The sequence below is a fragment of the Candidatus Defluviilinea gracilis genome (assembly GCF_057138825.1).
In genome coordinates this window covers 57,672-115,342 of record NZ_DBNHEF010000078.1, presented here as the reverse complement: position 1 = coordinate 115,342, position 57,671 = coordinate 57,672, and the positions used below count along the sequence as shown (strand labels likewise).

Below are 57,671 nucleotides of genomic sequence, written 5' to 3'. Positions count from 1 at the left end.
GCCTCAGCCCATACACCATCCCGGTTTCGATGAACATCGGTCCCGGCTCGAACATCTCGATCAAACACGGCTTTCAAGGTCCGCTCGTCAACGTGGACGCGGCCTGTTCCACCGCCGCGCACACCATCGGCAACGCGTTCAACATGATCCGCAACGGGAGTCTGCAAGTGGCGGTCACCGGCGCGGCGGATACTCCGTTCTCGCCCGGCGTCGTCGAATCATGGATGGCGTTACGCGCCGTCTCTACTCGCGACGATAACCCAGCGGAAGCCTGCCGCCCGTTCAGCGCCGACCGGGATGGGATGGTCTTGGGAGAAGGAGCAGGCATCCTTGTGATCGAAGCGGAGAGTCACGCCTTGCAGCGCGGCATCCCCATCCTTGCCGAACTCAAAGGCTACGGCGCGTCGGCAGACAGTCATCATCTGACTCAACCTTCCCAAAAAGGACCCGCCCTCGCCATGCGCCGCGCATTGGAGGATGCCGGTTTAACCATCGCAGACGTGGATTACATCAACGCGCACGCAACCGGAACAGAGTGGAATGACAAGAACGAAACGAACGCCATCAAGGAAGTGTTCGGCGAACGCGCGTATCAAATCCCTGTGGTCGGCAACAAAGCCGCGTTCGGTCATTCCATCGCGGGGAGCGGCGCGTTAGAATTAATCGGGTGTGTGTTGTCGTTGCGCGACCAAGTTGTGCCGCCGACCATCAATTACAAAGTCCCCGACCCAGATTGCGATCTCGATTATGTGACCGAAGGCAAACGCAGTCTGCCGTTGAAAAATATCATGAGCAATTCATTTGCATTCGGCGGAAGCAACGCCGTGTTGATCGTGGGGAAATACGAAGCCGCGAGTTGAAACCCATCCATGCAAAATAGGAATCGCATCGCCGCGCTGGTCTTCTTGTTGACGACCAGTTTTTATCTTTACACGCTTTCGCCCTCGCTCGCATGGGGCGACGGAGTGCGACTACAAAGCGAAGTCATTTCAGGAGAATCCTTCATCCTCAACGAGATGACCGCGAGCGAATTCATCCCTGACCCATTTCCATTTTCAAAAGTAGGCGTCACCGCGTGGGATCATCCGTTGTACATTGTCGCGGGGCATCTCCTCGTCCGCGCGTTTCCATCCGTTGATTCGCTGTGGCTGGTCAATCTCATCTCTGCCCTCTTCGGCGTGGCGTCCGTCACGCTGGTTTTTCTTCTCGCTCATCAACACACCAATTCATTCATCGCGTCGGGTTATGCCGCGTTCGCGCTGGCGGTTTCGCACACGTTTTGGTGGCATTCCTCCATGCCCGAGGTGTACACGCTGTTCGTCTTTCTCCTGCTCCTCAGCCTTTACTTCTTCGAGCGCTTTGAAAAAACTCACAACGCCTCATCGCTACTTCTCAGCGCATTCTTCTTTGGTTTATCCGCCTCCGATCATCTGCTTGCGTTCATCGCGCTCCCCGCGTTGGGTTTTTATCTCGTCCTCTCAAAAAAATATCGTTCGCTTAATCTAAACGCGCGAAGAATCTTCTTCACTTCCCTCGCTTTTATTTTGGGCTTTTCCATCTACATCATTCAATTCATTCGATTGACAAAAAATTTTTCCATTGCCGAACTGATGGGTCCCGCAACCGGCACAACATTTCTTGAGAACCTCGGGACGTTTTCACTCATCGCGCTGGGAGAAAGCCTGACGCGCTACGGATTATTCCTCGCCCTTCAATTCGGCGCGATCGGCATCCTCTTCTGCATCGTCGGGATTCGCAAAGCGCTCAACGGCGCGGATCAAAAGTTCGTTTTATTTTTCATCGCGTACGCGCTCTTCGGGATTCTCTATCGCGTCTCCGATCAATTCGCATTTTTTCTGACATCGTATGTTTTCTTCGCGTTGTTGATGGGACTGGGCGCGACTCACATCCTCTCCCGTCTTGCGACAAAACCCCGCCTCATTCTGACCTTCATCCTGATCCTCACCATCGGAGCGACTCCGCCCTTCTACCGCGCCATCCCGCGCCTCGCCGAATCTCGCGGCATAGACGACTCCTTCCTCGGCATCCCGCAAGTCGGGACGGGAGTCCGCGACGGCTTAGCCTATTACATTGACCCCAACAAACGCGGCGATATCCTCGCCTATGAATTCGGCGACGAAACGATCACGAATCTTCCCCCTCATTCCCTCGTCATCGCAGAATGGTACACCGACACGGATGAATACTTCGTACTGCGTTATTTCACTAAAGTCAGAGGAGACCGCCCCGACGTGACCATCACCGGCTTCCCCACCGACGATCCATTTTCATTCGACTCCCAGCGCGTGGTGAAATTAATCGAAGAATTCATTTCGACTCGCCCCGTGTATCTCGCATCCCTCAGCGACAAATTTTACGCCGCGTCAAAATTGGTCAAAACTTATTGCATCGTGCCAGAGAATAATTTGTATCGGTTATATAAAAGAGGCGATACAACCTCGCCATGCCTGAGCCTCGACTCGATCACTGATTAGACTTGATCCACAATGAGAAACTTCCGCCATACAGCAAATCCCGAAGGGATGGAAGGATTCTAGAATCAACGCCAATCCATCAACCAATCCCGAAGGGATGACATAACGATCTCCCATATCACCCCTTCGGGGTTTGATAATCGTTCGATCAATCTCTATAATCTTGTCCCTCCTTCGGAGTTCTCTCCCCATTAATTGCAAATAGCATCACCAATAGGTCTTTTGCCAAGTCGCTTGACAAAACCGAGTCGTTGGAACGCGAATACTTTGAACATTTCGCGTAATTCGCTTGTTCGCGCTATTCGCGTTAAAACCTTCCTAACTTTTCAAAAGCCAAGGCATCACCAATCCCAACACCTGATTTCCAAGCCGTTGCCCTCGACAGCCAACGCGGCGTCGTAGTTTGATTCGACATCCAACGAATGTAACGACCAACGCGCGGATTCGTTTGCGTCGGGTCTCGTTGCGCGGAGGATGGCTGGCTCGTCAAGCGACACATCGAACGAATCCAACGGCAGGGATAAGCCGAGTCCCTGCGCTTTGATGTATGCCTCTTTCCGCGTCCAACAATGGAAGAAGCCGAGCGTCCGCTGTTCGAGCGGGAGAGCCATTAACTCGGAAACTTCACGCGGCGAGAAATTTCGGCGGGCAAGGTTTTCCAACTCGATGTCTGCGCGGATTTGTTCAACGTCAACGCCGATCTTTCGTCCGCGCGTGACGGCGATCAATGCGAAGTCGCTTGAGTGGGAGAGATTGAATTCGATATCTTTTGTAGTAACGACTTCAGTCGTTAATTTAGCAAAACGACTAACCCCACAGGGGCGCTTCGCGGAGTCGTTACTACGGTTTAGAGATGGTTTTCCATATTCGTTTGTCGAAAATTTCAATTCGCTCGGTTCGCATTGCAGGTAACGCGCGAGAATATCACGCAGGCTGGCATGGGCAACGATGTAGCGGTCGCGGTCTGCGTCAAAATGAAAACGCGCGGCGCGTTGACGTTCCTCTGCTGAGAGAGTGGCTTCACTCGGCGTCGTCGAACTCAGGTGAACGCGCCAGACGTCCACGCGATCTGTTGTGAGATCGAGATTTTCCGGTGGACGAAGCCAACTTGTTTGATTCATTCCCGCCATGCCTTGATGATTCCCGTGCCGAACAGAATCTTCTGCGGGAAGATTCCTCCTTCAACGACGACTCGGAATCCATGCGACTCCAGCAAACGAACCAAGTCGCGGTGACTGCGCGAGTCGTCCACGAACTCGTGATATTCCATCACGATGTAGCGGATTCGTTCCAGCGTTTCGCGCGAACAGTTGGCGAGAATTCCATATTCCGCACCTTCGACGTCCATCTTCAAACAGTCAACCTGTTCGATGTTGTTCTCTGAAAGAATGTCTGCGAGAGTCACGGCGCGGACTCTTTCACGCGGGCTGTTCGCATCCTGCAACAACGATCCCAACGCGCCGTTATCGCCCGGCAGGAAAAATTCCATCTCGCCGCGCTTGTCTGACACGGCAGTGTGATGTACGTGAAGATTGGCAACGTTATTCAGGGCTTTGTTTTCAGCGAGCAAATCAAAGTTACTGCGCGAGGCTTCATAAGCGTAGACGTTCCCCGGCGCGGCGAGTTGCGCGGCGCGGACTGCGAATCCGCCGATGTGCGCGCCGATGTCCAAAATCACGTCCCCCGCGCGGATGGGGAATCTTGGGTCGTCGTAAATTTTCGCTTTCCAGATTTCCCAAACCACGAGGATGTCGGACGTGTTTACGCGTGTTTGGAACCGAGTCTTGGAATCCGCTTGAACCAGCGTCACAGGTTTTCCCTGATGCCGCAGGTAAAACAACGGGAAGACCAGTTTATTGAACCAGAGGAAGAAGCGTTGATTCTTTAGCCGCATTGTTGGTTATTGAACATACTCTACGCCATGTCATTCTGAGCCCCAAAGGGGCGAAGAATCTCTACCACAGTGCAAGAGACCCTTCGCTATCGCTCACATCGTCCCGATGTCCTTCGGGAGGGTGACATGTATAAAGTGTCCTATAGAAGTTTCCCTTCCATAAATTTCAACACTGATTCGCTCGCAGTTGTGATGAAGAAATGATCTCCCGCGAAAAATTGCGATTCAAAAGAAGTTTTCGTGTGCATTGACCAGCCTGCGAGTCTCTCGCGGCTGACGCGGGAGTCATCAGTCCCGCCGAGGGCAATGAGGGGACAATTCAGCGGCGCGGCGGGTTGATATTGGTAGGTTTCGAGCATCTCGAAGTCGGCGCGGATGGTCGGGAGCGAGAGTCCTATCAATTCATTGTTCTGCAAAATTTCGGGAGGGATGCCGTTGAGTTTTTTTAATTCGTTCACAAATTCCGCGTCGGGGAGTTGATGAATTGACGGATGCGGATTCGGAAGTTGCGGCGCGGCGCACGCGGAGACGAAAAGGATGTTCGGTTGCGCGAGTCCTTTTCGGCGAAGGGTTCGCGCAAGTTCGAACGCGATCAAGCCCCCCATGCTGTGACCGAAGAACGCGAACGGTTTATCCAACAGCGGAGGGATCGCTTGCGCAAGATTCTCGACGAGGGCGAGCAGGTCGGTGAGCGGAGGCTGGGGACTGCGCGAACCGCGTCCTGGATAGTGAACAGCCTGCCCTTCGAAAGAAGCGGCGAGTCCATTGCACATCTTTGCGAACGCGGCGGGTCCGCCTCCCGCGTATGGGAAAAAGAAGACGCGCATCGTCGCATCTGGTCTTGGCGCTGGACGGGCAAACCATGGTTCCACCGATTTAGATCTCTGGTCGTTGAATCAGATCGCGCGCGATGAAGGCGTTGATGTATGTGGACAGCAGTTGCCCATCCACGGGCGCGCATTCGATGCCCGTGTCGGCGAGTTTCGCGAGCGTGTTGGCGAGATCAATGCGCGGCATGAAAATTTGTTTTTCCTCCACCTCTTCGATGAGCGGAAGATACGGTTCCCATCCGCCGTTTTCCATGAAGGCGACTTTTTTGAACAGGTCGGCGCGCCACTCCTCGAACGAGACGCGCTGAGTGTGGAAGCCTTCGGTCGTGAGCCATTCGAGCAGATGATCGAGGTGAAGCGGCGAAGGGTTTTCCAAATGATAAATTTGATTCCAGTTGTCGGGGTCTTTTGAAATTTGGACGATCGCCGCGCTGACGAAATCCACCGGCACGATGTTGGCGACCACATCCAGATCGGGCGCGGCGCCCAAAAGCAAACACGCGCGAGTCATGCTGGAGATCATGTTGTCGGTGTTCCATGCGCCCGTGAGGCTGTGACCCGATACCAAGCCCGGACGATAGATGGCGTACGGGATGCCGCGCGCGCCAGCCTGCATCAACAATTTTTCCGCGACCCATTTGCTTTGAGCATATCCGCCGAACGGCGCGCCTGTTTCATCTATATTGTCGTTTTCGCGGAACACGCGCCCATCGTCGTGATCGCCATTGTGCAAAATGGACAACGTGGACACGTGATGCACGGGCTTCAACTTCGCGCGACTCGCCAATCGTAAAATTTCCTGAGTCCCCAACACATTCGCCGACTTGTGCGCGGCGTATGGATACACAAAATTCACCATCGCGCCGTTGTGATAAACCCAGTCAATTTGATTCGCAAGTTCATCGAACGCTTCATCGCTCAACCCGAATTGCGGCGAACCAAGATCGCCCAACACAGGCTGGATGCGAGGCGCAAACGCTTCATCCCACAACTGATACGAATCGAGATTGCGTTTCAAACGCTTCAAGCCTTGTTCAACGTTATCGGCGCGAAGCAAACAATACACATCCGCCGATGTTTGCTCCAACAAGTCATGCAACAAGAACGCGCCGACAAATCCCGTCGCGCCCGTCAAGAAAACCTTTTTCGGTTCGGCATGATCATACGCGAGACCGCCCGCGCGAATGTCCGCGTCCAACACAGCTTCGGCTTTCAATTGTTCCAAGCTCAACTGGTTCATACGGATGATGTTGCTTCCGCCCGCGTAGCCTGTTTTCACTCCGCTTTTTGCATTGCCGATCACTTCGGCAAGATTCGCAACGGTCGGCTGTTCGAACAACGCGCGCAACGGCAACTGCGATGTCTCGAGCGAATATTTTTCGCGCAACAAAAATACCAGCCGCGTCCCCAACAGCGAATGCCCGCCGAGTTCAAAAAAATTATCGTTCACGCCAACCTGCTCGGCGTTCAACCCCAACACTTGCGCGCACACTTCGGCGAGTTCCGCTTCCAACGGCGTGCGCGGCGCGATGTATTGCGCGCGCAGATCAGCCCGCGATTGAGTCGGCGCGGGCAACGCGTTGCGATCCACTTTTCCATTCGGCGTGAGCGGCAACGATTCAAGATTCACAAACACGGATGGAATCATGTACTCTGGAAGTTTCGCGCGCAAATGATCTCTGAGATGGACGTGCTCCGCTTCTCTCTCAGGGACAGCTGGCACTACGTAGGCGACCAGACTCGCCTCCGCCGACCTCTCCCTCCACGCGACGACCACCGCCTGCTTCACCGACGGATGACTCGCCAGCGCAACTTCAATTTCGCCGGTCTCGATGCGATAGCCGCGCACCTTCACTTGCTGGTCGCTTCGACCGAAGAATTCGATGTTTCCATCCGCGAGGTAACGCGCGAGATCGCCGGTTTTGTATAAGCGTGTTCTCTCGGATTTCTCCCTCACCCTAGCCCTCTCCCGCTGGGAGAGGGGACTGATGTGAGCGATGAATCTCTCCGCCGTCAACTCGGGGCGATTCAAATAGCCGCGACTGATGCCGTCGCCGCCGATGTACAGATCGCCGGTCACGCCGACGGGGACAGGTTGAAGCGTTGAATCCAAAATGTACATCTGCGTGTTGGCAATCGGTCTGCCGATGGGAACGGTGTTCGAGATGCCCGCTTGAATCGAATCCACTTTATAAATCGCTGACCAGATCGTCGTCTCGGTGGGACCATACACATTCCACAACCCCGCGCCGCGCGCGAGGAGTTTTTCGGCGAGGTCGTTCGTCAACGCTTCGCCGCCGCAGAGGATTTTCAGATCGGGCTTGCCAGTCCAGCCTGCTTCGAGCAATAATCTCCAACTTGCGGGCGTGGCTTGCATGAATGTGATGCGCGAATCTTCCAGCGACTGCGCCAACAACGCGCCGTCCGCAACCACTTCGGAATTTGCGATCACCACTTTCGCGCCGACGGTAAGCGGCAACAACAATTCGAGCACGGCAATGTCAAACGAAAGCGTCGTCACTGCGAGCAATGAATCGTCTGCGTCCATTTCCAAATCCTTTTGCATCGAACACAAAAAGTTGACTACCGCTTGATGGTGAATCTGCACGCCCTTCGGCTTGCCCGTCGAGCCAGAGGTGTAAATAACGTAAGCCAGATCGTCGGGCTTGGCTTTCGATTTTTTACCGCGTTTGGTCTTCACTTCTTCGAGCGCGTCGAGGCAAATGATTTGCGCGTCCGTTTTTGGCATTTCAGGCAGAAGAGATTTCAACGTCAAAACGGTTGAAGCGTTTGAATCCTCTAGCATGAACGCGAGACGTTCCGACGGGAAGGATGGATCAAGCGGCAGGTACGCGCCTCCCGCCTTCAACACGCCAAGCAGACCGACGAGCATTTCCACGGAGCGATTCACGAACAAGCCAACGAGAGTCCCCGGCTTGACGCCTTGCCCAATCAAAATTTTTGCCACTTCGTCCGCGCGTTTGTTTAGTTCTTTGTATGAAACGTCCCGAAGGTTTTCTTCAAACCCCTGAGTTGCGCCGTCCGCACCTTCGGGACGGTGATTGAACTGAACAGCAATTGCATCAGGCGTCTTCTTTGCTTGCGCTTCGATCAATTCATGGATGCAAGCCTCGCGCGGATAATCGGTTTGCGTTTGATTCCATTCAACCAAAATTTGCTGTGTTTCCGATTCATCTAACAACGAGTAGTTTGAAACGGGCTGAGACGGGTCGGCAACGATCTCGCGCAACAACGAATGGAAATGCTTCAACATCTGCTGAATGGTTTCCGCGTCGAACAAGTCCACGTTGTATTGAAGCGCGGCGGCGAGACCATTTCCCAACTCGGACATCATCATGGTCATGTCAAACTGCGCGGGTTCGCCGCCCAGCGCGATGGATTCCAATTCGAGCCCGCTCGTTTCCATGCGCGCTCCGTCCAACCCGAGCGCGAACGGGCTGAGCATCTGCACGTCCGCTTCGTGCGCTTTTTGCAGGATGAACATGGTCTCGAACAGCGGCGGGCGCGACGAATCGCGCTGGATGCCGAGTCGCTTCGCCAACAGCGCGGGCGGATACTCTTGATGCTCGAACGCGCCGAGCGCGGTCCGTTTGACGCGCTGGATGATTTCATTGAACGATGGATTGTTGGAAAAGTCCGCGCGTAACGCGATGGGATTGATGAAGTAGCCGACAAGATTCGACAACTCGGCGTGGCTTCGTCCCGCCGTCACTGAACCAACTAAAAACTCCTCTTGATTCGAATAGCGGTGCAACAACGTTTGGAACGCGGCGAGCAGGGTCATGAACATCGTCGCGCCGTTTTCCTGTGCGAGCGATCTCAACTTCTCGTACAACTCGGCATCCATGAAGAGATGCTCCGAATCGCCGCGATAGGTCTGCATCGGCGCGCGCGGACGGTCAGTGGGCAGGTTCAACGCGGGGAGTTGATTCCCCAACGTGTCGCGCCAATATTCCCAATGCTTCTCGCCGCGTCCGCTTTCGAGCATGGTCGCTTCCCAAGTCACGTAATCGGAGTAACGCGCGGAAAGTGAAGGTAATTCAATTTGTGTATTGCCGTTGTTTGATTCGTACAACATCAACAACTCACGCGCCAAGATCGTCATTGACCAGAAATCTGTGACGATGTGATCCATTGCCAGCAGGAGGATGTGCGACGAATCCCGCGTACGGTGGAGATCGGCTCGGATGACTGGACCAGCCTCAAGGTCGAATGAAGCGCGCGCGTCTTGCGCGAGTCGCTCGCGCAGTGCGTCATCCTCCAGCGCGGATGAATCCACAATGCGGAAAATCCCATCCATCGAATCATGCGCGCGTTGAAGCGGCTCGCCGTTCGCAACATGGAACGTGCTTCGCAACGATTCATGCCGCGCGACAAGTTGCTCGAATGCGAGTTGCAACGCGCGAGCATCGAGATCGCCGCGAATGCGGATCGCGCCCGCGACGTTGAATGAAAGTTCGCCGGGCATGAGTTGATGCAAAAACCACAACGCCTGTTGCCCCACCGAAAGCGGACTCTCGCGCGACGGATTTTGCGCGATGACGAACGGCGCGTCATCCGCCGTTCGAGTTGACTCCAAACTTGCGAGCGCCTCCGCCGCGAGGCTTGCGATCGTGGGACCCTGCAACAGACTCGCCACCGAAATTTGCGCGCCGAGTTTCGACTCGAGCGAGTTCTTTAATTCCATTGCCATCAACGAATCAAGTCCCAATGTATCCAGCGGTTGATTCAAAGTCAAGCGCGAGGCTTCCATGCCCAACACGCGCGCGGCTTGCTGTTGGAGGAAGTCTTCAATAGTTTTTTGTCGTTGAGCTGGTTCAGTGGCTATTAATTTTGCATGACTTAATTCAGGTATGTCGCTCTGAGGGAGCGTTCGCCGCGACCGAAGAGTCTCTCTCGGCTTTGGCAGAGACCCTTCGCTATCGCTCAGGGTGACATCTACAGGTTTTGACTTTCCATTCGAGCGCGGCGACGGTAACTTGTTTCCTTGTGTACGTGTTTCCTTGTCTACCTGTCTACTTGTTTCCCTGTTTACTTCGAGCCAATACCTCTGCCGGTCAAACGGATAATTCGGCAACATTACTTTATTGCGCGTGTATCCTGAATCGAATCCTTTCCAATCAACATCAACACCTTGAACATAAAGTTTTCCGAGGCTATCGAGGATCGTTTGCCATTCGTCTTGATTCTGTCTCAGCGACGGCAACCACGCGGACTTTGATTCGGGCAAGCATCGCTTTCCCATTCCCGACAACACCGGGCTTGGACCGATCTCGATGAACGCGTCAATCCCTAAACCCGCAAGCGATCCCATCCCTGCGGAGAATTTCACTTCCGAGCGGATGTGGTTGCGCCAGTATTTTGCAGTGAGGGGTTGGGTGAGGGCTTCGCCAGTGAGGTTTGAGAGAAAGAGAATTAGAGGATTAGAGAATTGGATTCGGTTTGCGAAAGATTCGAATTCATCGAGGATCGAATCCATCAATGGGGAGTGGAAGGCGTGCGACACGACGAGGAGTTTGGACGAGATGCCAAGTTTGGTCAGGTCATCCACAACAGTTTGCACAGCGGATTTTTCACCGGAGATGACGGTGTTGTCGGGTCCGTTCGAGGCGGCGATGGAGACTTGATGCGCAAACGGTTTCAACACATCGGCGATTTTTGTGACATCGGCGAAGACCGCGACCATCGTCCCATTTTGGGGAAGCGAGCCCATCAGGCGCGCGCGTTCGGCGATGAGACGTAGTCCATCTTCGAGCGTGAACACGCCCGCGATGCACGCGGCGACGTATTCGCCGACGCTGTGTCCCACCACGGCGTGAGGTGTGATTCCCCACGAGAGCCACAGTTTCGCCAACGCATATTCGAAAGCGAACAACGCGGGCTGGGTGTATTGCGTTTGATGGATGGTCGAATCGTTTTTGTCGGCAAAAATAATTTCGAGCAATGAACGACCGAGGATCGGATCAAGAATCGTTGCGCATTCATCCAACGCGGCGCGGAAGGTTGGCTGGGATTCGTAGAGTCCCTTGCCCATGCCCGCGTATTGCGATCCCTGCCCTGTGAAGAGGAAGGCGATCATTGGTTGCGCGGTTGGTTTGGCTTGACCTGACACGACCAAAGATGAATCGGAATTGTTGAGAAAATCTTCCAGTTCTTTGAGTAGTTCTTCATTCGAGGAGGCTTGAATTGCGAGACGATTCTCGAAGTGGGCGCGGGTGGTGTTGGAGGTGAACGCAATATCTTGTACTTCGTATTGCGTATTGCGTATTGAGTCGTTGAGAGATTGTGTAAGTTGCTCAAGAGAGTGTTGTGTTTTGGCAGAAAGAGTCAGCAAATGGCGTGGACGTTCGATACCAACCAGAGAGCCGTTAGCATTGGAAAGAGACCCTTCGTGGCGCGGAGCGCCACTCAGGGTGACATCAACCAACGGAGCATCGGACAAAACAATATGCGCGTTCGTGCCGCCGAAGCCGAAGGAGCTGACGCCTGCGAAGCGCGGGATGTCACGTCGCTTCCACGGGCGGAGGTACGTTCCAATTTCGATGCGCGAACCTTCGAGAGAGAGATACGGGTTGATTTCTTTTAAATGCAAATGCGGCGGAATGGATTCATTTTGCATCGCAAGGACAACTTTGATGAGCCCCGCGATTCCCGCCGCCGATTCGAGATGACCAATGTTCGTCTTCACCGAGCCGACGATCACGCGTTGATTCGAGTCGTCGTTCAATACCGCGTTCAGCGACGCCATCTCGATTGGGTCGCCGAGCGGAGTCCCTGTGCCGTGCGCTTCGACATAACCGATTTGATTCGGGGAGACACCCGCTTGATTCAACGCGGTGCGAATCACATCTTGTTGGGCGAGTCCGTTCGGGGCGGTGAGACCGTTGCTTCTTCCATCCTGGTTAACTGCCGAGCCGCGAACTAACGCAAGGATGTTATCTCCGTCGCGCATCGCGTCAGACAAGCGCTTCAACACGACAACGCCGCAACCTTCGCCGCGCACATAACCATCCGCGCTGGCGTCGAATGTTTTGCAATGACCATCAGGCGCGAGCATCCGCGCTTGCGAGAAGGTGATGGTCAATTCGGGTGTGAGGATTAAGTTCACGCCTCCCGCCAATGCGAGATCTGATTCGCCGCTTCGAAGACTCTGACATGCGAGATGGACGGACACCAACGACGATGAACATGCCGTGTCCACTGCCATGCTCGGTCCGCGCAGGTCGAAGACATACGACAAACGATTCGCGGCGATGCTGTGCGCGTTGCCTGTGCCTGCGTAGGCGTCTATCATTTCATGATTATCGAATTGCAAGCGCGAGTAATCGTAACTGCTGATGCCGACGAACACGCCTGTGCGCGTCCCTGCGAGGGAAGGCGGAGGAATAAAAGCGTTTTCGAGAGCTTCCCAACTGACCTCAAGCAAGAGACGTTGTTGCGGGTCCATGCGCGCGGCTTCACGAGGAGAAATCCCAAAGAAGGCGGGGTCGAACAAGTCCACGTTGTCGAGGAACGCGCCGAAACGTGTCATCACTTTTCCCCGTTCGGGAGTCTCGGAATGGAAAGCGTCCACATCCCAGCGGTCGGACGGCACCTCGGTGATCGTATCCACGCCGTTGCGGAGGAGTTCCCAAAACGCTTGCGGACTGTTGGCTTGCGGGAAGCGGCAACTTAATCCGATGATTGCAATCGGTTCGTTGATGTTGTTGAATGTTGGTTGGGGAGTCTGGATTGATTTTTTTTCTGGCTTTGAATCGTCGGCGAGAAAATTCGCCAACGATTCAATCGTCGGGTAATCCCATGCCAGTGTGGGAGCAAGTTTGCGGTTAAGGAAAACTTCAAGATCGCCGGTGAGACTGACGGCTTGCACGGAGCCAAGTCCGTAATAGGTGAACGGCTGGCGCGGGTCAATCGCGGAGGCGTCCATTTCGAGCATGGAGGCGATGCGGGTGAGGAGGAAGGATTGGATGGATTGAGATGAGGGCGTTGGTTGAGAGGTTTGACTCTCCCTCATCCCCAGCCCTTCTCCCGCGGGGAGAAGGGAGCCAGAGTCCCCCTCTCCCTTTGGGAGAGGGGTTAGGGGTGAGGGTGCATTCCTCCTCCACTCACCCACCACATCCAGCTCACTTTCGAGAAACGCAGTCTTCGTTGCGCGGCGTTGGATTTTTCCACTGGAGGTTTTGGGGATGCTCATCGGCTTGACGAGAACGATGGCAAAGACTTGCAGATCGTGTTTCTCTGCAACGGCTTGACGGATCGCGGAGGCGACTTCGTTCACATCCGCCTGGCGACCTGCGCGAGTCACCTCTTGCACGATGACGAGTTGCTCTTTTCCATTTTCGTTCACTGAAAACGCCGCGCCAGAACTCGATTGCAGCGCGGAGTGACTCGCCTCGACAGTCAACTCAATATCTTGCGGATAATGATTGCTTCCATGAATGATGATGAGGTCTTTCAAACGACCGGTGATGAAGAGTTCGCCGTTTTGCAGAAAACCGAGATCGCCCGACCGCATGAATGGACCTTCATTCGTATCGGCAATGAACGCGCCAAAGGTTCTTTGCGTTTCTTCGGCGAGTCCCCAATATCCCCGCGCCACGCTGGGCCCGGCAACCCAAATCTCGCCCACTTCGTTTTCACCACATTGATTCAACGTGGACGGATTGACGATGATGATTTTTTGGTCAACGATGGATTTGCCACAGTTGACCATCGTCAACGCGTTGGCATCCTCGCGCGAGACTTCAACCACGGCATCGCGCTCGAGGGCTTTGCGATCGATCGTCAGCGTGCGAGGTTCGGCGGGACCGTCGCCTCCCGAAACGATGAGAGAACTTTCCGCCATGCCGAAGCAGGGGTAGAAAGATGTCGAACGAAAGCCGACCAACTCGAAGGTCCGCGAGAAGCGTTCGAGAGTCTCAGGGCGGATCGGTTCGGCTCCGCAGAAGGCAAGTTTCCACGCGCTTAAATCCAACGTCTCAAGTTGTTCGGGCGTGATCTTGTCCACGCACAGGTCATACGCAAAGTTCGGCGCGCCGCTCGTGGTCACTTTGTATTTGCTGATCGCCTCGAGCCAGCGAAACGGCTTTTGCAGGAACGACACAGGCGACATCAACGTGGATACGCATCGAATGTACAACGGCTCGAGAATGCCGCCGATGAGACCCATGTCGTGATAACTCGGGAGCCAGAACGCGCCCGAATCATTTCCGTCAATTTGAAAGCCGCGCTGGATGGCTTTGAGGTTGTGCATCAGGTTGCCATGCGTGAGCATGACTCCCTTCGGCTGACTCGTGGAGCCAGACGTATATTGGAGGAAGGCAAGCGTGTCCGCGTTGATGTTCGGGTCGCGCCATTCCGCTTCCGACCCCGGGGCAACCTGCTCTGTGTTTAACCAGCTTAATGCCTGCAGTTCGGGCGACTGCTCGAAGCGTTGTTCGATGTTGTGCAAGATGGAGGAGGTAGTGAGCGCGAACTTCGCCTGCGAGTCCGCGACGATGGCTTGGATGCGCGGGACGGGACGATTCAAACGCGGAGGGTAGGCTGGCACCGCCACCGCGCCGGCATACAAACACCCGAAGAACGCGGCGATGTAATCGAGCCCCGCAGGATAGAGCAACAACACGCGTTCGCCGCGCGCGCCGTGAGCCTCGAGCCACGCGCCAATACCGCGCGCGCGGCGGTCGAGTTCGCCATACGTGAGCGAGTCGCCTTCCGTCCCGTCATCCTGTAAATAACGATAGGAAAGAAAATCGGGTTGCAGGTCTGCCCGCAATCGCAGAAGATCGAGAAGCGTACCGGGTATGGGGTGATTCTGAAATAGCGATTGCATCGAATGAGACCTATGCGTCCGAGTTATATCATAAAAGCCCGGAGCGCCGTTCCGCCAAAAGTTTGCTTGACATGCCACTTTCGCAACCGTATAATCTTTTCAACATCAGGGACGAGGGCGGACATTGGAAGCATTGGTTATTTCTGGAACTGATTGTCTGTTGGATCGACCTCTATCAACAAGGAAAAGGAACAGACCCGTGGCACAATCTGGCAAATTCAAGTTGACGCTTGTCAACACACAGAGCAGCGCTCCCCCAAAAGAATTCGAATTGACCAAATCTGAGCTTGTGGTGGGCAGAGATGAAGGCGTGGATATTATCATCGCCACGCCGGCCGTGTCGCGCCGCCATGCGCGCTTCATGATGCAAGGCGGCGAGTACATCATCGAAGACCTCGGCAGTTCCAACGGCACCTTCGTCAACGGCGACCGGTTGATCGGGCGGCAGACGCTCAACCACCGCGACGAGATCCGCTTAGGGCAGGCGATCACGCTCCTGTATACCACCCCCACCGAAGCAGACGAACCGAATGCGACGGTGGTGGGCGCAAAAAAACCGACACCGGTCGTCGTTTCGCATGTGGCGCAAACTACCATCGGCGATGAACCGATCATCCCCACAGCGGCAGGTCCGCGGAAACTGATCGTCACAGTGGCGGGGGAACCGCCGAAATCGTACAACCTCACCCGTTCGGCGCTCAGCATCGGCAGGCTCGACGAGAACGATATCGTCATCCCCTCGCCGATCGTCTCCGGTAAACACGCCCGTCTCGAAGCCGCAAGCGGAGGCGGGTACATGCTCGTTGTGCTGGCAGAGGCGCGGAACCCGGTGCTTTGCGAAGGCAGATCTATCGAAGGGTCGCGCATGTTGCGCCATGGCGATGTGTTGCGCATCGGCGGGCAGGATCCCGGCGTGATGGTTACGCTGACCTATGAAGCGCCCTCCGAAGCGGGGCAAGGCGCGCGAGATATCGTCTTCGGCGAAAAGACGCTCATCACAATCGGGCGCGACCCGAGCAACGACGTGGCGCTTGCCTCGCCGAATGTCTCGCGCTTCCATGCGCAGATCCAGCGCGTGGGTCAACGCTATCGCGTGGAGGATTTACGCAGTTCCAACGGCGTATTCGTCAACGGCGAACGCGTCGAGGGGTCGTTCTGGCTCAAACCCGACGATTCGATCCGCATCGGTCAGTATCACTTCGTGATGGGCAAAGACCAGCTCGCCCAGTTCGACGAGAGTAACGGCTTGAAAGTGGAAGTTCTCGGCTTGAACAAATGGGTGCGCAAAGACCTGAACATCCTGCAAAATATATCGGTGGTCTTCAAGCCGCGCGAATTCATTGTGGTGGTCGGGCAAAGCGGCGGCGGAAAATCCACCTTTGTAGACGCGGTCGCCGGCTACCGCCCCGCCACCTCCCCGTCGAAAGTGCTCGTCAACGACGTGGACATCTACACCCACTTCGACGCCATCCGCAACGAGATCGGCTTCGTCCCGCAAAAAGACATCATCCACATGGAGTTGACGGTCTATCAGGCATTGGACTATGCCGCGCAATTGCGTATGCCGGCCGATACGTCCGCCGAAGAACGCGAAAAGCGCGTGATGGAAGTGCTTGCCGATCTCGATCTCACCCATCGCAAGGATGTGCAGATCAGCGGCTTGAGCGGCGGACAACAAAAACGCGTCTCCATCGGCGTCGAGTTGCTGACCAAACCCGGCCTGTTCTTCCTCGACGAGCCCACCTCCGGTCTCGACCCCGGCACCGAGACCGCGCTCATGCAACTCATGCGCCGCCTCGCCGACCAGGGGCGCACGATCATCCTCATCACGCACGCCACCAAGAACGTGATGCTCGCGGACAAAGTGATCTTCCTCGCGCGCGGAGGTTTCCTCGCGTGGTTCGGTCCCCCGGATGAAGCGCTGGCATACTTCGACAAATATCGCTCCGAACGCGACCGCCGCGCCGGCAAGATCGAGTTCGACGAGATCTACGCCATCCTCGACGACCAAAGCAAAGGCAAAGCGCCGGAATGGGCGCAGAGATACCGCGAAAGCAAGGCATATCAAGAGTATGTCGTCAAGCCGCTGGCCGGGAAACTCTCGCCCGAAGGCTCGCCGACGATTCAACAAACCCCGCAAAAGCCCCAGCCAAAAGCGGGCGCCTCGGCAAAGAAAGTTTCCTCGCTTAAGCAATTCTTCGTGCTTTCCGCGCGCAACATCAAGATTCTCACGCGCGATAAATTCGCCCTGGGTCTCATGCTCGCCACCGCGCCGCTCGTGAGCCTGCTCGACGTGGTGCTCGCCAGCGTGATGGGACGCAACCCCTTCGCCTTTGCGGATGGGGACATCGCCCGCGTCATGATCACCCTCTTCCTCATGACGATCTACGGCGTGATGGTGGGAGGCATCTCGCAAATGCGCGAGATCGTCAAAGAGCAGGATATCTACAAACGCGAGCGACTCGTCAACTTGAAGATTCTCCCTTACGTGATGTCGAAGATCTGGGTAGCCGCGTTGCTCGCTTTCTATCAGGCGGCGGCGTACACCATTGTCCATTACCTTGCCTTCGAAATGCCCGGCGGCGCGTTGGAATTCGCGCAAATCTACATCACGATGACGCTCGCCACCCTCGCCGGCATGATGCTGGGGCTCTTCGCCTCCGCGCTCGCGCCGAACGCCAGTTCCGCGCCGCTTATGGTCATCATCCTCATGCTCCCGCAGATCGTGCTGGGCGGCGCGCTCATCCCCGTGCCGGAGTTTATCAGCGCGCCCACCTCCACGCGCTGGGCGTTCGAAGCGCTCATGAGCATCACCGGCCCCGGTTCGGATGTGGCGGCAGACCTGTGCTGGAAACTCGACCCCGCCGCGCAAAACGCGTTAACCCTCGAAGATAAACTCAAACCCATCGGCGACCAACCGCAGGGCTGCCGGTGCATGGGCGTGAACATGCTCCACGAGGAATCCTGCAACCACCCGGGCTTGGGCAGGTTCCGCATCCCCGCCATCGATGAGCCGTTACCGGTCGAACCTGCGCCCCTCCCGCCGGAACCCGAGCAACCCGTCCAGCCTGAGAATCAATCCGACAATATCGCCATGGCGGAATTCTTCGCCAAACTGCAAGAGTATGAGATCAAAGTGGAGGCGTATAAACTCCAGGTGGAACAATATCAGCGCGATCGCGTTGCCTATGAAACCCGGCGCGCCGAATTGCAAGTGGCGGTCGCGCCGGCCGAAGGCGTGGTGCGAAATTTCTACACCAACTTCCCGTTCATGTATGTGAACAAAGAGGACACAGCCACCTACTACGCCAAGATCGGCAAAACCTGGGTGATCCAAGGCGCCATCTGCCTGATCCTGTTCGTCGCCATTCTCTACCTGCAAAAGCGGAAGGATGTGGTCTAACGCCATGCAAAAGAATCGGACGCCTATCATCGCCGCCCTGCTCGCCGTGTTAACCGCTTCTCTCGCCTGTGGGTCTGGTCCCGCCACCGACGCGGATGCCACCGTGCAGGCGCTCAACACGCAGATCCTCGAAACCGCCACCGCCGCCGCGCTGGCAGATGTGAACGCGAACGCCGCCGCTGAAACCGCGCGCGCGCAAGCCATCAGCCAATCCAAGCCTGCCGAACTCACCGCCACCGCCCAGGCGTTCGCGCCGCGCCTGTCAGAACTAAGCAAGTATGGCGTCGACCCGGCGGAGGGGCATCTAGGGTGGGTCCATCCTCCCGTCACGCTCGACGCGTCCGGTTTCCGTCAGTTCGAATACATCAACTATTTCATCGGCACGGTTGCCACAGATTTCGTCGTTTCGATGGACATCACGTGGGATATTGTCGGCAGTATCGCCGGGTGCGGGTTCGTCCTGCGCTCAGACGGTAACAGCCTGGCGCTCAATCAATACATGGTCATCATGACGCGCGTGGCAAGCGGGCACGTGCTGTTCGTCACCATGTCGAATGGCGAGGTGGTGAACTACCGCGACATCTACGCCCGCTATACCGATAAAAGTTTCAGTTGGGAGAATCTCGCCACCAACCGTCTGACCGTGGTCGGGCGCGGCAATACGTTCTACATCTACACCAACGACACGCTCATCGGCGAAGTGGACCCAACCCAGCCGCCGAAACTGCCCATCCTGCCGCCGGAGCCGGAGAAGCCCGCCGATGCGAACAACGCCCAGGCAATGCAAGCCTACAAACAAAACAAAGCAGACTACGATAATGTGGTGGATGAGATCAACGCGCAATATGCCCAGCGATTGAACGCTTTCAAGACCTCGGATAAAATTTTCGACCGGGGATTCATTGCCATGGTGGCGTTGAGCGAATCGGGACGCAAAACGCAATGTCAGTTCAACAACGGATGGTTGTATTTGATCGACTAAGGCGGGGCATCGTGTCGTTTGCTTGCCGCGCGCCGCGCAAGCGCAAAGTGAACTTTGCGGTACGGGAACCAGCCCTCCATGGGGGATGGAAGCGGGGCGAATCCCATAAATAATTTGTGTTATCATGAACGCTTCCATTGCAGAATTTTTCTATATAGAGGTATCTTTCATTCGGAGAGAACGAAATGGCAAAGTCATCACTGATCGGTAAAACCATTGGCAAACGTTACGTGATCGAGGAGATGCTTGGGCAGGGCGGCATGTCGGCGGTCTATAAAGCCACCGACCCGAACCTGAAGCGCGTGGTCGCCATCAAGGTCATTCACTCGCATCTTTCCGATAACCCGGATTTTGTCAGGCGGTTCGAGGAGGAAGCCTCGTCTGTGGCGCAGTTGCGTCACCCCGGCATCATTCTCGTGCATGATTTCAACAAAGACGAGGAACTCGACCTGTATTATATGGTGCTCGAGTTCGTGCCGGGCGAAACCATCCAGGACCATCTCAAGCGTCTTAACGACCAGGGGAGAAAATTGTCCGTTTCCAAAGCGATGGAATACATGGCAAGCATCTGCGACGCGGTGGACTACGCCCACCAGCGCGGCATGATCCACCGCGACATCAAGCCTGCCAACCTGATGCTCACCACCTCCGGTCAAGCCATCCTCATGGACTTTGGCATTGCCAAGATCGTCGGCGGCACGCGGCACACCGCCACCGGCGCGGTTGTGGGCACAGCAATGTACATGTCGCCGGAGCAGATCAAAGGCGAACAACCCGACCGCCGCTCGGATATTTATTCGCTCGGCGTGACGTTGTTCGAAATGCTCAGCGGCAAGCCGCCCTTCGACGCCGATTCGGCGATGACGTTGATGATGATGCACATCAACGACCCGGTGCCCAACCCGCAAAAGCTGAACCCGGAGATCCCCGAAGCCTTGGTGGATGTGGTGAATAAGGCGCTCGAGAAAGATCCCGCCAACCGCTACCAAACTGCCGCGCAAATGGCGGCGGCGCTCCGTAATGTGTTGGCGGGTCGCGCCGCGGGACCTGTCCCATCCTCGCGCTCGACGATGGTCGAAGACGCGCCGACCATGGCGAAAAATAAGAAAGCCACATCAGTTGAACCGGTCAGCGCCCCGCGCGGGACGGTGGTCGAAAGCAGTCCGATGCATCAACAAGCGCGCGGCACGATGGTTGAAAGCGCGCCGCAACAGACTCCGTATTCCGCGCCAAGTCAACCCGCGTCAAAACCGAAATCGCGCTCGCTCGTGCCGATCTTCGCCGGCGTGGTCGTTGTGTTTGTCTGTCTTGCGATCGGCGGGTTTTTCCTCTTCAATCAACTCCTCGGCGGAGGTAATGCGACGGAGCCGCCGGTCATCCCGACGAGTACGCAAGCGCCCGCCACCGAAGCGCCGCTGGTCATCGTCGAGTCGCCAACCTTGAGCGTGACCGACACCCCCGCCGCCACCCCAACTGAAGCAATCCCGACGGGACCGTACGTGCGCATCAATTCGATCACGATTAACTCAGACAATTACTATGTTGTGGAATATGAAACGTTTGAATTCACAGAATCATTGCCCGGCATGCACATTCACTTCTTCTTCAACAACGTGCCGGTGGAAAACGCCGGTTCGCCGGGTTCAGGTCCGTGGAAACTCTGGGGGGGTCCGCGACCGTTCGTCTTCTATCGCGTCTCCGATAAGCCCGCCGCCGCAACGCAGTTGTGCGCCCGCGTGGCAAACAGCAACCATTCGCTGAACGGATTCGAAAGCGGCAACTGTGTGGACCTGCCGCCAAGCCCGTAAACAGTGTTGAATGCAAAACGGCGATCATCAGATCGCCGTTTTATTGTTTAGTTATCAGGAGACCCCGAAGGGGTGTTTGAAGGGACAAACAAATTTTATCGGTAATAAGTCAAAACCAATGCTGGACGCTGATAAACGCAGATTTTTCTTCTTTGAATCAGTCCATCTGCGCCTCAAAGTTATATCCGATAAAGTCTACTGCATGTCATCCCTTCGGGAGTGGCAAGCGCGTAAGGCGAGTTATTGACTCACCTACGCAGTTTCAGTACCGCAACTTTCAAGTTGCGCTCGCCACGCCAGGCGTAAGATAAATCTTGCGGTACTGCGTAAGGTGAGTTATTTAATCGCCCGCTTCGTGATCGAGTCGAATAGAAAATCGATCAAATAGTGATTCACCTCATCGGCCGCGTCGAGATGCGCCCAATGCGTGGACTCGGGGAAGAGGATCAAATTCCTGTCGTCGCAATAATCCATGCTCGGGCGCGCGAGGCGATGGCTGAGCGCGAAGTCCTTCATCCCCCACATCATCAACGTGCGGACTTTGACCTGCATATCCGCAGGCATCTTCGGCGGGAATTGAAATGCGGCGCGATACCAATTCAGCATGGAGGTCAACGCGTTGGGCTGCGACCATGCCTCTTTATATTTTTCGAGGTCCGCATCGGTGAATGTGTTTTTCACGGATGAACTGCGCAGACCGCGAGCCATCTCGCGGAAAGCGTTCGCGGACAATATTTTTTCCGCAAGCCATGGCAGTTGAAAGAAGAGCCAATACCACGAGCGACGGATTTGATCGGGGTCGCGCCGCGCAAACCTGCGATACACGGCCGGGTGCGGCGAGTTGAGCACGGCAAGCTTGTGCAACTTTTCGGGATACGTCATGGCAAGCATCCACGCGACGCCCCCGCCCCAGTCATGCCCCACGAGGTTGACTTTGTCGTAGTCCAACACTTTGATCAAGCCGAGCGCATCGTCCACAAGCGTAAAAACGCTGTAGTCTTTCTTATTTTTCGGCTTGTCGCTCAGGTTGTAGCCGCGCTGGTCAGGGATAATCACCCGGCACCCCGCGTTCACCAATGCGGGAATTTGTTTCCTCCACCCATACCAAAACTCAGGAAAGCCGTGTAAAAGGACGACAGGAGTTCCGCTTTTCGGTCCAGCCTGGACGACGTGCAAGCGAATTCCGTTCGTTGGGAGATAACTATGTTCAAGTTCCATTGGGGTTTCGTCTCAATCTTTGGACGGTGATTCGCGCGAAAAATGCGGATGTATTTTTAATCAGCATTCTCAGCGTTTTTTCAGCGTCCCGACTTTTCTACAGCGAGGCGGGCGGGATTGTACCAAAGAATTGCGCGTGAAAGAAAATTCTTAGTGAGAGTTTAGGTCATGCGTAGGTTTCGTAGGGGAGGCATGGAGGAAACGCGCGTTTTCCTCAATACCCTCCCCCAAAATACGCCCGGATCAAATCCGAAATATCCGCGGTGGTACTCTACTGTGCGACGATCATGATTAAGTGGTTCGATCTTGCCATCCTTCACCTGATGAAATCAAAACCATGATACAATCTTACTAGTAAGAAAAGGAGAAAACATGGACAGCGTAGCCACCACTCGTATGTCATCCAAAGGACAAGTTGTGATTCCCGAATCCATTCGCAAGCGGCTCGATCTAAGAGAGGGCGCGCAGTTCCTCGTTGTAGGCGAGGAAGATGTTGTCATTCTAAAAATGGTCGCTCCGCCTGATATGAATGAATTCAATGCTCTTATCAAACAAGCGCGTCAACAAGCAAAAGAAGCGGGGTTGAAACCAAAAGACATTACATCTGCCATTGCTAAAGCAAGAGCCCGTAAATGAGGATCGCTTTGGACAAAGTTGTGATGGACACCAACGTGTTCGTCTCAGCAGTCTTCTTCAGCGGACCTCCCTTTCAAATCCTCAACACATGGCAATCGGGTAAGTTTGAATTAGCCGTTTCGCAGGAAATTCTGGATGAATATCGGCGGGTTGGAGAAGTTTTGGCGGAAGAATACTCCAATATCGGCTTGAAGCCGATGCTCAACTTTGTCATTGACCATGCAAAAGTTTATAAGCCTGCAAAACTCAATGGGCCTGTTTGCGAGGATCCGGACGATGATAAGTTTTTCGCCTGCGCCCTGGCAAGCGAGAGCAAGATCATCATCAGCGGGGATAAGCATTTGTTGAAGGTTTCAGGTTATGAAGGAATTGAAGTGTTGAAACCGCGCGAATTTGTAGACAGATACTTGAGTTGAATTCCCTCAATACCCTCCCCTAAAATACGCCCGGATCAGATCCGAAATATCGGCAGTGGTGTTCTGCCTCGCGACCGCGAAAAAATCATACGCAGTGGCGCGACCACGCCCATAGCGCGAGGCGTAATCGCGCAGGAATGCGAAGAACGCGTCGTCTCCCATGCGATAGTTCAACGCTTCCAAAAAGTTCGCGCCGTTGAGATAACTCGCGTTGACATAGGCGCGGAAGGTCGGCGCTTCGTAGATACTCGCATCCACATAGCCCGATGGACCGAAATAATTTACGCGCCACTGCCACCACCAATCGTACGAGTTGGGATAGATATGCTCATAGAACAGCGCCTCGCTATACACCGACAGCGCCTCATCCAGCCACGGCTCGGTGGCAGAATCATTCCCCACCAACCCATACCACCATTGATGCGCGATCTCATGCACGCCGATCGCCACCAGATTACTGCGCGCCGAACCGTCGTATTCGTTGTAAAACTTCGTCGCTAAAAACACCAAGCCATCGAACTCCTGCCCGTCGTTCAAGTCAGCCTGCACAATGCTAAGACTGCCATACGGATACGGACCGAACAGCGACTCGAACAACCCCACCGCACGCACCGCCGCATTCAGGATGGCAAGCCCCTCCGTTTCGTAACCGGGATAATAATACGCGCGGATCACCGCCGCCCCTGCGGCGGCTTCCACGAACCGGAACTGGTCGCTCGCCGACAGCGCGAACGTCCGCGCGCCGAAGAGGCGATAGCGAGTCCATTCATTGTTCGGCTCTCCCACTCCGCCGGTGGCAAACGAGAGCGCTCCATCCGTTGCGCGGACGTTGACTTCAAAATCTGCCGCATCTTGGACAAGATGTTCGCCGAGATAATAATCGTCATGCAACACCCAGCCGTTGCTATACGGCACGACGAACGGGAGCCAATCCGTCAAATTGACCTGATCCACATCATAGCCATATGGATGATCCTTCACCTTGGCGGGTATCGAAACATGGAAGCGCATGGCTAACGCGATTTGCGTCCCCGGCGCCAGAGGTTGCGGCAAATAGACTATGAGTCGATGACCATTCAAATCATAATTCAAAGCATTGCCGTTGAGCAGTATATTCTCGAGATTAAAACCGCCGTGATGATTCGGCTCGACCGCCATCACCAGTTCGTTGAGCGTCACTCCCGTTTGATTCGTGTATCGGATCGTTTCATCCACCGCGAGTTGATGTCCGTAATAATCGAGCAAGGCAAACAATGTGTATTGAGTCCGCGCTGAGGTTGGGGGCGAGGTTGGCTGTGGCAGGGATGTTGCAGTGAAAGCCAACGTCGGAGGCGGCGTGTTCGTCGGCGGTTCGGGCGTGAAAGACGGCGTCAACGTCACCGGTTGGAAAGGCGTGGGGGTTGGCGACGCGCCCGGGTCCTGGGTAACAACCGCAAGCGTGGGAGGAAGCGCCTGTCCCCTTTGAGGCAGATTGCAGGAGGAGAGAAAAAATAAAAGGAGGAGAAAATTAAATCGAAGTGGAATTTTCATAAAAATATATTACATCCCTGCTTTGGTGGTCGAGTAGGGCGGATGCTTCTCCGCCCGTATCGAGACCACCAGTTAACAAAAGCATATTTGTTACTTGCTGGTTTCGATATTTCCTGCGACGAGCATCGCGGGACTACTCAACCAGCGGAGTTAGTATGTATTTTTAAAATACTTCGCCATCAGGTCAGATAGATCCGCCGAGGTATGCTCGCGCAGGACGCGGAAGAAATCGGCGCCCGTCGCGCGCTTGCCTGCGTATTGAGCGTAATAATCTTTGAGGAACGCGAAGAAAATTTCATCGCCGACGCGCTCGCGCAACTCTTGAAAAAATCGCGCGCCTGTTAAATAGACTTTATCCCAATACGGCCTTTGCCCGCCGCCATCATACACTTGCGTATCCACAAAGCCCGCTTGTTGAAATTCAAAATAACGATAACTCTGCCACGATGCAACCAGATCGGGGTAGAGCGCTTCGTAATACATACGCTCGCTGTAGGTGGCAAGCGCCTCGTCCAGCCACGGCTCGATGCCCTGATCGTTTGCCACCGCGTCGAACCACCATTGATGCGCGGTCTCGTGCGCGCCGATCGCCACGAGGTAATTCACAGGCGTGCCATCGTACAAATTAAAATAATCGCGGCTGATGAAATAGAACGCAGAATATTCCATGCCGTCGTTGAAATCGCCTTGCACTGCCGTCATCGTTTTGTGACGATATGGTCCGAACTTTTCAGTGAACACTTGCAACGCCTGCGCGGTCGCTTGCAATAACGCTTCGCCCTCTTCATCGTAAAACGCGAAATAATACGCGAAGACTTTCACATCGCCGACGGTCTGCGTGGCGACTTTATAATCGGTGCTCATGGATAGGGCAAACGTGCGCCCCGCGTCCAACTCGAACTTGCGGCTGGTCGCTAACCCTGATGCCACCTCCGCCCCCGACGAGGCGATCTGCGGAGTCGTCCCATCGGTGAATGTGACTGTCACATCGAAGTCCGCCACATCATACACAAGATGCTCGCCATAGAACCAGGGGTTGTGCAATATCCATCCTTCGCCTGCTTGATACGGCACAATGAACGGATACCAATCCACAAAGTTGACTTGCCTGTCCGAGTACCCATAAATCTGCGGGCGGACTTCGTTCGGGTTGCTGTACGCCTGCATCTGCGGGAGGATCAGGCTGTAGGTCATCGCGAGGGTGAGTGATCCGCTTGGAGGCAACGGCTGAGGCAGGACAATTTCCAGCCGCTGGTTGAGCGGTTCGAGCGTGTAATTAAGAATCGGCAAGCCATCCGCAGAAAGGGATCGGAGGGTGAATCCGCCGCTCCATAAATTGGGTTCAACAGCCAGCACAAGATTCGTGAGCGTTTCGCCGGTCCAGTTGGGATAGGTGATGGTCTGGTTCACCTCCGCCGCTTTGGACGAGTAATTCATCCGCAAGTCAATCGTATATCGCGGACGCTCCAATTCAGGCGCGAGGGTAGGGAAGGCGGTTGGGGTTTCAGTTGGAAGCGCGGTTTCAGAAGGAGGAATGGTTGCGGATGGAGATTGTGTTTCGGTGGGGAGAGGAGGAGGGGTTGAGGGGAAACAAGAAGTGACGAGTAAACAGTAGAAAGTGGAAAGTAGAATGCGCGTTGCGATGGGTTTGGACATGGGGAGTATTTTAACCGATTGAAAGTTCCCTTTTAACGATAAAACCTCCCGCAATGTTTCCTGGCGGGAGGTTCTTGCATCAATTCATCTTATCCTTCAATCTGTTTTTTCATGTTTTGCATGGTGGTTTCCAAACCTGACATCATTTGCTTCTTCATCATATCTTCCATACCGGGGACGTTGGGCATTCCCGCGGGAACGAGCGTCGCGTCCATTTGCAGGGTGAGCCTTGTATTGTTGCCATCTGCTTCGAAGAGGTACGTGTTGGTCACATCTGAGGCGGGAGGCGCGGCAAAGGTCTTTACGCCAAATTTCTTGTTCGGCTCAAACGCGACAACTTCGTTTGTTGTGGTGTTTTTATGCCCCATGGAGGTGGTCTCGATCTTGTACTTCGTCCCCAACTTGACAGGTCCGTCCACTTCGACGCCGGTGATGTAGGCGCTCAATTTCTTCTGTTTGTCGAGATTGGTGATGTATTCAAAAACTTTCTCGACGGGCTTGCTAATGGTCACGCTGGTTTCGATGGTTGGCATGGGATACTCCTTTGGGTGGGGAATGAGGGTGGGAGGATTAAATCAATGAAAGGCTCTGTTTTACCCAAGTTATAGCTCTCACGCAATCACTAGCTGAGCGAAATAATCATAAATCGCTCAGTTTATTTGACACGAACGCATCCGCTTTTTGAAGCAAGATTACCAGGTTGACAGCGTAATCAAGTCAAATACGCCTATACAAATCCGTGTGTGCGTAACCAACCGCAACCTGCGAAAATTATTAACAAATGGATAGGACTATGGTACTATCGAATAGTTATTGGGCAAGGCGTTGTAGCCTCTCCCAAAATAATTCCTTTATTGGGCTGGAATAAAATTTATGAAACACGAATCGAAAAAAAGAAATGGGAAACAACTTGGTCAAAACGGCCTTTTATGGAATGCTACTATCATAGCAGGGATAATTGTGGTAGTTATTCTTTTGCTTTCTTCGTTAGTTTCATTCTTTAATAATACCCACTTTACCCCAACGCCTTCAATAGAAGCAAGTTCTACACAGAATGCCACCAACACCGCATCCCCGACCACAGTAATAACATTATCTGCCGAGTCTCCACAAAGCCAAACACCTACAATCACGATTACGCCTATCGTAGAACCTTCTTCAACTTCATCACCCGTAATAATTTTCCCTTCACTATTTCCATCACCTGTAAAAAATGCAGTTGGGACTAATTTACCCGACAAATTCAAGATCGGACCTTGGCATGACGACTACATCATTTGTGATCCGAGACAAGAAGTTTATACAGTCCGTATTTATGGCGTTGAAATAGCCCATGGAACTTTTCCATATAAATTTACGTTTTGGCAAATGAACAACATGATAGAACCTTTCACTGACACAGAAGACTCAAGTGAAAAATACGTGGAATTCGATCAAGAAACACCAGTTGTCGTTAGTAAGGGATCGTATATTCATGTTATCATGACATTCCAGCGAGAAAACGGAACTTTGGTTACCTGGATTGATGATCTTTATTACCCCAGGCCGGAATTTACCCCTGGCTGCCCACAATACATCAGCCAGTAAGTATATTAACAAATCGACAAAGGAGATATAAAATGTTTAAGCCTTTTCAGAAATCTGTTTTACTTACCGCATTGGTTGTTGTACCAATGTTATTAACTAACATAATCTTTTCAGCAACACAAACCACCCAAGGCAGCAATGGACTCATAGCCATTGGCTCTATTTGGGCAAGTTCAATTATTTATCTTTTAAGTGCCAAGTCAAAAATTTAAGCAGTCAGTAAAGCAAGTTGAAACTCTTGAAAAACCAAATGAGGCAACAAAAGAATGGCAATGCGCCACAATTCAAATCACTGTATTTGATTCCGCTTGCAATTCTTGTAGCGAAAATTTTAGATATTGGATTTCAATATTTCGGTATTGAATTTACTTCACCGCCGGATGGAGCAAATTGGTTTGTTTCAAATTTCATTGAATGGTTTGGCGTTCTTTATGGCATCCTTCTTCCACTAATACTAGTTCGCGTTTGGGAGCAACTTGACGATATCGACAGAGAGTTCGACAGAGAAGCAGACGCGGTTAGAATTCTATATGAGGACTTGTCTTATTTAAAAGAAGAAGGTTCGGCAACCGGGCAGAATATTTCGTTGTTACTCAAAAGTTATGTGGAACATGTTATCAAAAACTATCCGAAAGAGATAAAAACTCAGGAAAGTCTAGTTAGAAGTACAACACCTGAAAGAACTGCGGGGGACGAAATATTGATAGAAATCAGAGAGCAATTTAGACAACTAATGCATTCAAACATGATGAACAACAAGCTACTAGAATTTCTCGTGCCAGAATTGTTTGAAAGACTTAAAGAAATAACTGACATTCGAGGTGATAGAATTTCTCTCGCAAGCCAACGGCTTTTTGACAGCCTACGTATCGTAGCTTTGATTACATCAATTTTATTCGTTATACCTTTCTACTTTGCAGTTTTTACCAGCAAAACCGGGGTGTTAGATATCATCTTAATCATTGGCGTGACATTACTCGTGATATTTATTTATATGATAATCGAGGATTTGGATGAACCTTTTCATGGCACATGGAAAGTTAGCGACGATTCATGGAAAAACCTATTAAACGACATCAACGCCAATCAACGCAAATCTATGGTTGCAGACCCTCACATGAAAAGTTTATTAACCATCTATGGTGAAAAGCCACTCCCTCGAAGCCGCCCAAAAAATTTAAAAAAACGATGATGTCTAGAAAAAATATTTAACGTCTATTAGAGTAACATAAATTGATTTACTGTAGTAACGACTTCAGTCGCTTATTTGCGGCAAGTAAGCGACCGAAGTCGTTACTACAACGTGAGGCAAATATGGTTAATAGGAACAATAAATTTTCTTTGAATTAATTACCTTTTCACCCTCCTCCACCCAAACACAACCACAAAAAGCATCGTCGCTGTAAGGACAATCGCCGCGCCTGAAGCGATACTCAAGTAATAGGAAAGATACAGCCCGATCACCCCAGAAAGCGACGCGAAGATCGCGGCGAGAAGCATCATCTTTGGCAAACGATTCGTGAGCAAATACGCCGTCGCGGCGGGGGTGACGAGCATGGCGACCATGAGGGCGACTCCGACCGTTTGAAGCGAGACGGCGACGGTGACGGCGATCAGCACGAGCAGAAGGTTGTTGAGCAAGTCCACTGGGAGGCGGAGCGTGGCGGCAAGGATGGGGTCAAACGACAGCGTGGTGAATTCCTTGTAGAAGGCGAAAATGATGAAGAGGACGATCCCGCCGAAGAGGAGAATCAGCCACAAACTTTGAGCCGAAACGGACAGCACGTCGCCAAATAGGAAGTGACTCAAATCCACGGCGTAACTGCGGACAGTGGAAATGAGCGCGATGCCGAGCGCGAACATGCCGGCGAAAATAATTCCAATGGCGGTGTCTTCTTTGATCTGAGAGTTTTTGCTGATCGCGCCGATTCCCAGCGACGCGACGACGGCTGTGCCAAGCGCCCACCAAAACAGCGGTTCACGCGCGCCGCCGCTGACGAGATAACCAAGCGCGATGCCGGGCAAAATGGTGTGAGCCAGCGCGTCGCCAAAGAACGCCATGCCGCGTAACACGACAAACGTGCCAACCACCGCGCAGATGATCCCAACCAGCACGGCGGCGATCATTCCGCGCTGCATAAATTCGTAAGAGAGAGGGGTAAGGAGGAAAGACATTCGATTTACGATTTACGATTTACGATTTTGGATTTACGATTTACGATTGATTTTGTAGATTGCGAGACCGTAGTAACGACTTCAGTCGTTCTGATGAAAAGCAGGTAACGAGGCGTGAAGGATTAATTTTACGGTTTGCGGTTGCGGAGGGTCTTGAGGGAGGCGACGGTCATGGCTAAGATTTCGTCGGTCTCTTTGTGGATGCTGGCAAGTTGCTCTTCAGGAGCAAGTCCCGCTTCAACAAGGATTTCAAGCCAGTATTCGGTCTCATCGGCTTCTTCTTCGACGATCTTCATCTTATTGATCATATCAGGCGTGGATTTGGCTCGACACGCGGCGCGGTAGTTCGCTCCGACGGAAGTACCCGAGCGGATAACCTGCCTTGCAACGACATCTGCCGCGCGCGAATTTGGAAGTTTGTCCATTTGTTTGATGATCGCCACAGCTAACTTCTTCGTCCGTGCCTTGAACATTTTCTCATCCATGGTGAACTCCTTTTGAAATATCATCAGTCAAGATAATCCTGGAAAACAACTACGCCATGAAACAATCGTAAATCGGCAATCGTAAATCGTAAATTATGCGTGTTCGTCGTCGCAACAATCATCCAAAGTTAATACATTTCCATTATCTGTAGATCGTAAGCGCCCGCCATAAGCTTTAATGAGATTATTCGTTTGCATCACATCTTGCGGAACGCCAAACGCAACGATGCGATGATTGAGCAATAGGATTCGATCAAAATGACTCGCGGCTTGGTCGAGGTCGTGCGTGGCGACCATCACGGTGACCTTATCCTGTTTGAGGCGGTCGAGCAGATTCAAAATTCCCTCCTGCGAGGGCGTGTCCAAGCCGGTGAGGGGTTCATCCATCAACATCAGTTCGGATTCTTGCGCGATGGCGCGGGCGATGAACATGCGTTGTTGCTGTCCGCCGGAGAGTTGGCTGATCTGGCGCGAGGCGAGGTTTTGAATCTCCACCGTTTCGAGCGCGTGATTCACAAAGTCCCAATCTTTTTTGCGGGGCCAGTTGAACGGACCGAGTTTCGCCGAGCGTCCCATCATCACCACATCGGCGACCGTGACAGGGAAATTCCAGTCCACTTGCGAGCGCTGGGGAATGTAGCCGATGCACACATGCTTATCGGGGTGTGACCCATAGATGTTCACATCGCCGGAAGACGGTTGCAAAACTCCGGCGATCACTTTGATGAGCGTGCTTTTCCCCGCGCCGTTCGGTCCCACAATGGCGACGCGCTCGCCTTCGTGCAGATGGAACGTGAGATTTTCGAGAGCATTCCTTCCATTGTAGCGGACGGTGAGATGCGACACATCGAGGATGGGTTGGTTGGTTTGGTGTGGCGAGTTTGGATACATGGGGAAACGTGTTACAACTTACGGGTTACGCTTGAGAGCGGCGACAATTTGCGTTACATTGTATTCCATAAGGTCAATATAGGTTGCGGCAGGCGCGCCATCGGTCAGCGATTCAAGATGCAGATTAGCGACGACTCGGACGCCAGTTTCGTCGGCGATTTGTTCCGCGAGCGCGGGGTTATCGCCGGCATCCAGAAAAATCGCGGGCGCATTACTTGCTTTGACCTGGTCGATCAACGCCGCCATCTGTTGCGCGGACGGCGACGCGCCCGAACTGAAACTTTCCAGCACAGACCCGACGACCGTAAAACCATAGCGTTCCGCAAAGTAACCGAGCGATTCGTGATTCGTGATCAGCAACCTTCGCTCGGCGGGGATTTGATTCACCTGTTCGACGATCCATGCGTCGAGGGTCTGCAATTCAGCGACATAGGCGTCCGCGTTGGATTTGAATTCCGCCGCGCCGGCAGGGTCGAAGTGCGTCAATCCTTCGCGGATGTTTTCCACACAAACGATGATGTTGTTCGGGTCGAGCCAGATATGAGGATCGAATCCGCCCAGGTCGAGATCGGCGCGTTTGCTCACACCCGCGCCGGCGGACACAAATTCCGCGTTGCCGCCTGCGGTGAGAAGCAACGGTTCCAGAAAAGTTTCGTACGTTTTATAGTCGAACAGGATGAGCAGTTTCGCATCGGCGACTTTCGTCACATCTTGCGGCGTGTATTGATAGGAATGCGGATCCGCGCCGATGGGGAGGATGGATTCGATGCGGACACGTTCGCCCGCCACGCGTTGCGCGATGTCGGCAAGCATGGAGGTGGTGGCAAACGCCTCAAGTTGCGACCCGGTGGAGGCGGGCGAAACAGCCTCACTGGGGGATGAGGCGGGGCTTCCTCCGCAGGCAGAGAGCGCCGTCAAAAAAATAGTTATGATGAAAAAATAGCGAGGCATGGAACGTCTCCCAAAAAATAACGGCGCGCGCTACGGCGCGAGCCACATTGCGCCGAAACCTGGCTGGTCGAGGTCTGTGATTTGCCCGGTGTGGATGTCGATCAATTGCAGTTGCGGTTCGGACGATTCCGAATCGATGAATTCTACGTCGTACAACAGTTGGCTCCCATCCGGCGACCAGGCAAGACTGCCGTATGCCCGGCTGGGCAAAGCAGTGAGGGCGCGCGCTTCGCTCCCATCCGAGCGCATCAGCCAGATCTGGTTGCCGCGCTCGTCGGCGAGGTTGCGGCGGATCAGCGCGATCCAGTTGCCGTCCGGCGACCAGTCGGCGAAGAGAATCTCATGATCGGTATCCGGGCTGAGGTTGCGCGTTGTGTCGGAAGCCAGCCGGTACACGAATACTTGCGGAACAACTTGCTGGTCGTCTTTGATGATCGCATCGAGATACAAAATCGCATCGCCGCCCGGCGCCCATTCTGCGGCATAGGAATATAAACTTTCCACCAGGCGGCTTTCGCCGGTCTTGGTGTTGTATAGCCGCAAACCGCCGGCGGCGGAATAACTCAGCCACGCGCCATCCGGCGACCAACGCGGAGCCGAGCCGGGGAAGTTCATCGTTTTGAACAACGGCTTGTTTTCTCCGGAGCGCAGGTCCATCCATCGCGGGCTGATCGATATGTTCTTGCCATCCGGATAGTTGAGGTATTCGTAGACGATCTCGTTGCCATCGGGAGAAAAGGCCGGACGCGAGCAGAGCGCTTGCATACAATCGATTAATTTTGTTCGTTCGCGCTCCCTCAGGTTTACCAGCCAGAGACTGTTTTCGAGTTTTTCTGTGCGGGTGGTGTAGAGCGCTTGCGAACCGTCTGGTGAAAGCGCGTATCCCGCCACGTTGTCGCGTTCGCCGCTTAACAGAATCGTCCCGTTGGGAGATGTGACGAATAATTGTTGGATATCCTCTTCCCCTCCCGAAAGATACAGGATGTGCGCTTCGTTTCCCCCAGTGGAGCCTGCTCTCGCCGCCTCGAGTTCATCCTCAAACCAGGCATACGCGCCGGCGGTCAATGCCGCGCCGAGGGCAAAGACCACTACGGCGCTCACCACCGGCAAGACCGGCGTAATGCGGTCGAACGCGCCGAAACGGTCGAACAGGCGGCGGCTGTTCACCATGACCAAGCCGATGACGATCAACACCAGGGCAAGCCCCAGGCTGAACGATACGATCAACGCCAACCCAAGCAGGATGCGGTTGATGGCGATCGCCACCAAAAGGATGGCAATCGCATCGGGGCATGGAACCAACCCGCCGCTGACGCCCAACGCGATCAGCGACCGCCACGTGATGGTCTCCGGCACATCATGCGAATGGAGTTTGCCGTCGCCATGATGGTGCAAGCCGGCGGCAGGGGCTTGAATGGTGATCGCGCCCGAAACTTTCCTTGTGGATACCGGCGATAGCGAAACCTTCCGCGTGAGAGGGGCGGGCTTTTTCCTCCAAGCCCGATAGCGTTGCAACAAAAGATACAATCCCAACCCGAGGATCAACAAGCCGGAGAGCAGTTCGAGGAGCGGGATGAATACGGTGGGCAAAAAATATTGCGAGACGGCTAACGTGACAACGCCGAGCAATAACACGGAGCCGGTGTGGGTCAGCGTCACCACCGTCCCAAGCACAACCGCATGCCAGGACGTGCCGCGCGAACCGACGAGATACGCCGCCACGATCGTCTTGCCGTGACCGGGCGTGAGCGCGTGCAGGGCGCCCAACACCAGCGAGATGGCGAGCGCCAGAAAATAAAACGATGTGGAAACTTCCTGCTTGCGAATCAGGTCCAGCAGAACTTCGCGCGAGTTGGCATCCGAAAGACTGGGGGGGGCGTTTTCGGCAGGCTGAAAAGTAGACTCTTGAGACGCGGATGGAATCGATGGCAGGCCGGAATCCCATTCTGCCCATAACGATGTTTCGCCCGCTGGCTGTTTCCCCGGCGGGAGGAACGTCACTGCGATGCGGTTGCCCTCCTGCAACGGGGTGGGAAATTTCAGTTCGTCTTGCGCGGCGATGAAATACCAATTGGTCGATTTCGCCGGTTCCAGCATGTTCAACAGAACCAGTTCGAACGATTCATCGGGGCGCGCCGCCCAGGTTGCGGAGAAATGCAACGCGATCGTTTCCGCGCCGGATTGAAACGCCTCCAGGCTCGACGGGAAGGCTGAATCCTCCAGGTGGAGAGGCAGGCTCACCCCGTCGATAGAAGCGGAAAGAAATCGCGCTGTGGCTTGCGCCCAAGTTTGTTTTTCCTGTTGGCTGAGGGCGTTGTCTTTGTCTATATCCACTTGATGCCAGGCATAGGCAACCAACAACAGACCGGGGTTCACCTCCCAATCGACAGAAAGTTTTTTCGCTGTCACCTCCGCGCGGATCACGTGAGTGTACCCATCGGCGGGATGCGCATACGCGATTTCGGCGCGCGTCGTCAGGATTGCCAGCAGGGCAAGCAGGACGAGGATTCGGTTTTTATTTTTCCGCATGGATGGTTCGCGCCCGGAAAAAGTTCATCAGCCTTCGAGGTCAATGCTTTCGCCCGGCAGGATTTCTTTTTTGAGCAGGCAATAGACCCCGGTGAACAATTCATTTTCGCCGCCCGTGGCGATGGCGCGTCGTATCGGAAGGACGTGGACAACCTCCCAGCCATCCAGCCCGATATTGTCGAGCGCGGGGACTTCGTATCCCTTGCTGAACGGGTCCTCGCCCATCAGCGCGTTCGACGGCAGGTGTACCATTTTATAGCGATAGACTTTTCCGCCCTGCGACAGGCGCTTCTTCGCCGATTCGATACGGGTTCGGCGTTCAGCCTGTTGCTCCGACTCGATCTGGCGTTTCATCTTCATCGCTGGCGGCGAGGCGAGGATCTCATTTGCCACCTCGAGCATTTCCTCGTCGTCGCCCATCGTAACCAAGATGAGGAATTCGTAACCGCGCTGGTCGCCGAGTTCGATCAGACCTTCGGCAGATTCGAGGCGCGTCAGCCATTCGTCATCCTCGGTCATCAGTTCGTAGAGGGTTTCGCGGTCGCCCATTTTTACGAGATCGTCAATTTGCGTCATGGTTTCCTCCGGGGAATATTGATAGGATGCGCGCAGTTAAACCTATTGCGCCGTGGTTGCGTTGCGGCGGCAGTACAACTGCCCGCCAACTGCGTAAGTTCTGATGTATTCACTCACCTTACGCAGTTAACCCGTAACGCGAGTGAATTACCTGAAATTGAATTCTTCATAATGGATATTTTCGGGCGGCACACCCAGCTCGATGAATTTCTTCTCGAACGCCTGCGTCATGGGGAGCGGTCCGCACAGGTAGACGTGATGCCCGCTGACGTTTCCGCCCGCATTCGCCGCAATTTCTTCGATGGTCAACGATCCCATTGTAGACGAGAAACGGATACGCGGCTTCAGGCGCGGGTTTATCTTCGCCGCCGCTTCGATCTCCTCTTTAAAAATGGCTTCCTCGGGATGACGCACCGTGAAGTAAAAATCGACGTCGCGGTGAAGATCGCCGTTCATATCGCGGATGAATGAGAGGAATGGCGTCACGCCAATGCCGCCGCCGATCCAGATCTGCTTTTGCCCGCCGGTCTTATAGTCGAACATGCCATGCGCGCCCTCCACGATGGCATCCGCGCCGGGTTTGAGTTCATGGAACAAGGCGCGGGTGAAGTCTCCGGAGGCTTTGATGGTGAGACGCAACACATCCTCGCCGGGCGCGCTGGAGATGGTGAATGGATGCGACTCGTTCAGGTTCTTCTCATTGGGGAAACGCGCGAAGAGAAATTGTCCCGCCCGCTGGCGTTGAATCGGATTCTTTTTGGGGCGCAGAATCACTTCGGTGGTCGAACCGTTCGGATGATTCACCGCCTCCACCGTGTATGGGATATATTTTTTGAACCACCCGCCAAACACTTCCGTGTACAGATACGACACCGCGCCGATCACGAAAAAGATTTGCACATAGTTGATGGCAATGAACGCATCCAGCGGATGACTGATGGTCAGCGAGTGGAAGAAAGCAAGAATAAAGAAAATGCCGACATATTTTTTGAGGTTCTTCCAGCCCTCGTAGGTGCCGCCCGTGATCTTGTTCAAAAACGGGACGCGCGGCGCAAGACTGACCAGCGCGATGGAAACGATCCCTGTGAAAGCGATCACACCCAGATAGTTGCCCAACGCCCAGCCGCTCAACGAGATGGGCACGGTCAACACATGGACAAAGATCAACAGCAGGGCGGCGGTCGAAGTGTGGCGATGCGTCACATACATCTTGTCCAGCCCGCCGAAATATTTTTCCGCCCACTTGGGGCGCGTGGAGAGGAACAACGACACCGACATCAACACAATGTTGACCGAGCCGATGATTTCACCGGCGTACTGACGGATGAAATTCTCCTGTCCATTATCGTCAGGCGGAAATACCAGCCAGACGATCACTGTGAGAAGAATCAGAAAGATCACGAACCAGTTGCCAAGAGTTCCGCGCTTCATTCGACGCTCCCGAAATTACAAGTTGATCATGCCGAGCCCGAACGCGCGCGCGGCTGGCGGTGAATTCCATACCGCATGGGAATATTTCCCGTTAAATCAAAACGACGTGGGAACTTCCACATCGCTTGTATTGCCTAGAACGACTTCACAGCCTCGTCGAGGCTTTTATGGATCTCGAACACATTATCGAACCCGACCATCTCCAAAACGCTTGTGATCTGTTCAATGGGGTTCAACAATTTGATATGTTGCTGTTTGCCGGCTTCCCTGGTCTTTCCCATCGAGCGATATGCCGACCAGCCCGCCTCGGTATCCGGCAATGGCTCGCCGCGCACCATCAGCGCAATGCTGTGGATTGCCACCAAACCCGCGCTCGAGATATACGTTAGACTGCTCATATCCACCAAAAAATCACGGGCGCCGGCAGCGTACAACTCCTTCGCCTTGTCGATCACCTGCTGAAAATTCTGACCATCCACCTCGCCGCTCAACCCCACGATGGTCACTTCCACACGGCTCGTTTGTTTCGAAACGACGATCTCCATGGCTCCTCCTTCAAAGCAGAGAATACGCCCATTATAAACCGTCTTTGCGCTCCAAACGCGCCAACCGATGAGCAATTTCATCCAGCCAGTGTTTGCGCTCGTAGGCTGGCAAGTCGGCGCGTTCTGCCTGCTTGCGCGCCGACACCGTCCACTTAAGCGCGGCTTTCACATCGCGCGTTTTATGTTCATAATACTTCGCCAGTTCGATATGTGCGTAGATATGACCCGCCTGCGCCGCTTTTTTCCACAAGCGCGCCGCCTCCTCATACCCGCCGCGCTTCTTTTGCAGGATGGACAACCGCTTCACCGCCACGTGGAAATCTATCTCGCCCATAGGCGACTCAAGCCCACGCTCGTACAAACGCGCGGCTTCCTCCACGCGACCGAGATCCTCGAACAATTTGCCAAGCGCGATAAAATCCAACCCGTGTTGCACATTGCCATCGTACGGATTCTCCAGCATATCATTCATATGCGCAAGCAATGCCGCCATCGCCGCCACATCCATGGCGTTGTGATAGAACACCCCTGCCAGTGGAGTCGCGTCGCCGGTGCGCAGATAATCGAAATACAACCAGGGGATCTCGTGCCCGGGCGTTTCCTCGCTCGAACGTCTCAGCCCCAGCACATGCTCTTCGAGGTATTTCAATGCGCGCGATTCAAGCCGGTCACGCCACAACCGCCGCGCAAGAGGCAATAAATCCACGTGGGAATATCCATTGAACGGGCAAGGCGTATCGTGTAACGCGTATCTTGTCTTGAGCAACGGCGCATCGAAGGCTTTGCCGTTGAACGTCACCAACGCTTCGCACGGCGCGAGGAAATTCGCCAGTCCTTCGAGCAATGCCGCTTCTTCGGCAGGATCGCGCATGAAGAATTGCCGCAACACGAATTGACCTTCCATGAAGCGAGCCACACCGATGAGAAATGCGTATGTGCCGGTCCCGCCGGAGAGACCCGAGGTTTCCGTATCGAGAAAGGCAAATTTGGAGACTGGAAGACTGGCGACTTTTACATCATTTGCCCACTGAGAAACTAAAGAAAGAGGGAAAGAGGAAAGAAGAGCCGAATTGCCGTAATGATGGTTTTGAGGAAAGGTTTGCTCTGTGGTGAACACCTCTCCGCGCGGAGTGGAGAGAAAACTACCCCGCACGATCGAGTCGATGGTGGGCGAATCAGGCTTCCCTGGAGGAAGAGGCGAGATTCCCTTCTTCACGCCGAGCGACTTGAGTTTATCCGCAAGAGAGGGCTTGGAGTTCATTCGATCCTTACGCGCGATTATAACCAGAGCCACCCGAGTTCTCGTGATAAACGTCCTGCAGAAAATGTAACTTTTTGTAACGTTTCCACGAGTACTCCGTCGTAAAATAACAAAGCTGTAATGTATCCATAAGTACTATTCAGCAGATTATAAGCTGTCAGGTAGGGGAGAGATTGGGTTGGTCTACGCTACAGAAGGCCGGGATAGCGAGACCGGACAGCAATTTGGGTGGCAATTGAAGCGCGTTGTTGGGATTCCCGTAAAAACGGCAGTGTTTTTTCGCGTCTTTCCCAACCATTCTCATTCCTTGTGAGGAAAAAATGAATATTTCGTCCTTCGCCCCAAAGAAGTTGTATGTACATTTTTTTGCCGCGGTCTTGGCGGTTCTCTTGGTATTGAGCGCCGCCACACCCGCCCCGGTTCGCGCGGCGGATACAGGTTTGCAAAGCCCCACATCCTGTACCGGCTGGACCAACCCCGCAAATGCGTTGTCCTCCAACAACGTGTACGCTACCACCGCCGGCGGAAATAACCAGTTGGTTTGCGCGTTCAACCTTCCGGCAATTCCGGCTGGCGCTGTGATCAATGGGATCGAAGTATCCATTGAGGGTATGTCAAGCGGATCGCGCGAGGCGGATGTGGACCTCTCATGGAATGCGGGCGGGAACTTTACCGGCGGCGACCCCAGCACCACCTTCGGCGGAACCGAAACAACATTCACGCTTGGAGGCGCGGCAAACACTTGGGGAAGAGCCTGGGCAGTGGGAGATTTTACAGCCGCAAATTTCAGAGTACGCCTCACATCAACGGGTTTTCCAACCTCTGGAACCATTTCTCTTGATCTCGTTCGCGTGAGAGTTACCTATAGTTTCGGCACGACCACCACTGTCGTTTCCGATATTAATCCATCCGTTGCGGGTCAAACGGTGACGTTCACCGCCACGGTTACATCAACCAGCGGCGCTCCCACTGGAACAGTCAACTTCCGTAACGGCGTGACCGTGATCGGCACCGGAACACTCGACGGCAGCGGGGTGGCTACATTCAGCACCAATACATTAACGGTTGGCTCGCACAATATTACCGCTGTTTATGTTGGGGATGCCAATTTTGGAACGAGCACATCCGCCATCCTTGTGCAGAATGTCAATCAGGCGCCGACGATCACATCCGCGAATAACACAACGTTCTTGGTGGGAACAGCCGGCAATTTCACAGTAGCCACCACCGGCTTCCCTGCGCCAACGTTTACTCTAAGCGGCGACCCCTTGCCGAGCGGAGTAACCTTCAATACCAATACCGGTGTCTTTGGCGGCGCGCCCGCATCGGGCACGGTTGGCGTGTATAACTTCTTAATTACCGCCACCAACGGCATTAGTCCTGATGCGACCCAGAACTTTACGCTGACGATCATCAAGGGCAATCAGACAATCAACTTCCCCGCAATCTCCAGCCCGCGGGCATATGGCTCGACCTTTGTGATCAATCCGACGGCGTCTTCTGGTTTGCCCGTCACCGTAGTGGCAAGCGGCGTATGCACGCTCGCGGGAAATACCGTCACGATGACAAGCGGAACAGGGACTTGCACCCTGACCGCCTCACAAGCGGGCAACGATGACTACAACCCCGCGCCGGATGTGGTCCGCACTGTTGCGGCATCGCGAGCAACGACAACGGTTTCTGTCGACCCGGCGCCGCATACCGCCGCCAACCCGAGTCAGTCGTTTTACAGCCATCCGATGACGTTCACGGTGACCGTCTCCTCTGCGGCTGGGACGCCAACCGGCACGGTTACATTGACCGGTGGCAACCCTGCGCAAAATATCACCGCCACGCTCGATGCCGCCGGCGTTGCCTTGATCACCACCAGCAATTTGAATGTGATCACATTCCTTGGAGCCCCTGTTCCGCATGGGCTGACGGTCAGCTACAGCGGGGATGCCAACTTCAATACGGATTCGGAAGCGGTCTCTCACACCATTCTGCCTGCCCCAACCCAGGTGAATGTTACCTCCGATGTAAATCCCTCCGCCGAAGGCCAGATGGTGGTCTTTACGGTAACCGTCACTCCAACGGCGCCGGGCACTGGCATTCCGGCTGGGTCCGTCACCTTATGGGACGGTTCAACACAAATTGGCTCAGCAACCATTTTGAGCGGCGGAGTCGCCACATTCAACATCAGCACGCTGACATTCGGCTCGCACAACATCTCGGCGCGCTTCGTCAATAGCAACGATAACTATGCCACCAGCAATAACACTTCAAACCCGTATGTTCAAAATGTCCGGCGTTTCACCACTGCAACGCTGACATCCGATAACAACCCGTCCATTTATGGGCAGAACGTCACGTTTACCGCCACCATCACCTCCGGCTCGCCGGGTGTGATCACAGGCTCAGTGACCTTCTACAACGGCGCAACTGTCATCGGCACAGACAACACAATCGTCGGCGGGGAAGCAACCCTAACGATCAACTCGCTCGTGGTGGGAACCCACCCCATCACCGCGGTTTATAGCGGCGACGGAACATTCGCCACCAGCACAACAAACATCGTGAGCCAGGTGGTGAATAAAGCCACCTTGACCGTGACCGCAGATCCGCAGACCATCACCTACGGCGATGCCGACCCGGTCTTCACCTTCCAGTACAGCGGATTCGTGCTCGGCGATGACGCGGCGGATATCGACACGCCTCCCACATGCGATGCGCCGACTCCCCACGTCAATGCCGGCGTGTATAACGGGATCATCGATTGTTCCGGCGGCTTGGATGATAACTATGATTTCACATACGTGGATGGAACCCTGACGGTCCTGCAAAAAGCATTGACGATCACCGCCGACAATCAGGGCAAGATCTACGGAACCACATTCACTTTCGCCGGAACCGAGTTCACCACCACTGGCTTGATCTTCACCGATTCGGTTTCGAGCGTCACGTTGACCAGCGCCGGAGCGCCCGCCGCCGCGCCGGCTGGGACCTATCCGATCGTTCCGAGCGCGGCTGTCGGCACAGGGCTGTCAAACTATGCCATCACGTATGTCAACGGCACAATGACCGTTGGCACGAACGTGTTGACCATTACCGCAGACGACCAAACCAAGACCTATGGCGATGTATTCACGTTTAATGGCACAGAGTTTAGCGTGGTCGGTCTCCAGCCCGGCGACAGCGTCACCAGTGTGACTCTCACCAGCGCAGGCGCTCCTTCCGCGGCTGTCGTTGGCACGTATCCCATCACGCCCAGCGCCGCAGTGGGAACCGGCTTGAGCAACTATGTGATCGTGTATAGCGACGGGCAAATGGATGTCAATCAGCGCAGTCTGACATTCAACCCCAATGCGCAAACAAAAGTCTACGGAAGCGTGTTCAGCGCCTACACCGGCGCGTTCACAGGCTTGCGCGCAGGCGACAACATCACCCCGATCTACGACAGTCTCGGCGCGCCCGCCACAGCCATTGTCGACGTGTACGGAATCACTGTCACACTGGACGATCCCGATGGGAAGTTGGGCAACTACATCGTCACGATCGACCCGGCGCCCGCCGCCACATTAACCGTCACCCAGCGCGCGCTCTCTGTCACACCGGACGATCAAACCAAAGTGTACGGCGAAGTGTTCACCGCGTTCACCGGCGTTATTTCGGGCATCCAAAATGGAGATAATATCACCGCCACTTACAACAGCGCTGGCGCGCCTGCCACTGCGGATGTAGGGATTTATACGATCACCGCCGCGTTGAATGACCCCGACGGCATGTTGAGCAACTACAACATCACCCTCAACACCGGCACACTCACTGTAACGCGACGAAACCTGACCGCAATCTCGGACAGCCAAAGCAAACTCTATGGCGAAGTGTTCACCGCGTTCACCGGCTCTTTCATCGGTATCCAGAACGGCGATAACATAACCGCCGTTTACAACAGCCTCGGCGCGCCCGCCACCGCCCCGTTCGGTTCGTATCCCATCACCATCACCTTGGTCGATCCTGATAACAAACTGGGCAACTACACAGTCACACAAAACATCGGCACCCTCACGGTCAATCGCCGCGACCTGAGTTTCGTGCCCGACGATCAATCGAAGATCTATGGCGATACATTCAGCGCCTTCACCGGCGCGGTTACCGGCTTGCAAAACGGCGATGCCATCACGCCGATCTACTCGAGCCCTGGCGCAATTGCCACTGCCCCGGTGGGAACTTACCCGATCACAATTACACTGAGCGACCCCACGAATAAACTAGGCAACTATAACTTCACCATCGGAACTGCCACATTGACCGTGACCCAACGCGACCTCATCGTTACCCCCGACGATCAGACCAAACAATACGGCACATGGTTCATTGCGTTCACTGGCGCCATCACCGGCATTCAAAACGGCGACAACATCACCGCCAATTATGCCAGCGCCGGTTCGCCGCCCTCCGCCGCCGTTGGCACCTACCCGATCACCGCCACCTTGAACGACCCCACCGGGAAACTTGGCAACTACAACGTAACCTTGAACACCGGCACGCTAACCGTTACCTCCTCCGTATTGACCGTCACCGCCAATAACCAGACCATCACGTATGGAAATCCCGACCCGACTTTCACCTTCACCTACACAGGATTCGCCTCCGGTGACGGACCGGGCGTAATCAACACGCCTCCGACCTGTAGTGTGTCTGGTCCTCACACCGACGTGGGTACCTACCCCATCGTTTGTTCCGGCGGCTCCGACGACGCGTACACGTTTGTCTATGTGGATGGAACTCTCACGGTCCAACCGCGCGCGCTCATCGTCACACCGACCGACAAAACGAAGGTCTATGGCGATGTATTTACCGCATTCACCGGATTGATCACCGGCATTCAATTTGGCGACAACATCACAGCCACCTACGCCAGCGTCGGCGCGCCGGCCACCGCAAATGTTGGCGATTACCCGATCACAGCCACCTTGAACGACCCCGACAACAAACTCGGCAACTACACCGTAACGCTCAACACAGGCACACTATCTGTGACGCCGCGCGCCCTCACCGTCACGCCAGCCGATAAGACGAAAATCTACGGCGCGGTTTTCACCGCATTCACTGGAACGATCACAGGCGTTCAAGCAGGCGATACGATCACCGTCACCTATGACAGCCCCGGTGCGCCGGCCACAGCCGCCATCGGTGATTACCCGATCAACGCCACGCTCAACGATCCGGGGAACCGTCTACCCAACTACACGGTGACTCTGAACATCGGCACGTTAAGCGTCACCCCGCGCGCGCTGGTCGTCACGCCGGACAATAAGTCCAAAGTATTCGGCACTGTGTTCACCGCATTCACCGGCACGATCACCGGCATTCAAAACGGCGATAACATCACCGCAACCTACGCCAGCCCCGGCGCGCCAGCCGCGGCGCCGGTGGGAACGTATCCCATCACCGCGACGTTGAACGACCCAGACAATAGACTGCCGAATTACACCATCACGCTCAACACAGGCACGCTGTCGGTGGGCTTATCCATTCTCACCATCTCAGCCAACGATCAGAGCATTGTGTATGGAAGCCCAGACCCGGTCTTCACCTTCACCTATTCAGGCTTCGTCAATGGAGACACCCCGGCAGTCGTCGATACGCCGCCAACTTGTCAAGTTGCCGTTCCGCATAACAACGTAGGCGCTTTCCCGATCACCTGCTCCGGCGGAATCGACGATAACTATGTCTTTGCATACACACCCGGCACATTGACGGTCACACCGCGCGCCCTCACCGTCACCCCGGATGACAAGACAAAGGTCTATGGCGATACGTTTACCGCCTTCACCGGCCTGATCAGCGGCATTCAAGGCGGCGATATCATCACCGCCAATTACGCCAGCGCCGGCGCCATAGCCACCGCGGGAATTGGATCGTATCCGATCACGGCAACTCTCAATGACCCCGGTGGGCGGCTTGGGAACTACACTGTCACCTTGAATACCGGCACACTCACCGTAAATACCCGAGGGCTGGTTGTTACCCCGACGGACGCAAGCAAGGTCTACGGATCGGTGTTCAACGCCTTTACCGGCGCGATCGTGGGCATTCAGAATGGCGACCCGATCACGGCAACTTACACAAGCCCCGGCTCGCCGGCAACCGCCATTGTGGGAGCCTATCCGATCACAGCCACATTGAACGCGCCGGCCGGCGTACTCAACAACTACACCGTCACATCCAACACGGGCACGCTCACCGTGACTCAACGCGACCTGACCGTGACGCCCGCAGATAAATCCAAAGTGTACGGAACGGTCTTCACGGCGTTTACCGGCACGATCACCGGCATTCAAAACAGCGATCCGATCACCGTCACCTACGCCAGCGCGGGGGCGCCCGCCGCGGCGGCAGTGGGTGATTATCCGATCACCGCCACATTGAACGACCCGAGCGGCCGGCTCCCGAACTACAACGTAATTCTTGGAACGGGCACGCTCAGCGTCACGCTGGCAACCACATTGACCGGCGTCACATCCGACAACAACCCGGCGGGCGTGGGCGATCTTGTCACTTTCACCGCCACCGTCACCTCCAGCGCGGGAACGCCCACCGGCACCGTCACGTTCTACGATGGCGCAAACTCAATGGGCACCGTGACCCTGGCAGGCGGGGTGGCGACCATCAGTACCAACACGTTGAACGCGGGTTCGCATACCATCACTGCGGTGTATAGCGGTGATGCCAACTTTGCCGGCAGCACTTCCGCGCCGTATGTTCAGGGTGTGGGACAAACAGTCTCGAACACCGTTGTCACCTCGAACGCGAATCCCTCCGTTCTGGGTCAAGCGGTTACATTCAACGCGATTGTTACCGCATCGACCGGCGTTCCAACCGGCACAGTAACATTCAACGATGGCGCGACGGTCTTGGGAACTGGCGCATTGAACGCCGGTGTAGCGACCTTCACAACAAACGCTCTCACCTCCGGGTCGCACAACATTACCGCTTCCTATGGCGGAGACGCCGACTTCTTCGGGAGCGTATCCGCTGTGCTCACGCAGATCGTCATCCCGAACACGACCATCGACACTACGCCGCCCGACCCAGATAACGACCTGACCCCGATATTCACGTTCAGCAGTACCAGCGCCACAGGCACTTTCGTCTGCCGCATCGACGGCGCGCCTTTCGCCCCGTGCAACTCCGGCAATTCGTTTGGTCCGCTTGTCGCGGGGAATCACACCTTTGAAGTCGCCGCGGTGGATACCTTCGGGAACACCGACCCGACGCCCGCATTGTACGTTTGGACGATCGACACCTCCACACCAGACACCGATATCGATTCATCCCCGCCCGCCGTCACAAACAGCGTGGACGCGGCGTTCGCCTTCTCCAGTCCATCACCAGACACCGCCAGTTTTGAATGCCAGCTAGATGGCGGCGGTTTCGCCGCATGTACAAGCCCGCAAAATTATCTAGCGCTGGCAGGCGGACCTCACATCTTTGAAGTGCGCGCGATCGACGATGCCGGCAACCCAGACCCCACCCCCGCATCGTACAACTGGATGGTCGACCTCGGCTACCCAACCGTGATCGGGAGCGAGCCCGCCAACAACGGCGTAACGGGACGCAACACCACGAGAATAACGGTGAATTTCAGCAAAGACGTGAATCAGGTTAGCAACACAGATCTCGGGTCTGCCACGAACCCTGCCAACTACCTCTTGGTGGATGATGGTCCCAACGAAACCTTCGATACCGTTTCATGCGCGGGCGGTTTGATTGCCGATGATGTACTCATCCCGATCGCCATCCCCACGTATAGCAATGGCACGGGAGCGGGTCCGTTCATCGCCACCTTTGTCATCAATGGTGGGATCGGTCTCACGGACGGCAATTATCGACTGTTCGTATGCGGAACGACTTCCATCCTGGATGTGGCTGGCAACGAATTAAACGACGGACTCAACGATACGGCGATCACCTTCACCGTCGTGCCGCGCGTTCCCGGCGGTGACGGAGACGGCGACGGTAATGGACGCGGCAATAACTCAAACCTGGGATCCGGATTCCTTATCCCTGTGACGGGCTTCGCGCCGGGGAAGATTACCATACTTCCGGAGCAACCCGCAGATCAGCAATACGCCGCCACCGACGTTTGGATGGAAATCCCGCGCCTCAAAATAAAGATCCCGATCGTGGGCATTCCGCAAACAAAGAACGGATGGGACGTGTCATGGCTTGGAAACAAAGGCGGTTGGCTCAACGGTTCGGCATTCCCCGGCTGGGATGGCAACTCGGTCATTACCGGTCACGTATGGGATGCGAACAACAACCCCGGTCCGTTCGCCAACCTCGTCAACCTGCAATACGGAGACAAGATCAAGATCCACGCATTCGGTCAGGTTTACACATTCGAAGTAACCGCCAGCGCCCTGATCCTGCCGAGCAACACAAAAGCCGCGTTGAAACATGAAGAAACACCCTGGTTGACCCTCCTCACCTGCGAAAACTACATCGCAGAGACCGACACCTACACCCACCGCCGCATGGTGCGAGCTGTGCTGGTAAGCGTCACGCCGGAAAAGTAAAGATCATTTCACGAATCAGAAAAGCCGCTCAACATTGGGCGGCTTTTCTGATTCATGGAACATTGAGGTCACAAACCATTTGCTTCCCAAAGTTCCTCATATTCCGCTTTAGGGATGGCGATCACAAACAGCCTGCCCCAGGTCGAAATACCGTCTTTTTCGATGCAGGTCTGAAAGGTGACGTATCCATCGCTCACGAAGACGCGCTTGAACATCTGGTTGACCGTGAGGGTTTCATCGCGGTCCAAATTCTGAAAGGAACTGTAGGGACTGTTGGGTTGTAATGCCTGATATTGCAGGATCTCATACACAACAAAAGTTTCCACCTTGCTGTCGCCGTATACGATCCGCACTTCATCGCCGGCTTCCAGGTTGAAGAAGGATTCACCGGCGAGGTAATTGTGAGCCACCAGCCCTACCGTGCCATACCCTGCCGCCATACGGAATTGAGTGACGCGGTCCTCCTTACTCGAAAGAAAGCCCGGGTTATCGAGCGGTTGCTGCGCCACGCGATACGCCATCACATTCGGAACATAGACGCCGCGCACTACATTTTCCTCCCCGGTGTGAACGGATTGAACAAACTCTGAAAAATTGGGTAGCGCGGCGGCGTCTTGTTTCTTCATTGCCAGCGCGGGCATCGCATTCAGCAAAAGCGATGCGGCGAGGCTGAGCAGAATACCGGCTCGCGTGAGCCAGCGTATATGTTTTTGAGTGAGCGCCATTCGAAACCTCCGTTTCGATAAAAGCGCTCAACAGCAACCTAATGGTTAGGTAATGTTTTCGGCAACCTGGCAATCGTAGCCACACTCGCATGTGACCGTAGACCCATGGCTTTGCGTCCCCGCCTTTCGGCGGGTTTGCCTTTATCGAACAAATTGAATTTGACCCGATACAAAGCGAGCCGGGCAAAGGACTGCCAGGCTCGCGGAAATAAACAAAGCGTTATTTCTTCGGCAACCTGGCGATCATGGTCGCGCGATGCGCGACGGTAGATCCATGGCTTTGCGTCCCCATCTTTCGACGGGTTTGCCCTTATCGGATTTTGTTAATCGCAGTATAGCAGAAGGTTACAGATTTTCACTTTGCATTTCGGTTATAACGGCTTACAGGAGTGCAATGGGGGCGGGCGAAAACAAGTAAACAGGTAGACAGGTACACACGTAAACAAGTGGTTCTTGTATACGTGTTTCCGTGTCTACTTGTCTACGTAACTCCGTGTCTACCTGTATACATCCCTCCGTGCTACACTTGCATCCTCAAATTCAGATGAACAACAACTCAAATCAGCGGCTCCCAATGTGGATCAAATTGCTCTATGGCTCAGGTGATTGGGGCATCTCGAGCATCGGCATGATGCGCTCGATCTTCCTCGCCATCTATCTCACCGATGTGGTCGGGCTGGAACCGCGTCTGGCTTCTTTCGGCGCGCTGGTCGGCATCGTCTGGGACGCGGTGAACGATCCCATCATCGGCATCCTCAGCGACCGCTTGCAATCGCGCTGGGGCAGGCGGCGTCCGTTTTTGCTGTGGTTCGCCATTCCCTTCGGCTTGAGTTTCGTCATTCTTTGGTCTGCGCCAAATTGGGATAACCAGATCGCGTTGTTGATCTATGTGACTCTCTCCTTCATGATCTCCGACACGTTGACGACTCTCGTCTCGGTCCCGTTTCTTTCGCTGACCCCCGAACTGACCCCCGATTACGACGAACGCACCAGCCTGACGAGTTTCCGATCGTTCTTCCAACTGGTCGGCGCGCTTGCCATGGTCATCGCCGCGCCGACAATTATTGACATGGTGATCGAGGCGGGCGGCTCGCAACAACAGGGATTTATGACCGTGGGCGCATTATTCGGCGCGGTCGGCGCGATTCCCCTGCTGTTGATCGGGCTTCTGCTCCGGGAAACTTCCACGCCCGAACAGCAAGAATCCCTGCCCTTTCGAGAAACATTACGCGCCGCATGGAAGAACATCCCGTTTCGCTATGCGGTCGGCATCCACATGCTGAACTGGTCGGCAGTGGATATGGTGGCTGTGGTTTTTCCATACTTTTTACTTTATTGGGTGGCGAACGGAAACTTGCTGGCATCTGTCAAATTTTTGGGCATTGACCTGGCATACGAATCCGCGTTCTTCGGCATCCTCATGTTGGTGTGCATCCTGTTCGTGCCGATTTGGTTATGGATCTCAAAGATCCGCAACAAGCAGGAAGCGTACGCGATCGGTATGATCCTCTGGGTGGTCGTCACATTTCTTATCTATTTGATTCAACCGGGCAACACGATGGAATTATTCACGCTCTCCGCCCTCGCAGGGATCGGCATCTCAGCCGCGTACACATTGCCCGACGCGATGTTCGCCGACGTGATCGAATGGGATGAACTGCGGACCGGCAGGCGGCAGGAGGGAATCTTCTACGGCATCCGCACGCTCATCCGCAAGTTGACCGGGGCGCTTGTCCTCTTTTTGACTCTGCAGGCATTGGGCTGGTCGGGCTATGTTTCTCCTCCTGAGGGCGCGCTTCAATTCACGCAAAGCGACTCGGCATTGCGCATGATCCGCTTATTGGTTTCACCCTTCGGGGCGATCATGCTTTCAGGGACGATCATCCTCGCATGGCTATTCCCACTCTCGCGCGAGAAGCATCATCGCATTCAGGAGTTGTTGGAAAAAAGGCGAGCAAAAGTATCCGAATAACAGACCCAATATGAAAACTGGTGGGAGGCAAATCAACCGAGTTGACCTATAATGAGTCAAACGGAAAACTTGATGGTAGACATTCCCTCCGGCACCGTCACGTTCCTCTTCACTGATATCGAAGGTTCGACCAAACTCGCGCAGGCGCATCCTGACAGGTGGGAGTCGCTACGTGAGAAACATCACGCCATGTTGAAGGAAGCCATTGAATCGAAGCGCGGTCATATCTTCCAAATCATCGGCGATTCATTTTGCGTGGCATTTCATACAGCGGGCGACGCGCTTCGCGCGGCGATAGATGGTCAGCGCGCGCTTTCACGGATGAACGATGACGGCGGAAGGACGAATTCATCATTCATCCTTCATAATTCATCCTTGCTCTTAAAAGTCCGCATGGGGATTCACACGGGCGAAGCCGAAGCGCGCAACGGAGAATATCGCGGCTATCTCACGCTCAGCATGATCCAGCGCGTGATGTCGGCGGGGCATGGCGGGCAGATCTTGTTATCGGGCGCGAGCGAGATTCTCCTGCGCGGACAACTGCCAGCGGAGGTGTCCCTGCGAGACATGGGCGAACGCAAACTCAAAGACATTCCCCAGCCCGCGCGAATCTTTCAAGTCGTCGCGCCTGATTTGCAAAGCGATTTCCCCGCCTTGCGCGCGCTGGATGTTTTCCCGAACAACATCCCCACACAACTCACAAGTTTCATCGGGCGCGAAAAAGAAATGCTCGAAGCGACTCAAATGTTGCAGCAATCGCGTTTGCTCACGCTCACTGGTTCGGGCGGAACGGGCAAAACAAGACTTTCATTACAAGCGGCATCCAGCCTCCTTGAACAATTCAAAGACGGCGTGTGGCTCATCGAACTCGCGCCCATCTCTGAGCCTGCGCTGGTTCCGAACACGGTGGCGAATGTTCTTCGTCTGCGCGTGGAGGATTCGCGTCCGCTGATGGATGTAGTGATGGATTGGCTGCGCGACAAAGAAGCCCTGCTGATTCTCGATAACTGCGAGCATCTCATTGACGCCTGCGCGCAATTTGCGAACACGGTTTTGCAGAACTGCCGCGGCGCGCGCATCCTTGCCACCAGCCGCGAGGCGTTGGGCATCGCGGGCGAGGTCGCCTATCGCGTGCCGTCCCTGCCGACGCCGAATGAGGCGACGGATATCAAACATCTTGAAACGTTCGACTCGGTGAAGTTATTCGTCCAACGCGCGACTCTGACCCTGCCGACGTTTCAACTCACGGATGCGAACGCCTCATTGGTCGCCCAAATCTGCTCCCGCCTCGACGGCATTCCCCTCGCTTTAGAGTTAGCCGCGGCGCGCGTCAGGGCGCTTTCGGTGGAACAAATCGCCGAACGATTGGACGACCGCTTCCGTTTATTGACGGGCGGGAGTCGCGCCGCGTTGCCGCGCCAGCAGACGTTGCGCGCGTTGATAGACTGGAGTTACCAACTCCTCAGCGAAGAGGAACGTCTCTTGTTCAGACGGCTGGCGGTCTTCGTCGGCGGGTGGACGCTCGACGCCGCCGAATCAGTTTGCGGTGAGGAGCGCATCGTCCCCGCAGGGGGAAGCGGGTTGGACATCCTGGAGTTGATGACTCGTCTCGTGGATAAATCTCTCATCAACGTCGAGCATAGCGGAAGCGAATCCCGTTACCGCCGACTCGAAACCATCCGACAATATGCGCGCGAGAAATTGTTCGAGACCGATGAAGTCGCTTCACTGCGCGACGCGCATCTTGCCTATTTTGCTGGGCTTGCCGAACGCGCCGAACACGGCTTGCAGGGACGCGCGCAAAAGCAATGGCTGGCGCGGCTCGAAGCGGAACACGATAACCTGCGCGGTGCGTTGGAGTGGTCGCTTAAGTCTCAACCTGAAACGGGTTTGCGGATCGCGGTGGCGCTCAGGGAATTTTGGGATACGCATGGACATTTGACGGAGGCGCGCAAGTGGCTGGGAATTTTTATGGATGCGACGAAGGAACTTCCGCCGACATCGTTACGCGTGAAAGCGCTCTTTGCGAGAGCGTTGTTCGCTTCGCGTCAGGGCGATGCGGAGGGATGGAAAACGCATCAAGACGAAGGTTTTGCGCTTGCCGAGTCGCTTGAGGATGCGCGGGGCATCGCGCAGGGGCTTGTGTCGCAGGGACTCTTCAAGGAGTATTTCGAGAACGATCTCGAAGCGGCTGAATCGTTTTACCGCCGCGCATTGGAATACGGACGTAAACTGAACGAAAAACTTCTCATCGGTCAGTTATTGGGACCGCTGGCTGGATGCTCGCTCAAACGGTACGAGTATGCGCGCGCGGAGGAAATCTATCGCGAGAGTCTGTCGTTGTTCCGCGAGGCGGAAAACACAAAAGAGATCGCGGGCGCGTATGGAAACCTGGCTGAGGTGGCGTTAGCGCGGCGCGACGATGAATCGGCGCGCGCCTCCGCGGAGGAAAGCCTGGCGTTGTATCGTGACTTGGACGACAAGCACGGCGTCGCTACTGCTTTGCAGACGTTGAGCATCGCATCCCATAATCAGGGCGACGTTCAGCAGGCGCAGATGGCGGCGGAGCAGGGCGTGATGTTGTTTCGTCAACTGGGAGACCGTATTTGTTTGGGTTTGACTCTCTCGGTGTGGGCGCGGCATGTTCTCGGCGGAAGTGACGCGGCGCGCGCAGAGGAAATCGTTCAGGAGGCGATGAAGGTTTTACATGAGGTGGGAGAAATGTCGGCAGAAATCGGCGCGCTCGATGTGGCGGGGCGCGTCGCGTTGGCGCAGGGCGACTTGCCCAAAGCGCAAAAACATTTTCGAGAGGGAATATCGCGCTTGAAGGACTCGAAAGAAGTCAGCCAACTCCCGTCATTACTGGAGGGATTGGCGAACGCGCTGGCGCAATCCTCGCAAACACGAAACGCAATTCTGTTGTTGGGCGCGGCGCAGGCGTTGCGCGGGCGCATCTATCTGACGCGGATGCAATTCGAAACGGCGGAGTATGACGCGCTTCTGTCTGCACAGCGGGAAGAGGCGGGCGGGGATTTTCAGTCCATGTGGGAAGACGGTTGCGCGTTGTCAACGGAACAGGCGATTGAGTTGGCTTTGAGTTGAGAAAAGGAGTTGAGGAATGAACCTGAAATCTGTTTGGTCGGCGCTCGAAGAAAGTTCTGAAATTTTGTTTGGCAATTATGCCTATCCCGCCGCAGACAAAGCCGCAGAGGAACTTTCATTGCCTGACAATTTCTACAACTGGGTGCAGGCGATTTGGCTGTTCGATACTAATCTGTTTACCATCGCCCAGCTCATGCGGTGTTTTCCATACGGACTCGCACAGGCGAACGATGAAAGGTTGACCGCCGCAGTTCAGCAGGGATATTTGGTATCTGATGGTCAGGGAAAATATCGCGCCACCGAGTCGGGAAGAACCGCCGCGTTTCGACTCATCAAAGAGGGGAATGAATTGATGGCGGCTCTCGCTCCCATGCCCAAAGAGTCTTTGCAGACGCTTGGCAATCTTCTCGCCAGAATTTCAGACACGGCTTTTAGCTTTCCTGAACCGCCCGCGCATGTCTTGATAAAAGCCAAACAAGACCTCTACGAGCGGGCGGGAATATTCGCGACACTCGATGGCGTTGTTGCCCACTTCCTGCTGTTGGAGGGTCACCGCGACGATTGTTACATTCCCACATGGAGCGCGTATGGAGTCGAGGGCCACACGTGGGAAATGCTCGACTTTCTCTCACAGAACGACGCGCTGACATTCGATGATCTGCACAGCAAACTCAGCCGTCGCGGCGTGACGGAGGAAGTCCACGCGGAGGATGTGAGGGAACTCGCGCGGCGCGGGTGGGTGGAGGAAAGTTCGGGCGTGGTCAAAGCCACCGAAGCGGGCAAACAGGTTCGGGTGGAGGTCGAGGCGGAGACGGAACGGCTCTTCTTCCTGCCGTGGTCGTGTTTGAATGAGTCGGAGTTGGAAGAGTTGTCCGGTCTCGCAAGTCAATTGCGGGATGGATTGAAGAAATGAAAGGAGGTGCTTATGTTGCCAAACTACGCTCCCATGCCGTTGCGGTACAGAATCATCGATGCTCTGGGTTCGGGTATGGAGAAGTTGGGGATACCGCTCACTAGAATGGACGCCGAACGATTGCATCAACTTGCCGAACGCGAAACGGGCTTGAGCGATTTTGGCGATCCGTATTACCGCGTTGGGCTCGACACGTTGTTGCAGTCCATTGAAAAGGACGCCAACCTGCATTTCTTCGGCAGGTTTGGCGCTCGCATGGTGCTCCTCAGTAATCTGAGCCAGCGGTTGTTGTTTGTCGAAGCGCAGAAACGGAAGCCCGACGTTTTCCGTTCGGAGATCAACCCGCCTTTTGTCATCGTTGGGGTCCCGCGGTCTGGCACCACAATTCTACAGCGTATGCTCTCCGCCGATCCCGATAACACGGGGATTCCCATGTGGCGGCTTTACCGTCCCTTTGCTATTGACGGAAAAAAAGACGATCGCCTGGCATTGACGCGCTGGGAACTGGAGTTTCGCCGACCCATGTTTCCCGAAATGGATTCGAAGCATGTCATCCGCGAAGACACGGAGGAGGAGTGCATCTGGATGCAGGCGCTGACTTTCCATTCGGTTTCGTTTTGGGTGGTTACGCCTGTCTTTTCGTACGCCGAATGGCTCGTTGCCCAGGATCAGAAAAAATGCTACGAAGAATACGGTTTGCTTCTAAAGGTCCAGCAACAGGCAACCCCTGACAAACGGCTGGTTTTGAAAGCGCCCGATCATACGCATCATCTTGACGCTTTACTGTCGGCTGTGCCCAATGCCAGAATCATCCAATTGCATCGCAACCCAACCACCTGCCTGACCAGCGCAAACAGCATGTTCTATTCCGCCCATCGGGCTGCGACTCGCGATCTCAACGTGAAGCGCATGGCGGAGACCAACAAGAAAATGTACACCCGCTATCTGGAGGGCGGACGGCGATGCCGTGAAGATCCCGTAGTCAACAATGCTGTCCTGGATGTCCAATACGATCAAATGGTGGCGGATCCCATGCAAACCGTCAAAGACATTTATTCTCATTTTGGCGTTTCATGGACGGTTCAATACGAAGAACGATTAAAGACGTTCATGAGCCAGCACCCCAAAGATAAGCATGGCGCGCATCGCTATACCCCAGAGCAGTTCGGTCAATCTGCCGAGGAACTCGATCGGCACTTTGCGTCATTGATCCAATAATGTAAATGTCGCCCCAGTAAGAGGAGAATTATGACGAACAACAATGAATCTTCCGAAACGTCACAACAAAAACAGCGGGTGTCGGGTCTTTTCGACCGAGTCGCGAATACATTCGATCATGTCGGTCCCAGATTCTTTTCTCATTTTGGGCGCCGATTGGTTGAACTGGCGCATATTCCAAGTGGCGCGCATGTGCTTGACGTGGCAACTGGAAGAGGGGCGGCTCTTTTTCACAGGGAAGACGGGGAATGGCGCATCGTTCGACATCACGTTTCGATTGCGATCCCCAATGCAGAGTTGCTCGCCAAATACGGTATGTAGTGTCCAGTCTGTTAATGCGACTGTATGATGGATTAGGAAATTTGGTTAAGTAAACGAAAGGATTCCCAATGACAGAAAAAACTGAAACACCGCGATGGGCGACGAATGTCATCCACACCTGCATGGGACTGCAACGAGGGGAGAAGATTCTCATTGTTGTGGACGAGCCGCTCGGTTATGCGCGTGACGCACTGCTCGCCGAAGCCGCGCAGACCGACCCCGCCGAGTTGTGGAATTACACCTTCCCGAATGCGAGTCGCCCAATAAGTGAATACCCGTCGCCGTTATTGGCATTGGTGACACAAGTGGACGCTATTGTCTTTCTGTTCGCGTCGGTGAATCAGCTAAAAGAATCGCCTGCCTTGCTCGCGGGGCGCGCGGCAATTGGGAAAGGAATCGCTCGCGCGGGTTTGGGCGCTTTTATTGATCAAAGCATTCTGGATATTGAGATGAGCGCAGATTATGGACAGATTGCAACATTCACAGATTCGTTGACGCAGCGTTTGCAAGGGAGTTCCACCGCGCACATCACCACAGCGCTGGGAACCAACCTGCGATTGTCACTGGCAGGCAGGGAATGGAAAAAAGACACAGGCATATTGCGCGCTCAGAAAGCGTTTGGAAATCTACCCGCAGGTGAGACATACATCGCGCCCGTCGAAGACAGCGCGGAAGGTTTACTGGTCGTGGACAAGTGTTTTCCTGGCATGTTGTTATCCGAGCCAACGCGAATGACGTTTGAAAAGGGACGTGTAACTCACATCGAAGGCGGCGCGGGCGCGGAGTTTCTCCGAAGCGCATTTGCCCAACACGGCGATTCAGCCCGTGTCATCGCGGAATTGGGGATCGGCACAAACCCGCTGGCGCGGTTACAGGGCAACATCATCACCGATGAAAAAGTTCTAGGCACGATCCACGTTGCGGTGGGGCGCAGCGATTTTCTCGGCGGCAAAAATGTCGCGACCACTCACATTGACGGTGTGGTTAGTCAGCCTACGCTAGAGATTGACGGCAAGGTTGTGATTGAGAATGGGAAGCATGTGTAATGCAAGATTCATCACATCGGCGGGCAGGCAGGCGCGGGCGGAGGTCGAAGCGTTCGCGCCGCGGTCGTGCTTGAATGAGTCTGAGTTGGAGGAGTTGGCGAGTCTCGCAGGTCAATTGCGGGATGGGTTGAAGTAAAGCGAAACAAATTGAATGAACATCGGGCTTGCGCAATCTCAGCGAAAGCCTTTGTAAAATAAAATTTTCAAAAAGGAGAAAAAATCATCATGCGAAAGAAAAATTGGAGATTGGTCATTGCGGGCTGTTTGTTTATCGCCCTGGCGCTTGGGTTCTATTTCTTGATGCTGTCCATTGCGCCGAATTCCACCGACCCTGTGATGGCGATGCAAATCGCAGGCAGGGTGACTGGCATTGTCACTGGAGTCAGCATCGTCATCATCCTCGTCGGGCTAATTGGTAAAAAGAGTTAAAAGCCGATCCTATGTGAAAATGAGGCAGCCATATCCCCATGATCAAAACCCATTTTATCCTCTACGTCAAAGAACAGGTCCGCAGCGCCGAATTTTACACTCACGCGCTGGATTGCCAGCCCTCGCTCAACGAGCCTGGTATGACGGAGTTTACCCTCTCTGAAACCTGCGTCCTGGGAGTCATGCCCGAAGCGGGGATCAAACGCCTGCTCGGAGACCGCCTCCCCGA

The 57,671-nt window shown here is 54.7% G+C and carries 38 protein-coding genes and 2 riboswitches (2 of these 40 cut by a window edge); of the genes, 20 read left to right on the top strand and 18 right to left on the bottom strand.

What is annotated here, in order from left to right:
* On the top strand, positions 1-860 hold the 3' portion of the coding sequence (locus tag AC16KF_RS15400; RefSeq protein ID WP_484038229.1) for a beta-ketoacyl-[acyl-carrier-protein] synthase family protein. The gene continues 385 nt to the left of window position 1, outside the view; 860 of the gene's 1,245 nt are visible here — the last part of the coding sequence; its start codon lies beyond the left edge, outside the window; it ends in the stop codon at positions 858-860.
* A gap of 9 nt (positions 861-869) precedes the next feature.
* The gene (locus tag AC16KF_RS15395) at positions 870-2,495 is read left to right on the top strand and encodes a protein O-mannosyl-transferase family (protein ID WP_484038228.1); all 1,626 of its coding nucleotides are present in this window, start codon (positions 870-872) and stop codon (positions 2,493-2,495) included.
* Between the two features lie 341 nt (positions 2,496-2,836).
* On the opposite strand, the gene AC16KF_RS15390 is transcribed toward AC16KF_RS15395, so the two are convergent.
* The 4 genes from AC16KF_RS15390 to AC16KF_RS15375 form a co-directional block, all read right to left on the bottom strand.
* On the bottom strand, positions 2,837-3,616 hold the full coding sequence (locus AC16KF_RS15390; protein WP_484038227.1) for a 4'-phosphopantetheinyl transferase family protein: 780 nt from the start codon (positions 3,614-3,616) through the stop codon (positions 2,837-2,839).
* Positions 3,613-4,389: an FkbM family methyltransferase gene (locus AC16KF_RS15385; protein WP_484038226.1), complete on the bottom strand. Its 777-nt coding sequence runs from the start codon at positions 4,387-4,389 to the stop codon at positions 3,613-3,615. The genes AC16KF_RS15390 and AC16KF_RS15385 overlap by 4 nt, the downstream gene beginning before the upstream one ends.
* Before the next feature lie 140 nt (positions 4,390-4,529).
* Positions 4,530-5,216, bottom strand: a complete 687-nt coding sequence (locus AC16KF_RS15380) for a thioesterase II family protein (protein WP_484038225.1) — start codon at positions 5,214-5,216, stop codon at positions 4,530-4,532.
* 49 nt (positions 5,217-5,265) lie between these two features.
* Positions 5,266-15,072, bottom strand: coding sequence for an amino acid adenylation domain-containing protein (locus AC16KF_RS15375; RefSeq protein ID WP_484038224.1), 9,807 nt, complete (start codon positions 15,070-15,072; stop codon positions 5,266-5,268).
* Between the two features lie 199 nt (positions 15,073-15,271).
* Here AC16KF_RS15375 and AC16KF_RS15370 point away from each other — a divergent pair, with 199 nt between their 5' ends.
* From AC16KF_RS15370 to AC16KF_RS15360, 3 genes are all read left to right on the top strand, one after another.
* Entirely contained in the window at positions 15,272-18,475 is a 3,204-nt protein-coding gene (locus tag AC16KF_RS15370; RefSeq protein ID WP_484038223.1) for an FHA domain-containing protein, read from the top strand.
* A 4-nt stretch (positions 18,476-18,479) separates the two neighbouring features.
* On the top strand, positions 18,480-19,457 hold the full coding sequence (locus AC16KF_RS15365) for a hypothetical protein (RefSeq protein WP_484038222.1): 978 nt from the start codon (positions 18,480-18,482) through the stop codon (positions 19,455-19,457).
* A gap of 185 nt (positions 19,458-19,642) precedes the next feature.
* Positions 19,643-21,265, top strand: coding sequence for a protein kinase domain-containing protein (locus tag AC16KF_RS15360; RefSeq protein WP_484038221.1), 1,623 nt, complete (start codon positions 19,643-19,645; stop codon positions 21,263-21,265).
* 336 nt (positions 21,266-21,601) lie between these two features.
* On the opposite strand, the gene AC16KF_RS15355 is transcribed toward AC16KF_RS15360, so the two are convergent.
* Positions 21,602-22,483, bottom strand: a complete 882-nt coding sequence (locus AC16KF_RS15355) for an alpha/beta fold hydrolase (protein WP_484038220.1) — start codon at positions 22,481-22,483, stop codon at positions 21,602-21,604.
* Between the two features lie 372 nt (positions 22,484-22,855).
* Here AC16KF_RS15355 and AC16KF_RS15350 point away from each other — a divergent pair, with 372 nt between their 5' ends.
* Together AC16KF_RS15350 and AC16KF_RS15345 are read left to right on the top strand one after the other, a co-directional pair.
* Positions 22,856-23,119: an AbrB/MazE/SpoVT family DNA-binding domain-containing protein gene (locus AC16KF_RS15350; protein WP_484038219.1), complete on the top strand. Its 264-nt coding sequence runs from the start codon at positions 22,856-22,858 to the stop codon at positions 23,117-23,119.
* Positions 23,116-23,535, top strand: a complete 420-nt coding sequence (locus AC16KF_RS15345) for a putative toxin-antitoxin system toxin component, PIN family (protein ID WP_484038218.1) — start codon at positions 23,116-23,118, stop codon at positions 23,533-23,535. The genes AC16KF_RS15350 and AC16KF_RS15345 overlap by 4 nt, the downstream gene beginning before the upstream one ends.
* A gap of 6 nt (positions 23,536-23,541) precedes the next feature.
* Here the strand turns inward: AC16KF_RS15345 and AC16KF_RS15340 are convergent, their stop codons facing one another.
* The 3 genes from AC16KF_RS15340 to AC16KF_RS15330 form a co-directional block, all read right to left on the bottom strand.
* A complete protein-coding gene (locus tag AC16KF_RS15340) occupies positions 23,542-25,065 on the bottom strand; it encodes a M1 family metallopeptidase (protein ID WP_484038217.1) in 1,524 nt (507 codons plus the stop codon).
* Positions 25,066-25,215: 150 nt separating this feature from the next.
* A complete protein-coding gene (locus AC16KF_RS15335; protein WP_484038216.1) occupies positions 25,216-26,721 on the bottom strand; it encodes a M1 family metallopeptidase in 1,506 nt (501 codons plus the stop codon).
* An 89-nt stretch (positions 26,722-26,810) separates the two neighbouring features.
* Positions 26,811-27,254, bottom strand: coding sequence for an SRPBCC family protein (locus AC16KF_RS15330; RefSeq protein WP_484038215.1), 444 nt, complete (start codon positions 27,252-27,254; stop codon positions 26,811-26,813).
* Between the two features lie 340 nt (positions 27,255-27,594).
* On the opposite strand from AC16KF_RS15330, the gene AC16KF_RS15325 reads away from it, so the two are divergent.
* The 3 genes from AC16KF_RS15325 to AC16KF_RS15315 are packed head-to-tail and all read left to right on the top strand — an operon-like array spanning position 27,595 to position 29,500.
* On the top strand, positions 27,595-28,308 hold the full coding sequence (locus tag AC16KF_RS15325; protein ID WP_484038214.1) for a hypothetical protein: 714 nt from the start codon (positions 27,595-27,597) through the stop codon (positions 28,306-28,308).
* A gap of 32 nt (positions 28,309-28,340) precedes the next feature.
* Positions 28,341-28,520: a hypothetical protein gene (locus AC16KF_RS15320; RefSeq protein WP_484038213.1), complete on the top strand. Its 180-nt coding sequence runs from the start codon at positions 28,341-28,343 to the stop codon at positions 28,518-28,520.
* Positions 28,521-28,537: 17 nt separating this feature from the next.
* On the top strand, positions 28,538-29,500 hold the full coding sequence (locus AC16KF_RS15315; protein WP_484038212.1) for a bestrophin-like domain: 963 nt from the start codon (positions 28,538-28,540) through the stop codon (positions 29,498-29,500).
* Between the two features lie 158 nt (positions 29,501-29,658).
* On the opposite strand, the gene AC16KF_RS15310 is transcribed toward AC16KF_RS15315, so the two are convergent.
* The 9 genes from AC16KF_RS15310 to AC16KF_RS15270 all read right to left on the bottom strand — a co-directional run bounded on the left by AC16KF_RS15310 (position 29,659) and on the right by AC16KF_RS15270 (position 39,152).
* Positions 29,659-30,483, bottom strand: a complete 825-nt coding sequence (locus AC16KF_RS15310) for a metal ABC transporter permease (RefSeq protein ID WP_484038211.1) — start codon at positions 30,481-30,483, stop codon at positions 29,659-29,661.
* Positions 30,484-30,611: 128 nt separating this feature from the next.
* Entirely contained in the window at positions 30,612-30,968 is a 357-nt protein-coding gene (locus AC16KF_RS15305; RefSeq protein ID WP_484038210.1) for a four helix bundle protein, read from the bottom strand.
* Positions 30,969-31,061: 93 nt separating this feature from the next.
* On the bottom strand, positions 31,062-31,859 hold the full coding sequence (locus tag AC16KF_RS15300; protein WP_484038209.1) for a metal ABC transporter ATP-binding protein: 798 nt from the start codon (positions 31,857-31,859) through the stop codon (positions 31,062-31,064).
* An 18-nt stretch (positions 31,860-31,877) separates the two neighbouring features.
* Positions 31,878-32,810 carry a metal ABC transporter substrate-binding protein gene (locus AC16KF_RS15295; RefSeq protein ID WP_484038208.1) on the bottom strand — a complete coding sequence of 311 codons (933 nt, stop codon included), beginning with the start codon at positions 32,808-32,810 and terminating at the stop codon, positions 31,878-31,880.
* Positions 32,811-32,840: 30 nt separating this feature from the next.
* A complete protein-coding gene (locus tag AC16KF_RS15290) occupies positions 32,841-35,339 on the bottom strand; it encodes a HoxN/HupN/NixA family nickel/cobalt transporter (RefSeq protein WP_484038207.1) in 2,499 nt (832 codons plus the stop codon).
* A 27-nt stretch (positions 35,340-35,366) separates the two neighbouring features.
* Positions 35,367-35,915 (bottom strand): hypothetical protein, encoded by a 549-nt coding sequence (locus AC16KF_RS15285; RefSeq protein WP_484038206.1) that lies wholly within the window; start codon positions 35,913-35,915, stop codon positions 35,367-35,369.
* Between the two features lie 147 nt (positions 35,916-36,062).
* Positions 36,063-37,346, bottom strand: a complete 1,284-nt coding sequence (locus AC16KF_RS15280; RefSeq protein WP_484038205.1) for a ferredoxin reductase family protein — start codon at positions 37,344-37,346, stop codon at positions 36,063-36,065.
* Positions 37,347-37,480: 134 nt separating this feature from the next.
* Positions 37,481-37,891, bottom strand: a complete 411-nt coding sequence (locus AC16KF_RS15275; protein ID WP_484038204.1) for an STAS domain-containing protein — start codon at positions 37,889-37,891, stop codon at positions 37,481-37,483.
* 31 nt (positions 37,892-37,922) lie between these two features.
* Positions 37,923-39,152 carry a ribonuclease H-like domain-containing protein gene (locus tag AC16KF_RS15270; protein ID WP_484038203.1) on the bottom strand — a complete coding sequence of 410 codons (1,230 nt, stop codon included), beginning with the start codon at positions 39,150-39,152 and terminating at the stop codon, positions 37,923-37,925.
* Positions 39,153-39,472: 320 nt separating this feature from the next.
* Between AC16KF_RS15270 and AC16KF_RS15265 the strand changes: the two genes are divergently transcribed.
* A complete protein-coding gene (locus AC16KF_RS15265; protein ID WP_484038202.1) occupies positions 39,473-47,716 on the top strand; it encodes a sortase in 8,244 nt (2,747 codons plus the stop codon).
* Between the two features lie 68 nt (positions 47,717-47,784).
* Here AC16KF_RS15265 and AC16KF_RS15260 read toward each other — a convergent pair whose 3' ends face one another.
* The gene (locus AC16KF_RS15260) at positions 47,785-48,441 is read right to left on the bottom strand and encodes a sortase, YLP family (RefSeq protein ID WP_484038201.1); all 657 of its coding nucleotides are present in this window, start codon (positions 48,439-48,441) and stop codon (positions 47,785-47,787) included.
* A gap of 57 nt (positions 48,442-48,498) precedes the next feature.
* A riboswitch (cyclic di-GMP riboswitch) is annotated at positions 48,499-48,591 on the bottom strand.
* Positions 48,592-48,668: 77 nt separating this feature from the next.
* A riboswitch (cyclic di-GMP riboswitch) is annotated at positions 48,669-48,760 on the bottom strand.
* Positions 48,761-48,985: 225 nt separating this feature from the next.
* On the opposite strand from AC16KF_RS15260, the gene AC16KF_RS15255 reads away from it, so the two are divergent.
* From AC16KF_RS15255 to AC16KF_RS15215, 9 genes are all read left to right on the top strand, one after another.
* On the top strand, positions 48,986-50,413 hold the full coding sequence (locus AC16KF_RS15255) for an MFS transporter (RefSeq protein WP_484038200.1): 1,428 nt from the start codon (positions 48,986-48,988) through the stop codon (positions 50,411-50,413).
* A gap of 51 nt (positions 50,414-50,464) precedes the next feature.
* Positions 50,465-53,515 (top strand): adenylate/guanylate cyclase domain-containing protein, encoded by a 3,051-nt coding sequence (locus AC16KF_RS15250; protein ID WP_484038199.1) that lies wholly within the window; start codon positions 50,465-50,467, stop codon positions 53,513-53,515.
* Positions 53,516-53,531: 16 nt separating this feature from the next.
* A complete protein-coding gene (locus tag AC16KF_RS15245; RefSeq protein ID WP_484038198.1) occupies positions 53,532-54,428 on the top strand; it encodes a helix-turn-helix domain-containing protein in 897 nt (298 codons plus the stop codon).
* Between the two features lie 12 nt (positions 54,429-54,440).
* Positions 54,441-55,646: a sulfotransferase family protein gene (locus tag AC16KF_RS15240; RefSeq protein ID WP_484038197.1), complete on the top strand. Its 1,206-nt coding sequence runs from the start codon at positions 54,441-54,443 to the stop codon at positions 55,644-55,646.
* Positions 55,647-55,676: 30 nt separating this feature from the next.
* Entirely contained in the window at positions 55,677-55,967 is a 291-nt protein-coding gene (locus tag AC16KF_RS15235) for a nuclear transport factor 2 family protein (protein WP_484038196.1), read from the top strand.
* 68 nt (positions 55,968-56,035) lie between these two features.
* Positions 56,036-57,013 carry an aminopeptidase gene (locus AC16KF_RS15230; RefSeq protein ID WP_484038195.1) on the top strand — a complete coding sequence of 326 codons (978 nt, stop codon included), beginning with the start codon at positions 56,036-56,038 and terminating at the stop codon, positions 57,011-57,013.
* Positions 57,006-57,149, top strand: a complete 144-nt coding sequence (locus tag AC16KF_RS15225; protein WP_484038194.1) for a hypothetical protein — start codon at positions 57,006-57,008, stop codon at positions 57,147-57,149. The genes AC16KF_RS15230 and AC16KF_RS15225 overlap by 8 nt, the downstream gene beginning before the upstream one ends.
* 89 nt (positions 57,150-57,238) lie before the next feature.
* Positions 57,239-57,442 carry a hypothetical protein gene (locus tag AC16KF_RS15220; RefSeq protein ID WP_484038193.1) on the top strand — a complete coding sequence of 68 codons (204 nt, stop codon included), beginning with the start codon at positions 57,239-57,241 and terminating at the stop codon, positions 57,440-57,442.
* Between the two features lie 38 nt (positions 57,443-57,480).
* A protein-coding gene (locus AC16KF_RS15215) for a VOC family protein (protein ID WP_484038192.1) crosses the window boundary here: on the top strand, positions 57,481-57,671 show its 5' portion. It continues 208 nt past the right edge of the window; only the first 191 of its 399 coding nucleotides appear in the window; it begins with the start codon at positions 57,481-57,483; the stop codon falls past the right edge of the window.

Coding starts and splice junctions, on each gene's coding strand:
- AC16KF_RS15340 (WP_484038217.1), bottom strand. CDS start 25,065: ATGAAAATTCCACTTCGATTTAATTTTCTCCTCCTTTTATTTTTTCTC.
- AC16KF_RS15390 (WP_484038227.1), bottom strand. CDS start 3,616: ATGAATCAAACAAGTTGGCTTCGTCCACCGGAAAATCTCGATCTCACA.
- AC16KF_RS15355 (WP_484038220.1), bottom strand. CDS start 22,483: ATGGAACTTGAACATAGTTATCTCCCAACGAACGGAATTCGCTTGCAC.
- AC16KF_RS15230 (WP_484038195.1), top strand. CDS start 56,036: ATGACAGAAAAAACTGAAACACCGCGATGGGCGACGAATGTCATCCAC.
- AC16KF_RS15330 (WP_484038215.1), bottom strand. CDS start 27,254: ATGCCAACCATCGAAACCAGCGTGACCATTAGCAAGCCCGTCGAGAAA.
- AC16KF_RS15320 (WP_484038213.1), top strand. CDS start 28,341: ATGTTTAAGCCTTTTCAGAAATCTGTTTTACTTACCGCATTGGTTGTT.
- AC16KF_RS15335 (WP_484038216.1), bottom strand. CDS start 26,721: ATGTCCAAACCCATCGCAACGCGCATTCTACTTTCCACTTTCTACTGT.
- AC16KF_RS15360 (WP_484038221.1), top strand. CDS start 19,643: ATGGCAAAGTCATCACTGATCGGTAAAACCATTGGCAAACGTTACGTG.
- AC16KF_RS15385 (WP_484038226.1), bottom strand. CDS start 4,389: ATGCGGCTAAAGAATCAACGCTTCTTCCTCTGGTTCAATAAACTGGTC.
- AC16KF_RS15275 (WP_484038204.1), bottom strand. CDS start 37,891: ATGGAGATCGTCGTTTCGAAACAAACGAGCCGTGTGGAAGTGACCATC.
- AC16KF_RS15290 (WP_484038207.1), bottom strand. CDS start 35,339: ATGCGGAAAAATAAAAACCGAATCCTCGTCCTGCTTGCCCTGCTGGCA.
- AC16KF_RS15245 (WP_484038198.1), top strand. CDS start 53,532: ATGAACCTGAAATCTGTTTGGTCGGCGCTCGAAGAAAGTTCTGAAATT.
- AC16KF_RS15285 (WP_484038206.1), bottom strand. CDS start 35,915: ATGACGCAAATTGACGATCTCGTAAAAATGGGCGACCGCGAAACCCTC.
- AC16KF_RS15380 (WP_484038225.1), bottom strand. CDS start 5,216: ATGCGCGTCTTCTTTTTCCCATACGCGGGAGGCGGACCCGCCGCGTTC.
- AC16KF_RS15310 (WP_484038211.1), bottom strand. CDS start 30,483: ATGTCTTTCCTCCTTACCCCTCTCTCTTACGAATTTATGCAGCGCGGA.
- AC16KF_RS15265 (WP_484038202.1), top strand. CDS start 39,473: ATGAATATTTCGTCCTTCGCCCCAAAGAAGTTGTATGTACATTTTTTT.
- AC16KF_RS15305 (WP_484038210.1), bottom strand. CDS start 30,968: ATGGATGAGAAAATGTTCAAGGCACGGACGAAGAAGTTAGCTGTGGCG.
- AC16KF_RS15365 (WP_484038222.1), top strand. CDS start 18,480: ATGCAAAAGAATCGGACGCCTATCATCGCCGCCCTGCTCGCCGTGTTA.
- AC16KF_RS15235 (WP_484038196.1), top strand. CDS start 55,677: ATGACGAACAACAATGAATCTTCCGAAACGTCACAACAAAAACAGCGG.
- AC16KF_RS15255 (WP_484038200.1), top strand. CDS start 48,986: ATGAACAACAACTCAAATCAGCGGCTCCCAATGTGGATCAAATTGCTC.
- AC16KF_RS15280 (WP_484038205.1), bottom strand. CDS start 37,346: ATGAAGCGCGGAACTCTTGGCAACTGGTTCGTGATCTTTCTGATTCTT.
- AC16KF_RS15350 (WP_484038219.1), top strand. CDS start 22,856: ATGGACAGCGTAGCCACCACTCGTATGTCATCCAAAGGACAAGTTGTG.
- AC16KF_RS15375 (WP_484038224.1), bottom strand. CDS start 15,072: ATGCAATCGCTATTTCAGAATCACCCCATACCCGGTACGCTTCTCGAT.
- AC16KF_RS15260 (WP_484038201.1), bottom strand. CDS start 48,441: ATGGCGCTCACTCAAAAACATATACGCTGGCTCACGCGAGCCGGTATT.
- AC16KF_RS15300 (WP_484038209.1), bottom strand. CDS start 31,859: ATGTATCCAAACTCGCCACACCAAACCAACCAACCCATCCTCGATGTG.
- AC16KF_RS15270 (WP_484038203.1), bottom strand. CDS start 39,152: ATGAACTCCAAGCCCTCTCTTGCGGATAAACTCAAGTCGCTCGGCGTG.
- AC16KF_RS15225 (WP_484038194.1), top strand. CDS start 57,006: ATGTGTAATGCAAGATTCATCACATCGGCGGGCAGGCAGGCGCGGGCG.
- AC16KF_RS15345 (WP_484038218.1), top strand. CDS start 23,116: ATGAGGATCGCTTTGGACAAAGTTGTGATGGACACCAACGTGTTCGTC.
- AC16KF_RS15295 (WP_484038208.1), bottom strand. CDS start 32,810: ATGCCTCGCTATTTTTTCATCATAACTATTTTTTTGACGGCGCTCTCT.
- AC16KF_RS15220 (WP_484038193.1), top strand. CDS start 57,239: ATGCGAAAGAAAAATTGGAGATTGGTCATTGCGGGCTGTTTGTTTATC.
- AC16KF_RS15240 (WP_484038197.1), top strand. CDS start 54,441: ATGTTGCCAAACTACGCTCCCATGCCGTTGCGGTACAGAATCATCGAT.
- AC16KF_RS15250 (WP_484038199.1), top strand. CDS start 50,465: ATGAGTCAAACGGAAAACTTGATGGTAGACATTCCCTCCGGCACCGTC.
- AC16KF_RS15395 (WP_484038228.1), top strand. CDS start 870: ATGCAAAATAGGAATCGCATCGCCGCGCTGGTCTTCTTGTTGACGACC.
- AC16KF_RS15325 (WP_484038214.1), top strand. CDS start 27,595: ATGAAACACGAATCGAAAAAAAGAAATGGGAAACAACTTGGTCAAAAC.